Origin of the sequence: Anaerococcus vaginalis ATCC 51170 (genome assembly GCF_000163295.1) — a bacterium.
Taxonomy (GTDB): Bacteria; Bacillota; Clostridia; order Tissierellales; family Peptoniphilaceae; genus Anaerococcus; species Anaerococcus vaginalis.
Genome location: NZ_GG700527.1, coordinates 729,867 through 787,537 on the forward strand (window position 1 = coordinate 729,867; position 57,671 = coordinate 787,537).

General features: G+C 26.6%; 60 protein-coding genes, 2 other RNA genes and 1 pseudogene (1 of these 63 only partly in view). 58 read left to right on the plus strand and 5 right to left on the minus strand.

The window, feature by feature from the left end; genetic code table 11:
* Positions 1-442: 442 nt before the first annotated feature.
* Positions 443-799: a transfer-messenger RNA gene (gene ssrA / locus HMPREF0078_RS08985) on the minus strand.
* Between the two features lie 153 nt (positions 800-952).
* On the opposite strand from ssrA, the gene HMPREF0078_RS03460 reads away from it, so the two are divergent.
* Genes HMPREF0078_RS03460 through HMPREF0078_RS03485 form a run of 6 tightly spaced genes read left to right on the plus strand, consistent with a single transcriptional unit; the run spans position 953 to position 10,468 of the window.
* Positions 953-2,086: a glucose-1-phosphate adenylyltransferase gene (locus HMPREF0078_RS03460; RefSeq protein ID WP_004838725.1), complete on the plus strand. Its 1,134-nt coding sequence runs from the start codon at positions 953-955 to the stop codon at positions 2,084-2,086.
* A gap of 1 nt (position 2,087) precedes the next feature.
* Positions 2,088-3,203, plus strand: a complete 1,116-nt coding sequence (glgD, locus tag HMPREF0078_RS03465; protein ID WP_004838726.1) for a glucose-1-phosphate adenylyltransferase subunit GlgD — start codon at positions 2,088-2,090, stop codon at positions 3,201-3,203.
* Positions 3,204-3,213: 10 nt separating this feature from the next.
* Positions 3,214-4,644: a glycogen synthase GlgA gene (glgA, locus tag HMPREF0078_RS03470; protein WP_004838727.1), complete on the plus strand. Its 1,431-nt coding sequence runs from the start codon at positions 3,214-3,216 to the stop codon at positions 4,642-4,644.
* Position 4,645: 1 nt separating this feature from the next.
* Positions 4,646-6,895: a glycogen/starch/alpha-glucan phosphorylase gene (locus HMPREF0078_RS03475; protein WP_004838728.1), complete on the plus strand. Its 2,250-nt coding sequence runs from the start codon at positions 4,646-4,648 to the stop codon at positions 6,893-6,895.
* A 5-nt stretch (positions 6,896-6,900) separates the two neighbouring features.
* Positions 6,901-8,787 carry a type I pullulanase gene (pulA, locus tag HMPREF0078_RS03480; RefSeq protein WP_004838729.1) on the plus strand — a complete coding sequence of 629 codons (1,887 nt, stop codon included), beginning with the start codon at positions 6,901-6,903 and terminating at the stop codon, positions 8,785-8,787.
* Positions 8,777-10,468, plus strand: coding sequence for a phospho-sugar mutase (locus tag HMPREF0078_RS03485; RefSeq protein WP_004838730.1), 1,692 nt, complete (start codon positions 8,777-8,779; stop codon positions 10,466-10,468). Before pulA ends, HMPREF0078_RS03485 begins: the two co-directional genes overlap by 11 nt.
* Positions 10,469-10,555: 87 nt before the next feature.
* On the opposite strand, the gene HMPREF0078_RS03490 is transcribed toward HMPREF0078_RS03485, so the two are convergent.
* The gene (locus tag HMPREF0078_RS03490; RefSeq protein WP_004838731.1) at positions 10,556-11,026 is read right to left on the minus strand and encodes a hypothetical protein; all 471 of its coding nucleotides are present in this window, start codon (positions 11,024-11,026) and stop codon (positions 10,556-10,558) included.
* A 235-nt stretch (positions 11,027-11,261) separates the two neighbouring features.
* Here HMPREF0078_RS03490 and HMPREF0078_RS03495 point away from each other — a divergent pair, with 235 nt between their 5' ends.
* The 3 genes from HMPREF0078_RS03495 to HMPREF0078_RS03505 are packed head-to-tail and all read left to right on the plus strand — an operon-like array spanning position 11,262 to position 14,515.
* The gene (locus HMPREF0078_RS03495; protein WP_004838732.1) at positions 11,262-11,765 is read left to right on the plus strand and encodes an FHA domain-containing protein; all 504 of its coding nucleotides are present in this window, start codon (positions 11,262-11,264) and stop codon (positions 11,763-11,765) included.
* Positions 11,752-13,029: an FtsW/RodA/SpoVE family cell cycle protein gene (locus tag HMPREF0078_RS03500; protein ID WP_004838733.1), complete on the plus strand. Its 1,278-nt coding sequence runs from the start codon at positions 11,752-11,754 to the stop codon at positions 13,027-13,029. Before HMPREF0078_RS03495 ends, HMPREF0078_RS03500 begins: the two co-directional genes overlap by 14 nt.
* Positions 13,010-14,515, plus strand: coding sequence for a peptidoglycan D,D-transpeptidase FtsI family protein (locus tag HMPREF0078_RS03505; protein ID WP_039920479.1), 1,506 nt, complete (start codon positions 13,010-13,012; stop codon positions 14,513-14,515). Before HMPREF0078_RS03500 ends, HMPREF0078_RS03505 begins: the two co-directional genes overlap by 20 nt.
* Before the next feature lie 76 nt (positions 14,516-14,591).
* Here the strand turns inward: HMPREF0078_RS03505 and HMPREF0078_RS03510 are convergent, their stop codons facing one another.
* Complete coding sequence (locus tag HMPREF0078_RS03510) at positions 14,592-15,377, minus strand: NAD(+)/NADH kinase (RefSeq protein ID WP_004838735.1); 786 nt, start codon at positions 15,375-15,377, stop codon at positions 14,592-14,594.
* A gap of 60 nt (positions 15,378-15,437) precedes the next feature.
* Between HMPREF0078_RS03510 and HMPREF0078_RS03515 the strand changes: the two genes are divergently transcribed.
* The 35 genes and pseudogenes from HMPREF0078_RS03515 (at position 15,438) to HMPREF0078_RS03670 (ending at position 42,694) form a co-directional block, all read left to right on the plus strand.
* Positions 15,438-16,298 carry an RluA family pseudouridine synthase gene (locus tag HMPREF0078_RS03515; protein WP_004838736.1) on the plus strand — a complete coding sequence of 287 codons (861 nt, stop codon included), beginning with the start codon at positions 15,438-15,440 and terminating at the stop codon, positions 16,296-16,298.
* 33 nt (positions 16,299-16,331) lie between these two features.
* A non-coding RNA gene (ssrS, locus tag HMPREF0078_RS08990) (6S RNA) lies at positions 16,332-16,500 on the plus strand.
* Positions 16,501-16,576: 76 nt separating this feature from the next.
* Entirely contained in the window at positions 16,577-17,152 is a 576-nt protein-coding gene (locus tag HMPREF0078_RS03520; RefSeq protein ID WP_004838737.1) for a YtxH domain-containing protein, read from the plus strand.
* A gap of 10 nt (positions 17,153-17,162) precedes the next feature.
* Positions 17,163-17,606: a hypothetical protein gene (locus HMPREF0078_RS03525; protein ID WP_004838738.1), complete on the plus strand. Its 444-nt coding sequence runs from the start codon at positions 17,163-17,165 to the stop codon at positions 17,604-17,606.
* Positions 17,607-17,656: 50 nt separating this feature from the next.
* Positions 17,657-18,664, plus strand: coding sequence for a LacI family DNA-binding transcriptional regulator (locus tag HMPREF0078_RS03530; RefSeq protein WP_039920481.1), 1,008 nt, complete (start codon positions 17,657-17,659; stop codon positions 18,662-18,664).
* A 56-nt stretch (positions 18,665-18,720) separates the two neighbouring features.
* Positions 18,721-18,981, plus strand: a complete 261-nt coding sequence (locus tag HMPREF0078_RS03535; protein WP_004838740.1) for an HPr family phosphocarrier protein — start codon at positions 18,721-18,723, stop codon at positions 18,979-18,981.
* 59 nt (positions 18,982-19,040) lie between these two features.
* Entirely contained in the window at positions 19,041-20,750 is a 1,710-nt protein-coding gene (gene ptsP / locus HMPREF0078_RS03540) for a phosphoenolpyruvate--protein phosphotransferase (RefSeq protein WP_004838741.1), read from the plus strand.
* Between the two features lie 11 nt (positions 20,751-20,761).
* Positions 20,762-21,670, plus strand: a complete 909-nt coding sequence (locus tag HMPREF0078_RS03545; protein WP_229028441.1) for a kanamycin kinase — start codon at positions 20,762-20,764, stop codon at positions 21,668-21,670.
* Between the two features lie 138 nt (positions 21,671-21,808).
* Positions 21,809-22,660, plus strand: coding sequence for a YitT family protein (locus tag HMPREF0078_RS03550; RefSeq protein WP_004838743.1), 852 nt, complete (start codon positions 21,809-21,811; stop codon positions 22,658-22,660).
* A 30-nt stretch (positions 22,661-22,690) separates the two neighbouring features.
* A pseudogene (locus HMPREF0078_RS09330) lies at positions 22,691-22,828 on the plus strand (RNA-binding protein); the annotation flags it as partial.
* A gap of 111 nt (positions 22,829-22,939) precedes the next feature.
* Positions 22,940-23,482: a S1 RNA-binding domain-containing protein gene (locus tag HMPREF0078_RS03555; RefSeq protein ID WP_004838744.1), complete on the plus strand. Its 543-nt coding sequence runs from the start codon at positions 22,940-22,942 to the stop codon at positions 23,480-23,482.
* A gap of 1 nt (position 23,483) precedes the next feature.
* Positions 23,484-24,230 (plus strand): peptidylprolyl isomerase, encoded by a 747-nt coding sequence (locus tag HMPREF0078_RS03560; RefSeq protein ID WP_004838745.1) that lies wholly within the window; start codon positions 23,484-23,486, stop codon positions 24,228-24,230.
* 12 nt (positions 24,231-24,242) lie between these two features.
* Complete coding sequence (locus HMPREF0078_RS03565) at positions 24,243-25,643, plus strand: zinc-binding metallopeptidase family protein (RefSeq protein WP_004838746.1); 1,401 nt, start codon at positions 24,243-24,245, stop codon at positions 25,641-25,643.
* A gap of 2 nt (positions 25,644-25,645) precedes the next feature.
* Positions 25,646-26,002, plus strand: coding sequence for a DUF1292 domain-containing protein (locus tag HMPREF0078_RS03570; protein WP_004838747.1), 357 nt, complete (start codon positions 25,646-25,648; stop codon positions 26,000-26,002).
* Positions 25,995-26,951: a TIGR01212 family radical SAM protein gene (locus HMPREF0078_RS03575; RefSeq protein ID WP_004838748.1), complete on the plus strand. Its 957-nt coding sequence runs from the start codon at positions 25,995-25,997 to the stop codon at positions 26,949-26,951. The genes HMPREF0078_RS03570 and HMPREF0078_RS03575 overlap by 8 nt, the downstream gene beginning before the upstream one ends.
* Positions 26,948-27,376: a hypothetical protein gene (locus HMPREF0078_RS03580; RefSeq protein ID WP_004838749.1), complete on the plus strand. Its 429-nt coding sequence runs from the start codon at positions 26,948-26,950 to the stop codon at positions 27,374-27,376. The genes HMPREF0078_RS03575 and HMPREF0078_RS03580 overlap by 4 nt, the downstream gene beginning before the upstream one ends.
* A 36-nt stretch (positions 27,377-27,412) precedes the next feature.
* The gene (locus HMPREF0078_RS03585) at positions 27,413-27,952 is read left to right on the plus strand and encodes a DUF6648 family protein (RefSeq protein WP_004838750.1); all 540 of its coding nucleotides are present in this window, start codon (positions 27,413-27,415) and stop codon (positions 27,950-27,952) included.
* Between the two features lies 1 nt (position 27,953).
* Positions 27,954-28,913, plus strand: coding sequence for an RluA family pseudouridine synthase (locus HMPREF0078_RS03590; RefSeq protein ID WP_232618488.1), 960 nt, complete (start codon positions 27,954-27,956; stop codon positions 28,911-28,913).
* Positions 28,894-30,522, plus strand: a complete 1,629-nt coding sequence (locus HMPREF0078_RS03595) for a nucleoside kinase (RefSeq protein WP_004838752.1) — start codon at positions 28,894-28,896, stop codon at positions 30,520-30,522. Before HMPREF0078_RS03590 ends, HMPREF0078_RS03595 begins: the two co-directional genes overlap by 20 nt.
* Positions 30,515-31,414, plus strand: a complete 900-nt coding sequence (locus tag HMPREF0078_RS03600) for an ROK family protein (RefSeq protein WP_004838753.1) — start codon at positions 30,515-30,517, stop codon at positions 31,412-31,414. Before HMPREF0078_RS03595 ends, HMPREF0078_RS03600 begins: the two co-directional genes overlap by 8 nt.
* On the plus strand, positions 31,407-32,102 hold the full coding sequence (locus HMPREF0078_RS03605) for a response regulator (protein ID WP_004838754.1): 696 nt from the start codon (positions 31,407-31,409) through the stop codon (positions 32,100-32,102). The genes HMPREF0078_RS03600 and HMPREF0078_RS03605 overlap by 8 nt, the downstream gene beginning before the upstream one ends.
* The gene (locus HMPREF0078_RS03610) at positions 32,093-33,532 is read left to right on the plus strand and encodes a sensor histidine kinase (RefSeq protein ID WP_004838755.1); all 1,440 of its coding nucleotides are present in this window, start codon (positions 32,093-32,095) and stop codon (positions 33,530-33,532) included. The genes HMPREF0078_RS03605 and HMPREF0078_RS03610 overlap by 10 nt, the downstream gene beginning before the upstream one ends.
* Complete coding sequence (locus tag HMPREF0078_RS03615; RefSeq protein ID WP_004838756.1) at positions 33,529-35,004, plus strand: hypothetical protein; 1,476 nt, start codon at positions 33,529-33,531, stop codon at positions 35,002-35,004. The genes HMPREF0078_RS03610 and HMPREF0078_RS03615 overlap by 4 nt, the downstream gene beginning before the upstream one ends.
* A 58-nt stretch (positions 35,005-35,062) precedes the next feature.
* On the plus strand, positions 35,063-35,671 hold the full coding sequence (gene rdgB / locus HMPREF0078_RS03620; RefSeq protein ID WP_004838757.1) for an RdgB/HAM1 family non-canonical purine NTP pyrophosphatase: 609 nt from the start codon (positions 35,063-35,065) through the stop codon (positions 35,669-35,671).
* The gene (locus HMPREF0078_RS03625) at positions 35,649-36,131 is read left to right on the plus strand and encodes a metallophosphoesterase family protein (protein ID WP_004838758.1); all 483 of its coding nucleotides are present in this window, start codon (positions 35,649-35,651) and stop codon (positions 36,129-36,131) included. The genes rdgB and HMPREF0078_RS03625 overlap by 23 nt, the downstream gene beginning before the upstream one ends.
* 2 nt (positions 36,132-36,133) lie before the next feature.
* The gene (locus HMPREF0078_RS03630) at positions 36,134-36,481 is read left to right on the plus strand and encodes a hypothetical protein (RefSeq protein WP_004838759.1); all 348 of its coding nucleotides are present in this window, start codon (positions 36,134-36,136) and stop codon (positions 36,479-36,481) included.
* The gene (locus tag HMPREF0078_RS03635) at positions 36,468-37,211 is read left to right on the plus strand and encodes an HAD family hydrolase (protein WP_004838760.1); all 744 of its coding nucleotides are present in this window, start codon (positions 36,468-36,470) and stop codon (positions 37,209-37,211) included. Before HMPREF0078_RS03630 ends, HMPREF0078_RS03635 begins: the two co-directional genes overlap by 14 nt.
* A 155-nt stretch (positions 37,212-37,366) precedes the next feature.
* Positions 37,367-37,555, plus strand: coding sequence for a hypothetical protein (locus HMPREF0078_RS09280; protein ID WP_004838761.1), 189 nt, complete (start codon positions 37,367-37,369; stop codon positions 37,553-37,555).
* A 20-nt stretch (positions 37,556-37,575) separates the two neighbouring features.
* The gene (locus tag HMPREF0078_RS03640) at positions 37,576-38,115 is read left to right on the plus strand and encodes a hypothetical protein (protein ID WP_004838762.1); all 540 of its coding nucleotides are present in this window, start codon (positions 37,576-37,578) and stop codon (positions 38,113-38,115) included.
* Between the two features lie 51 nt (positions 38,116-38,166).
* Positions 38,167-38,661 carry a crossover junction endodeoxyribonuclease RuvC gene (ruvC, locus tag HMPREF0078_RS03645; RefSeq protein WP_004838763.1) on the plus strand — a complete coding sequence of 165 codons (495 nt, stop codon included), beginning with the start codon at positions 38,167-38,169 and terminating at the stop codon, positions 38,659-38,661.
* Positions 38,661-39,260, plus strand: a complete 600-nt coding sequence (ruvA, locus tag HMPREF0078_RS03650) for a Holliday junction branch migration protein RuvA (protein ID WP_004838764.1) — start codon at positions 38,661-38,663, stop codon at positions 39,258-39,260. The genes ruvC and ruvA overlap by 1 nt, the downstream gene beginning before the upstream one ends.
* Positions 39,261-39,269: 9 nt before the next feature.
* The gene (gene ruvB / locus HMPREF0078_RS03655) at positions 39,270-40,280 is read left to right on the plus strand and encodes a Holliday junction branch migration DNA helicase RuvB (protein WP_004838765.1); all 1,011 of its coding nucleotides are present in this window, start codon (positions 39,270-39,272) and stop codon (positions 40,278-40,280) included.
* Complete coding sequence (gene queA / locus HMPREF0078_RS03660) at positions 40,280-41,302, plus strand: tRNA preQ1(34) S-adenosylmethionine ribosyltransferase-isomerase QueA (RefSeq protein WP_004838766.1); 1,023 nt, start codon at positions 40,280-40,282, stop codon at positions 41,300-41,302. The genes ruvB and queA overlap by 1 nt, the downstream gene beginning before the upstream one ends.
* An 8-nt stretch (positions 41,303-41,310) precedes the next feature.
* Positions 41,311-42,435: a tRNA guanosine(34) transglycosylase Tgt gene (gene tgt / locus HMPREF0078_RS03665; protein ID WP_004838767.1), complete on the plus strand. Its 1,125-nt coding sequence runs from the start codon at positions 41,311-41,313 to the stop codon at positions 42,433-42,435.
* Positions 42,425-42,694, plus strand: coding sequence for a preprotein translocase subunit YajC (locus tag HMPREF0078_RS03670; RefSeq protein ID WP_232618461.1), 270 nt, complete (start codon positions 42,425-42,427; stop codon positions 42,692-42,694). Before tgt ends, HMPREF0078_RS03670 begins: the two co-directional genes overlap by 11 nt.
* Before the next feature lie 77 nt (positions 42,695-42,771).
* Here the strand turns inward: HMPREF0078_RS03670 and HMPREF0078_RS03675 are convergent, their stop codons facing one another.
* The gene (locus HMPREF0078_RS03675; RefSeq protein WP_081445742.1) at positions 42,772-44,154 is read right to left on the minus strand and encodes an alanine/glycine:cation symporter family protein; all 1,383 of its coding nucleotides are present in this window, start codon (positions 44,152-44,154) and stop codon (positions 42,772-42,774) included.
* A 172-nt stretch (positions 44,155-44,326) separates the two neighbouring features.
* Between HMPREF0078_RS03675 and recJ the strand changes: the two genes are divergently transcribed.
* The 14 genes from recJ to HMPREF0078_RS03745 all read left to right on the plus strand — a co-directional run bounded on the left by recJ (position 44,327) and on the right by HMPREF0078_RS03745 (position 57,603).
* Positions 44,327-46,057, plus strand: coding sequence for a single-stranded-DNA-specific exonuclease RecJ (gene recJ, locus HMPREF0078_RS03680; protein WP_039920487.1), 1,731 nt, complete (start codon positions 44,327-44,329; stop codon positions 46,055-46,057).
* An 8-nt stretch (positions 46,058-46,065) separates the two neighbouring features.
* Positions 46,066-48,243, plus strand: coding sequence for a RelA/SpoT family protein (locus tag HMPREF0078_RS03685; protein WP_004838771.1), 2,178 nt, complete (start codon positions 46,066-46,068; stop codon positions 48,241-48,243).
* A complete protein-coding gene (gene dtd / locus HMPREF0078_RS03690; protein WP_004838772.1) occupies positions 48,243-48,692 on the plus strand; it encodes a D-aminoacyl-tRNA deacylase in 450 nt (149 codons plus the stop codon). The genes HMPREF0078_RS03685 and dtd overlap by 1 nt, the downstream gene beginning before the upstream one ends.
* Positions 48,692-49,297 carry an MBL fold metallo-hydrolase gene (locus tag HMPREF0078_RS03695; RefSeq protein ID WP_004838773.1) on the plus strand — a complete coding sequence of 202 codons (606 nt, stop codon included), beginning with the start codon at positions 48,692-48,694 and terminating at the stop codon, positions 49,295-49,297. Before dtd ends, HMPREF0078_RS03695 begins: the two co-directional genes overlap by 1 nt.
* A gap of 9 nt (positions 49,298-49,306) precedes the next feature.
* The gene (gene aspS / locus HMPREF0078_RS03700) at positions 49,307-51,064 is read left to right on the plus strand and encodes an aspartate--tRNA ligase (RefSeq protein WP_004838774.1); all 1,758 of its coding nucleotides are present in this window, start codon (positions 49,307-49,309) and stop codon (positions 51,062-51,064) included.
* 12 nt (positions 51,065-51,076) lie between these two features.
* On the plus strand, positions 51,077-51,490 hold the full coding sequence (locus HMPREF0078_RS03705; RefSeq protein WP_004838775.1) for a SoxR reducing system RseC family protein: 414 nt from the start codon (positions 51,077-51,079) through the stop codon (positions 51,488-51,490).
* 64 nt (positions 51,491-51,554) lie between these two features.
* Positions 51,555-52,871, plus strand: a complete 1,317-nt coding sequence (der, locus tag HMPREF0078_RS03710; protein ID WP_039920490.1) for a ribosome biogenesis GTPase Der — start codon at positions 51,555-51,557, stop codon at positions 52,869-52,871.
* The gene (plsY, locus tag HMPREF0078_RS03715; RefSeq protein ID WP_004838777.1) at positions 52,868-53,446 is read left to right on the plus strand and encodes a glycerol-3-phosphate 1-O-acyltransferase PlsY; all 579 of its coding nucleotides are present in this window, start codon (positions 52,868-52,870) and stop codon (positions 53,444-53,446) included. The genes der and plsY overlap by 4 nt, the downstream gene beginning before the upstream one ends.
* A 9-nt stretch (positions 53,447-53,455) precedes the next feature.
* Positions 53,456-54,436: an NAD(P)H-dependent glycerol-3-phosphate dehydrogenase gene (locus tag HMPREF0078_RS03720; protein ID WP_004838778.1), complete on the plus strand. Its 981-nt coding sequence runs from the start codon at positions 53,456-53,458 to the stop codon at positions 54,434-54,436.
* A gap of 12 nt (positions 54,437-54,448) precedes the next feature.
* Positions 54,449-55,123, plus strand: a complete 675-nt coding sequence (locus HMPREF0078_RS03725; RefSeq protein WP_004838779.1) for a YggS family pyridoxal phosphate-dependent enzyme — start codon at positions 54,449-54,451, stop codon at positions 55,121-55,123.
* A complete protein-coding gene (locus tag HMPREF0078_RS03730; protein ID WP_039920492.1) occupies positions 55,113-55,688 on the plus strand; it encodes a cell division protein SepF in 576 nt (191 codons plus the stop codon). The genes HMPREF0078_RS03725 and HMPREF0078_RS03730 overlap by 11 nt, the downstream gene beginning before the upstream one ends.
* Before the next feature lie 22 nt (positions 55,689-55,710).
* Entirely contained in the window at positions 55,711-56,478 is a 768-nt protein-coding gene (locus HMPREF0078_RS03735) for a YlmH/Sll1252 family protein (RefSeq protein WP_004838781.1), read from the plus strand.
* A complete protein-coding gene (lspA, locus tag HMPREF0078_RS03740) occupies positions 56,475-56,942 on the plus strand; it encodes a signal peptidase II (protein ID WP_004838782.1) in 468 nt (155 codons plus the stop codon). Before HMPREF0078_RS03735 ends, lspA begins: the two co-directional genes overlap by 4 nt.
* Positions 56,920-57,603, plus strand: coding sequence for a uracil-DNA glycosylase (locus tag HMPREF0078_RS03745; RefSeq protein ID WP_039920495.1), 684 nt, complete (start codon positions 56,920-56,922; stop codon positions 57,601-57,603). The genes lspA and HMPREF0078_RS03745 overlap by 23 nt, the downstream gene beginning before the upstream one ends.
* On the opposite strand, the gene HMPREF0078_RS03750 is transcribed toward HMPREF0078_RS03745, so the two are convergent.
* Positions 57,598-57,671, minus strand: partial view of a ribonuclease H-like domain-containing protein gene (locus tag HMPREF0078_RS03750; protein ID WP_004838784.1) — the 3' end only. 844 nt of this gene lie beyond the right edge of the window; only the last 74 of its 918 coding nucleotides appear in the window; its start codon lies off the right edge, out of view; it ends in the stop codon at positions 57,598-57,600. The two genes, HMPREF0078_RS03745 and HMPREF0078_RS03750, sit on opposite strands and share 6 nt — an antisense overlap.

Here is a 57,671-nt window from a genome sequence, read left to right on the forward strand (position 1 = left end):
ACACATCATCTTTTTTTATTATATTTTAGTCTGTATTTATTATAGATTTGTGATTTTAAAATGTAAGATTAATTATTAATAATTTTAATTATCGTGAGTATTAAAACTTTACTCACGATTTTTAATTTGGAGATAATGACGCAAAAAAATATTAGCTTACTAAAATTAAAAAAATATTTTGATTATTTGACTTTAATAAATAATAGAGATACTAACTCACTCCCCCACAAATGTGGAAGGTGGAAAGTATCTCTAACATTAATAATATACTGTAAATATATGAAAAAATAAACAAAGCACATGGCGCAACCCAAAGAAAAAATTCTTTTAGGGGGTTACGTATGTGCTTTGTTATTGTAAATAATATAATATAAAATTCAAATTAAATCAATATTTTATTAGAAAAAAATAAAACCTTGAAAACCAAGGCTTTAAATATTTATGGTGGAGATGACGGGATTTGAACCCGTGTCCGCACGAGTCTTAATAAAAGCATCTACAAGTTTAGTAAGTATTTAATTTTCATCTAGCACTTATCTACTTACAAATAACTTACTAGACTAGCTTCATAGATACTAAATATACTCAAAGCTTTGCATATTAGTTGCCACATAAAATTATGAAACAAATAAAAACTACTGTGGCTTAATTTTTATTTGCTGCTTGCCTAAATTAGGCAGCTAATGCGAATTGTCTTTCGCTATTATTGTTTGCATTTATATTTAATTTTCAATTTTACGAATTGATAAACGACTTGCAACTTAAATCTTAACAAGCACGTCGAAACCAAAACATCCCCATATAATCAATATAAATATTATACTAAAATTTATTTTTATGTCAAAATCTTAATTTTTTATAAAATTATTTATAGTAAATTAAATTATTATTTTTTGGGTATTATTATATTAAGTCATTCATATTTTTTAATCATGAAGTAATAGGAGGATTTATGAGAAATAATAATAAAATTGCAGCTATGCTTCTTGCTGGTGGTCAAGGATCTAGATTAAAGGCTCTTACTAAAGAAATGGCAAAACCTGTAGTTCCTTTTGGTGGAAAATATAAAATTATAGATTTTGCTTTGTCAAATGCAACTAATTCAGAAATTAGAGATATTGGTGTTTTAACTCAATATAAACCACAATTATTAAATAAGCACTTGGGTATTGGTGCTGCATGGGATTATGATAGAAATTTTGGTGGTTTAAGAATTTTAACTCCTTACTACACAGAAGAAGGTGGAAGATGGTTTGAAGGTACTGCTGGAGCAATTTTTGTAAATATTAATTATCTTGATAGTATTGACCCTGAATATGTTTTGATTTTATCTGGAGATCATATTTACAAAATGGATTATACAAAACTTCTCGCTGAGCACATGCAAAAAGGTGCTGATGCGACTATTGCAGTTATGGAAGTTGATTGGGATGAGGCATCTAGATTTGGTATTATGAATACTGATGATGAGGGAAGAATTGTTGAGTTTGAAGAAAAACCTGAAAATCCTAAATCAAATCTTGCTTCAATGGGAATTTATATTTTTAATTGGAAAGTTTTAAGACAGGCTTTGATTGAAGATCATAATAATTCTGAATCTACAAATGATTTTGGTCATGATATAATTCCTTACTTATTAGATAATAATAGAGATTTGTTTGTTTATAAATTTGATGGATATTGGAAGGATGTAGGAACTGTAAAATCTTATTGGCAAGCTAATCTCGATTTAATTGACCCTGAAAACCCTCTAAATATTCAAGATGATTCTTGGAAAATATATACAACTGCATTAAATTTGCCTCCTCATAGAGTTGGTAAAAATGGCGTTTTAAATGATGCGCTAATAAATGAAGGATGTATTATAGATGGAGAGGTTAATAATTCTGTATTGTTTTCAAATGTAAAAATTGAAAAAAATGCTTGTGTAAATAATTGTGTAATATTATCAGGGGTTACTATAAAAGAAGGCGTAAAAGTATATAATTCTGTAATTACTGAAAATATGGAAATCAGTGAAAATATTGGAGATAAAAATTCTACATCAGTTTATCTTGTAAGCGAAGATGGGATAGAGGAGGAATAAGATGCAAAATATACTTGCTTTAATTTATAGTTCAGAATTTGATGAAAAAAATTATGATACACTTTGTAAATATAGACCTGATTATATGCTACCTTTTGGTTGTAGGTATAGGGTTATAGATTTTACTTTATCTAATATAACAAATCACAATATATCAAGTGTTATTTTATATGGCGGAGAACCTTTAAGATCAACTCTTGATCATGTGGGCGATGGAAGAAATTGGGAATTAAATAGAAGAAGTGGTGGTTTGATGATTAATCCGCCAGTATATTTAAGGTCAAGACTTGCTAATGAAATAGAAACTTACTACAACACGATGAAACATTTTATGAGAAATAAACGTGAATATGTTTATATAACAAATCCAATGTATATTTCTAAGGTAAATATTTCAGATGCTTATGAAAAAATGCAAGATGAAAATTTAGATGCTTTAATTTTTACTCAAAAAAAGAATGATGAGTATGGCTATTATTTGAATAGAAGAATTATTAATACTGACGAAAATGAAAATCCTGTTAGTGTTGGAATTAATCTTGGACTTGAAGAAGAAATAAATTTGTTTACAGGTTCGATATTGATTAAAAAAGATATATTCATGGATCTTCTTAGATATTCGATTGAAAAAAATAATGCTACAAATGTTCTTGATGCTTTGTTCAAATATCCAAAGAAAAAATCAATCGGTCTTTATAAATCAAAAGAGAGCTTGAGCGTTATTATGGATACCTTGACATACTTTGAAGCTAGTTTTAATTTGTTAGATAGGGACTTTTTTGATGAAATTTTCTATGAACAAGGAATGGTTTATACAAAAAGCAAAGACGAGCCTTCAACTGAATATTTAAAAGGTTCAAAAGTAAGAAATTCTTTGGTAGCAAATGGAGCTATAATTGAAGGAGAAATTGAAAATTCTATTATTTTTAGAGGGGTTACAGTTAAAAAAGGTGCAGTAATCAAAAATTCTATTATTTTCCAAAATTCCGAGATAGGCGAAGGTGCGATTTTAAATCACGTAATAACCGATAAAGACACAAAAGTTTTTGAAGATGTTAAATTATTTGGAAACAGAACCCATCCTTACTTAACAGATAAGGGAGAACACATTAACTAAGGGGTGTAAGATGAAAGTATTATTTTTAACAAGTGAAGCTGATCCTTTTATAAAAACAGGTGGTCTTGCAGATGTAGCAGGTTCTTTGCCAAAAGAACTTGCAAAAAAAGGCATCGATATAAGAGTTGTTATGCCTTTGTATTCAAGTATTGATTATGTTTATAGAAAAAAGATGAAAAAAATAAAAGATTTTTATGTAGATCTTGATTGGAAACATCAATATGCTGGAATTTTTTCTCTAAAATGGGAAGGTGTTACATTTTATTTTATAGATAATCTTGAATACTTTGACAGACCAAACGCATACGGCTATGACGATGATGCTGAAAGATTTATATTTTTCTCAAAAGCTGCTACCTTATTAGGAAAAGAAATTGATTTTAAACCTGATATAATTCATGCTAATGATTGGCACACAGCTTTGGTAAATATTTATGTAAATGATTTTAGAAAAGGCGATCACTATTTTGATGATATAAGAACTTTATTTACTATTCACAATTTAAAATACCAAGGAGTTTTTGATTCGGGGTATTTAACTTTAACAGGTCTTGATGGATATTATTTCAACGAACATGATTTAAAATATTTTGATGCCATTAATTTTATGAAAGGTGGAATTGTTCATTCAACGGCTTTTAATACTGTAAGTGAAAATTATGCACAAGAAATTAAATATCCTTTTTATGGGGAAGGTCTTGATGGAATAATTAGAGAATATCAAAACAAGCTTTCAGGAATTGTAAATGGAATAGATTATGAATTGTGGAATCCAAAAACTGATAAAAATATTTTCAAAAATTATGATGTAAAATCTTTGGAAAATAAAATAGAAAATAAGATGAAATTACAAGAAGAATATGGACTTCCAGTTAATAAGGATGTGCCAATGATTGCAATTTGTTCAAGGCTTACATCAATGAAAGGATTTGATCTTGTAAGATATATATTGGATGAATTATTACAAGAAGATATTCAATTAGTTGTCTTAGGTACTGGAGATTATACTTACGAAGAAATGTTTAAGTATTTTGAGTGGAAATATCCTGACAAGGTTGCTGCAAGAATTTATTATGATGGAAAAGAAAGCCATAAATTATATGCGGCTAGCGATTTATTTATGATGCCATCAATATCAGAGCCTTGTGGAATTAGTCAATTAATTGCTATGAGATATGGGTCTTTACCAGTTGTAAGAGAAGCTGGAGGTTTAAAAGATACAGTAAAACCTTACAATAAATATACTGGAGAAGGAAGTGGATTCTCATTTGAAAATATAAATGCTCACGAATTACTTTTTGCAAGCAAAAATGCAATTGATTTATACAAAAATAATAGAGAGGCTTTTGATAAACTTGTAGTTAATGCAATGAAAGAGAAAAATGACTGGGAAGAATCTTCTAAAAAATATATAAAATTATACGAAGATATTAAGGCTTAGAATGGAAAAAAATAATAATAATTTTATCTTAAAAAGAATACAAAATTTTTTGTATTCTTTTTATGCTAAAGAAATAGATGATGCGAGATTAAGTGAAATTTATGATGGGCTTGTAAAAGCTTTGATGCAAGATATAGGAAAAAATTGGACAAAGTCAAAAAAAATTTTTAAAAATAAAGAAGTTTACTTACTATCTTTTGAATATAATCCAGGAAAATTTATTGAAAGCGCTATTGAATCCTTAGACTATACTGATGAAGTTAATAAGTGTCTGGATAGTTTAAATATTTCTATGGAAGATTTGGTTAATTATGAAAAAGAAGCAAGTCTTGGAAATAGCGATATAGGTATTGGATCTTGGTATTTGATGAAAGAATTAAGTAAAAATAAAATAAAGTCAATGGCCTATGCTTTAAGATATGAAAGCGGAGGGATGAAACAGGAAATCAGAGAAGGAAGGCAATTTGTAAATCCTAACGAGTGGTTATATAGGGGAAATAAATGGGAACATAAAAAAGATTTCTCTTATATATTAAATATTCAAGATAAAGAAGTCAAAGCTGTTGCTTATGATATGCCGATTTTTAATAATGAAAATAATTTTGTTAATAGTTTAAGATTATGGAAATCTGAATCTATAAATAAAATAGATTACTTAAATTTAAAAAGTGGAGATTTAAAAAGTGCTTACGATGATTATATAAATAACAATTCTCTTACTCAATTTTTGTACTTAGATAATTCGACCTATGAAGGAAAAATTTTTAGGCTAAAACAAGAATATTTTTATTGTGTATCCTCTATTCAAGATATTTTTAGAAGATATTTTAAAAGGAATTTTGAAATAAAGAATATCAAAAATAAGATCAAAATTGTCCTTGCAGACATACATCCATCCTTGGCAATAGTAGAATTTATTAGAAGTTTGCACCAAGGTTATAATTTAGAAATTGGAGAATGTGTAGATATTTCTAGAAAAGTTTTTGATCATATTGGGTTTTTGGTTACTCCAGATTCTAGGGAGAGCTATGATATTTCAATGATAAAATCAATTGATGAATCTTTTTTTGATATAGTTATAAAATTAAATGACTATTCAAAAATAAATTTCAACTTACCAATAATTGAAAATAACCAATTGCAATATGATAGGTTAAATTATTTTTTTGCTGAAAAATATTTTTATTTGTCTAAAACAATTGTTGAAAACTATAAGGATAAGTCAAATAATTTTTCACATTTAAATTTTGGCATTGATAGGTATTTGTACGCAAAGTCAAACAATAAAAATTTAAAAAAGTTGCTTGAAAATTATGATATTAATATTAGCGATGAAAATAGCCTAGAAAAATTGGAAAAATTAAAAAATAATATGGATTTTTATGATGAAGTTGAAGATGTTAAATACAAAAATAAACTTCAATTAATTGATTATTTTAAAATAAATGAAACTGAGCCGATAAATCCATATTCTATATTTGATATGCAACTTACTATGTTTCATGAGGCAAAAAGACAACTTCTTAGTGCAATATGTATAGCAAGCATGTATTATAAGTTGAAAGATAATTCAAATATTTTAATTCCGCCAACAACTTATATATTTTCTGGAAAAGCCAGTGATGGATATTTTATGGCAAAAGAGATAATAAAATTTATTTTGGCATTAAAGTATATGTTGGATAAGGACAAGCTAATCAAAGAAAAATTAAAAATAATTTTTATTGAAGATTTAAATGTTGAAAAACTTAGGAAAATTTATCCTGCTTGTGATATTTACAGCAATTTAACTCTTCCTTTATACGACAATCAAAGTTTTCATATGCTAAATGCTATTTTTAATTTTTCAAATATTATTTCAGCAAAGGGTGGAATACTTACAAATATTCAAAAAGAAAATAAAATTTATACTTTTGCAGATGACTACAAAAAAATCGAAAAAATTAAAGAAGAAAATTCCTATAATGCTCGCGAATTCTATTATAAAAATGATATAATCAAAACAACGATTGATAACTTAATCAACGAAGATTATAGTAATTTGCCTTATAATTTTAAAAATATATATGATTATTTAATTTCATATAATGATTCATTTTTTATTTTCAAAGATCATGAACAATTATTAGACAAAAGACTTGAAATGGGCATGGATTACCTAGATAAGAAAAAATGGATTGTTAATGAAATTTATAATATTTTGTGGGCGAATGAATTTAATCTTGATAAAAATTTTGAAAAATTTAAATAGGAAATATGACATATAATTACGAAGAAATTAAGGATATAAAATTAGGAGCAACATATACAAAAAAATATACAGAATTTAGAGTTTTTGCTCCAAATAGAAAAAAAATAGATTTATTAATAACAGATGATTATAGAAAAATAAGAAAAGAAAAATTTTCTATGGTCAAAACAAAATTTGATATATTTTATTGTAAAATTGATAAAGATTTGGATGGATTTTTTTACTCATATTTGGTTGAAGATAAATACGAAGTAACAGATCCTTACTCAAAGGCTTCATCTATCAATAGCTTGATGTCAGCTGTAGTTGATTTTGAAAAGACAAATCCAAAAAACTTTAAAAAATTTGCTCCCAAAATTTGTGAAAATAAGGCAATAATTTATGAATTAAATGTAAAAGATTATACTGCAAATAAAAATTCAAATGTAAAATATAGGGGGAAATTTCTTGGACTTTGTGAAGAAAATACAAAATTTAAAGGCCATACAACTGGATTAAGCCATTTAAAAGAAATGAATGTGACTCACATACAACTTTTACCAGTTTATGATTTTATTTCTACATTCGAAGAAAATGAGAAATTTTTTGATGATGATAATTATAATTGGGGCTATGATCCAGAATTGTATTTTAATGTAGAAGGTTCTTATTCTACAAACCCATACAAAATAAAAAGAAGAATCTATGAATTTAAAGAAATGGTAAATAAAATTCACGAAAATGGAATGAATGTTGTAATGGATGTTGTATATAATCATACATTTAAAACCATAGATTCAAATTTGGAAGTTTTAGCACCAAATTATTATCATAGAAAAAATTATGATGGGAATTTTTCTAATGGTTCGGGAGTTGGAAATGAGCTTGCAAGTGAAAAAGCTTTTGTAAGAAAATTGATCATAGATTCCTTGAAGCATTGGGTAAATGAATATGATATTGATGGATTTAGATTTGATTTGATGGCTTTGATTGATATTGACACAATAAAAATTGCAATAAAAGAATTGAAAAAAATAAAACCCTACATAATTATCTATGGAGAGCCTTGGATGGGAGGAGAATCAGTCTTACCTATTGAAAAACAAATTCTTGTAGGAAGTCAAAAATCCAATGGTTTTGCGGTTTTTAATGATAGATTTAGAAATGCAATTAGGGGAGATAATGATGGATATTCAAAAGGGTTTATCCAAGGAAATTTTACATTAAAAAATGAAATTGAAATAGGAATTAGCGGAAGTATTAATTTTGATGAAAAAAGAATTGGATTTGCAGATGATGCAAGCGAAGTTATAAATTATTTTGCATGTCATGATAATCTAATTTATTACGATAAGTTAAAAATTTCTTTAACAAATCATGAAAATATTGATTCTATATCAAGACTAGGATTTGCAATTTTGTTTTTATCATTTGGCAAGCCTTTTATATATGAAGGAACTGAATTTAATAATTCAAAATCAAATAACAGCAATTCATATAATTCAAGCCTTGATATAAATGGAATAAATTGGCAAGATAAAATTGATAATTTGGACACTTTTACTTATGTAAAAGAGCTTATTGAATTGAGAAAAAACTTAGAAGTTTTTGACTTATATAAAAGGGAAGATATAAAAAAAGTTTTAACTTTTGTTGATGGGCTAGAAGATTTCTTGATAGCTTATAAAATAAATTTTAAAAATAAAAAAATTTATTTAGTATTTAATGCTTTAAAAAATGATTATGAACTTGACGATATAACAAGAAATAAAATATTTAATGAGCAAAGAGAACTTGTTAAAATATTTGATAAAAAGGGTAAAATTAATAAAAGATTAAATGTTTCTGATATAAAAAAAATCAGTAAATATTCTGTAAACGTATATGTAGGAGGAAAATATTATGGATTATAAAAAAGTTTATGAATCTTGGTTAAACAATGAATTTTTTGACCAAGACACAAGAGATGAATTGAAAAATATTGAAGATGATGAGAATGAAATTGAAGATAGATTCTATCAAGAATTGGCATTTGGAACTGCAGGACTAAGAGGGAAATTAGGCGCTGGAACAAATAGAATGAACCAATATACAGTTGCCAAAGCAAGCCAAGCCTTTGCTGATACAATATCAGATATGGGCGAAGATGCAAAAAAAAGAGGAGTTACAATTTGTTATGACGTTAGACACAAATCTGATGAATTTTCAAAAATAACAGCTGAAGTCTTTGCTGCAAACGGAATTAAAGTAAATATTTTCAAAGAAATTCAACCAACACCAGTTTGTTCATACGCTATAAGAAAATTAAAATCTATAGCTGGAGTAATGGTAACAGCAAGCCACAACCCAAGAGAATATAATGGATACAAGGCTTATGGCTCTGATGGAAGTCAAATTCTTGAAGATATTGCAGTACAAATTCAAAATTATATGAAAGAATATGATGATTATTCAAAAATAAAAAGAATTGATTTTGACAAGGCAATGGATGAAGGATTAATTTCATGGATAGACGATTCATTAATAGAAGATTATGTAAAAGAAGTTTTGGCTTGTACAATTAACGATGACGTAGACAAGAAAGTAAAAATTGTTTACACTCCATTAAATGGTTGTGGAAATAAATTGGTAAGAAGAATACTTAATGAAAGAGGATTTGAAAATATTTATATAGTAAAAGAACAAGAAAATCCAGATCCTGATTTTACAACAGTAGGTTATCCAAATCCAGAAGATCCAAAAGCATTTAAATTATCAGAAAAATTAGGAGAAGAAAAAGAAGCAGATTTGTTGCTTGCAACAGATCCAGACTCAGATAGATGTGCAGTTGAAGTTAAAGATGAAAAAGGAAACTATCAATTTTTAACAGGAAATCAAATTGGATCATTACTTACAAATTATATTTTGACAGCTTTAGATGAAAATAATGAATTGCCAGAAGATGGAGCAGTTGTAAAAACAATTGTATCTACAGATTTAATTAAACCAATTGCAAAAAGCTATGGAGTAGAAGTCTATGAAGTTTTGACAGGATTTAAAAATATTTATGAAGTAGCAAATGAATTTGAAAGAAAAGGCAAAGGCGAATTTATTTTTGGATTTGAAGAAAGTATAGGATATAATTACAAAACATTTGTTAGAGATAAGGATGCAGTAAATTCTGCTATGCTTATTAGCGAAATGACTGCATATTATAAAGACAAAGGCAAAACTTTATTAGACGTATTGGATGATATATATGATAAATTTGGATATTATTCAAACGAAGTTCAATCAATAGTTCTTGAAGGACTTGATGGAGCAAATAAAATTAAAAGAATAATGGAAACAATAAGAAACAATCCAATTGAAGAAGTAATAGGACTTAAAGTTAAAAACATTGTTGATTACTTAAACGATGATACAGGATTGTCAAAATCAAATGTATTAAAATATTATCTAGAAGATGATTCATGGTTTGTATTACGACCATCAGGAACAGAGCCAAAAATTAAATTATACCTAAATGTAATAGAAAAAAGTAAAAAAGAATCAGAAATTAAAAAAGATAAATTGAAAGATGAAGTAAATAAAATAATTGATAAAATTGACTAAAAATTAAGTGCCAAGAAAAACCACTTGGCACTTAATTTTTTATTTAAATTAATTGCATATATATAAATATTAATATTGAAACAGATTTTATTTATTAATATATCTGCCTATATTAGTATCATCAACTCTTTTGTCTAACATATAATCAATAGAATCATAAATTTCATGACATATATCTTCTTCCCATGTATAAAAATTTATTACAAAATAACTACCATTCTCCATTTCTAATTTTATAAAATACTTTTTAAATAAAATAAGTCTACAAAGAAAATATACGGATATAAAAAATAATATAGCATTATTGAGCTTGATAAAAGCAAAAAAGAATAGAAGTAATAATAATATATGACGTTTATTACTTTTATAATGCATAATATAGGCATCGTATATTCTATCAACTCTGATTTTTCCATAGGAATTATTATTTCCAAATAATTTAGTATCATTATAATATATTACATCTTCATATACTTGAATATGTCTTTGTGCAGAAAATGGTAATGGTAAACTTTCAAAATTAAATTCTCTTATGATATTATTATGCTCAGAACTCATTATTTTATCTCCTTATATAATTTTATTGTATTAAATTTTCATTATTTAAATATTTCAATTTTATTATTTTCATTATAATATATATATATATATATTGTCAAAAAATTATCGTGGGTTTAAACTTGATTTCAACATAAATTTATCTAAGGCTTTTATATTAGATATTTTTAATAAGGATATTTTAAAGAATTTTAAATTTCTGATAAAATAAGTAAACAGGAAGTAAGGAGGTTTTATGGATCAATTTTTTAACTTTATAGATAAAGTATTTTCTATTCAAGTTTTTGGAAATTTGACTTTATATCAATTATTATCAACAATTTTAAAATATGTATTTGTTGTTATTGTTTTGTACTTTATCTATTCAATTATTAGAATAATATATTATGATGTTAGATATGCTATTAAAAAAGAGCAAATATCTGATACATATTTACAATTCATAAATCAAAATCAAGAACACAAATTTAAAGTACAAGAATATTATTATATTGGAGACAATAATACTATTGGAAGAGATGATAAAAATACTATTTGTATAAAAGACAAATTTTTATCAAGTTTTCATGCGAGAATTATTTTAGACCAAGGTATTTATTTTTTGGAAGATATGAACTCTTCTAATGGAACTTTTTTAAATGATGAAAGAATTAATGAAGCGATAGAATTAAAAAACAAGGATATTATTAAATTTGGAGAACTTAAATTCTTATTTATAAACGGTGATGAAGATGATTAAAAATGAAAATATAAATATCACCAGGCAAAGACAATATAAAAATTCTGCTTTATTTCTTTTATTTGTATTTGAATTTTTAAGTTTAAGTTTGTCAATGATTTACAATGCTAAACATTTACAAAGCAGAGATTTCTATTCTTATTTAACAATACTAATTACAACAATACTATCTACAGTTTTGGCTAATAAATTTACAAGAAGCGATAGTATTTTATTACTTATAGTAAATATGTTGTTTTCAATTGGTGTTGCTATGATTTATAGGCTAGATCCTGCTTTAGGAAAAAAGCAATTGTTGTTTTATATAATTGGTGTGGTTGTATTTTTTATTACCTATTTTATATTGCCAAAAATAAAAAATTGGGATGATTACATTATTTTTTATTTTGTAATTTCTATAGTTTTGTTTATGGCAACTTTGGTATTTGGTTTTGCATCTGGTGGTGCAAAAAACTGGATTGTAATTGGTCCTATTACCATACAACCATCAGAATTTATTAAAATTCCTTTTATATTTTTTGTGGCAAGCTTTTATACAAATTACAATAAATATAGAAAAAAAGCATTTGGTAAGTATTATTTGAATATTGGAATTTACTTTTTTATTTTGATGTTTTTTATTCAAAAAGAATTGGGAACAGCTTTAATATTTTTTGGAACAATGATTTTGACACAATTTGTTTATGAAAGAGATAGAAAGCTTATTCTTTTGAACGTAATATTTACAATTTTGGGAGCTATACTTGCATATTTTTTATTTTCTCATATTAGAGTTAGGGTACAAACATGGCTTGATCCATGGTCTGTTATTGACGATAAGGGTTACCAAATAACTCAATCATTATTTGCTCTTGCAAGTGGTGGATTATTTGGAACAGGAATAGGCTTGGGTAGACCTGATTATATTCCAGTTGCAGAAAGTGATTTCATTTTTCCTGCAATTTGTGAAGAGTATGGGATTTTTATGGGAATTGCAGTAGTTTTATTGTTCTTGATTTTAGTTTATAGGGCAATAAAAATTGCTCTTCAACAAGAAAATAAATTCTTTTCAATACTTGCTTTTGGTATAGGAGGGCTTTTTGCGCTTCAAACCTTGATAATTTTAGGTGGAGTTTTAAAACTTATTCCATTAACAGGGGTTACTCTTCCATTTATTTCCGCAGGAGGCTCCTCAATGGTATCAGGTTTTATTTTATTAGCTTGCCTACAATATTGCGGTCAAAAAATAGAAAATGGTGATGATAATGAAAAAGAAGAAAGATAAAGAAAAGCCATTTATTCAAAAAATCTTAGATATGGAGAAAAAACAAAGATTAAAAGACGAAGATAACAAACACATATTAGAAAAATCAACAATGAATAAAAGATTAATATATGTTATGATGCTTTTTATTCTTTTGTTTTTATCTATAGTTTTATATTTAGTATATTTTCAATTATTTAAAGCACAAACTCTAGCTGATAACAGTCATAATAAAAGAAATTGGGTAAATGAAAATGTAATTAAAAGAGGAAATATCTACGATAGAAATGGAAATCTTTTAGTATATAACGAAAAAGATGATAATGGAAATAACATAAGAGTTTATAAAAATGGAAAAATAAATTCGGCTTTTACTGGATATAATTCAATTAAGTATGGGAAAAGTGGTTTAGAAAAAACTTACAATAAAGAATTATTAGATATTTCAGACCAACCAACATCAAAAATTAGAGATATGGTAGAGAAATCTGGAGTAGGAAATAATTTAAATTTAACAATTGACCAAACGATTCAAAAAATTGCTTATGAAAGCTTGGGTGATCATATTGGCTCTATTGTCGTTATGGATCCAAGAAATGGAGAAGTTTTGGCAATGGTTTCAAAACCATCTTATGATCCAAACAGTCTAGACCAAGATTGGGATATGTTAATTCAAAATACAAATGCACCTTTACTTAATAGATCCAGTCAAGGAATTTATAGACCTGGTTCTTCAATGAAGATTGTTACTGCTAATGCAATATTAGAGAGTAAATTAAATACTCATTATAACGATACAGGAAAAGTTAAAATTCAAGGCTATGATATAGAAAATTATGGTGGATATTCTTACGGGAATTTAAATTTAAGATCAGCGTTTTTAAATTCTGTTAATACTTATTTTGCATCAAAAACAGATGAATTAGGTAAAGATTTTTATAAACAAATAGCTGAAAAATATATGTTCAATAAGGATTATAAGTTCGATATAGAAAAAATAAATTCCAAAATTCCATTTGATGATTTAAATCAAGTTGATTTAGCGATGACAGGATTTGGATATGGTAAGACAAAAGTTACTCCGCTTCACATGGCAATGATTGCATCTACAATCGCTAATAATGGAAAAATGATGCAACCAAGACTTGTAAAAAATGTAGTAAATAAAGATGGAAAAATAATTAAAGAAAGTGAAAGTAAAGTTATATCAGATGTTACAAGTGTAGAAAATGCTAATTATATTAGAGATTTTATGGTGGATGTTGTAAATAGAGGAACGGGAACAAATGCATACACCAGAATTGTACAAATAGCAGGAAAAACTGGAACAGCTGATAAAAAAAATGGAGCAACAGATGCTTGGTTTGTTGGATTTGCTCCAGCTTATCAACCTAAATTAGCCTTTGCTATTGTTATTGAAGATTCTGATGATACAGCAGGAATCACAGCTGCTCCAATTGCAGGAGAGTTAATTACAAGTATTGTAAATAACGTCAATCTAAATTAGAATAATTAAAAAATGCTTTGGTATAAAAAATACATCCAAAGCATTTTTATTGTGAATATATAATTATAATAAAAAATTACAAAAGCTTATTTTTTATATTAGACCAATAATGGTTTTTATTTAAAATAAGCTTTTTTAGTTCCTTATTAGAAATTCTTGTGCTTATTTTAAAACTATTTGTCTTATATTCTTTGCCATCAAACAAAAAAACTGTGTGGTAATTATCTCTTTTGCTGACGTTAATTTCGATTTCAGCATTTTTTGGCAAAATTATTGGTGCTTTTAATGACCTATTTAAACTTGAAAAAATAGGCGCAATTGGTGTAAGTTGAAAACCCTCAAGAGATTGATGCAAAATTGCTCCGTTTGATGATAAGTTATAAGCTGTTGAACCATGAGGAGTAGATATTATTAGACCATCTCCTGAAAAATTTTCTATAAAATTTCCATCAATGAAAAGCCTAAGCCTTACAATTTGATTTCTGTTGCTTTTTACTACAACTTCATTTACAGCATTAATTTTATTATTACCAATATTTGATTCGAGAATTGCAAGTTTTTCCATATAATAATTTTTTTCAGATAATCTTCTTACAAAATCTTCAATATTATCAGGATTTACTTCTTGATAGAAACCTAAGTGTCCTGTGTTTATACCTATAAAAGGAATTTGAGAAAATTTTGAAAGCTTTACAGCGTTTAAAAATGTTCCATCTCCTCCAATAACAAGGTTTAAGCAAGCGTTTGGATCATAGTTATTAGAAATTTCATATCCAAAATCTTTTAATATTGCTCTAGTTTTATTATAAATATTTTTAGTATATCTAGATTTATTTTTGAAAATATTAATCGTTTTATTCATTGTTACTTACCTTTCTTAAGATATAATTAATTATAACATAAAAAAATTTTTGAGGAAAAAATGACATATATTGAATTTAAAGCAGATAGAAAGATTAGTTTAAAAAAATTCTTGCTAGATAGGAATATTTCAAATAGGGCTTACAAAAAAATAATAAAAAATTCTATCTTGGTTAATGACAAAAAAATAGAAAAAAATATTAAATTAAATTCAGACGATAATATTAAAATAATTATTGAAGATGAAATTCTTAATTATGAGCCGATAAATAAAGAGCTTGAAATTTTATATGAAGATCAAGATATAATTGCTATAGATAAAGACGCAAATCTTACTGTAAATTCTAAAGGTCAAGAAAGTTTGGCAAATTATATTAGCTATTATTTTTGGAAAAATAATATAAAATCGCAAGTTAGATTTATAAATAGACTTGATATGAATACATCAGGAATTATTTTGATTGCAAGAAATCCTTATGCCCAAGCATATTACCAAAAATTAATAGAAAATAATGATTTTGATAAAGAATATTTGGCACTTGTAGAAGGAAATCTAGAAATAGATAAAACAATTGTTTTGAAGATAAATTATGATGAAAATAAAAAAAAAATGAAAATAGCAGATGAAGGCTATGAAATAAAAACATATTTTAAAAATATAAAATTATACGATAAATTTTCCTTGATTTATTGCAAAATTTTTACAGGCAAAACTCATCAAATTAGAATTTCCTTATCAAATTTAAATCATCCAATAATTGGAGATAAACTTTATGGTTCAAAATACAAATTGGATAGGTTTTTATTGCATTCATACAAGGTAAGTTTTATAAGATTTAGAGATGGAGAAAAAATAACGATATTATCACGACCAAATTTTGATAATTATTTAAATTCTAGCCTTTTAAGAAGCGATAGCTAATTTGCAATTATGCTTTTCATGATATATAATAAAGGTATTCCAAGGGGCAAGGTCCAAATTTAAACCTACAACATTTATAAGGGATTGCGGAGTTTTGACTTTGATGGCAAGCCTCCTTTGAGTGGAAGTCAGATATTTCAAACAGCAAACCCACCTTCACTTACGCGAAGGTATTAAATAATAGGGCCGCCTTGGATTTTTTTTATATTTTGTTGTTTTTATCCAATAGTGGGTATAAATTTATAAGAACGAAAATTTAAAAAATAAGGAGAGTTATTATGAGTATAGCTGATTATATTGAAAGTAAAGCACAAAGAAAACAAAGAGAAATTAAATATGAAATTTGGAAAATGAAAAATCACGATAGCAGAATGAGAGCTCAAGGAGCTTTGGTTGGAGCTGTTGCAGGAGTTGCTGCTGGTTTATTACTTGCACCAAAATCTGGTAAAAATTTAAGAAAAGATATAGTTAATTCTGTTGATAACACAATTAATCAAGTTAAAGATACAACAAATGATTTTGTAGAAAGTGCTAAAGAGTCATACGTTGATTTTAAAGATAGAGCATATACAGAACTACAACCAATTGAAGAAGGCTTTGAAGAAGGAAAAAAAGTAGTTAAAGATACTTATGAGAAAACAAAAGCAAATCTAAAAGATAATGCAAAAGATGTTAAAGAAGAAGCTGAAAAATTAAAAGAAGATGCTAAAGACGTTAAAGATGCTGCAAAAGAAGGCGCAAAAGAAGCGAAAAAAGACGTCAAAGAAGGCAAAGAAGAAGTTAAAGAAGTAGCAGAAGATACTAAAAAGAAAGCTGGAGAAGTAAGAAGAGCAGAAGATAAAAAAAATAAGTAAGGAGTAGATAATGGTTACCATAAATTTAAGATTAATAGGAGATATTATCTTAGTATTAGTAGGCATAATCGCTATTGTATTTCTTGCTATGTTTTTGAAAAAAGCATCAGGTTTGGTTCAATCTATTCAAAAAATTGTTGACAAAAATGAAGATAATTTAGATAATGTAATAAATAAACTACCAAACTTGGTTGATCAAGCAAATATTTTAGTAGAAAATGTAAATGGATTAGTTTCTGATCCTAACCTAAAAATGGCTATATCCAATGCAAATCTAGCTATTTCTAATGTAAGTGATATAACTGTAGATATAAAAGATACAGTAAACTATTTTGGAGAAAGCGTAATAGATACAACTGATACATTTGGAGAAGGAATTGCTTCAATAAATGATTATGCGTCATTAATTATGGATGTGTTTGATATAGTTAGAAGCGTAATATCAGGAAGATAAGGCCATCAATTGATGGTCTTTATTATTGTTTAATAATGAAAGGAGCGTATATGGCACAACCTACAATTAAAGATGTAGCAAAACTTGCAGGTGTATCAATTTCCACTGTATCAAGAGTAATGAATGATTCAAAACCTGTTAGTCCTGAAGCAAGAAAAAAAGTACTAGATGCAATTAACAAATTGGATTTTAAACCAAACGAATTAGCAAGAAGTTTGGTTATGAAAAAATCTAATCTAATTGGTGTAATAGTTGAAGATATTGGAATTGAATATATGGCTCAACTAATTAGAGGTGTTGAAGAAATTGGTCACTTGTATAAATATGATATAATTCTTTCAAGTACTTATGGAGATGATAATTCTCTAGAAAACGCAATAGACTTTTTGTCAACAAAACAAGTTGAAGGAATTGTAGTGATAAGTGAAGATATTTCTGCAGAAATTCTAGTTAAATTGAGAGATAATAAAATACCATTTTTATTATTAGATAAATTCCATGATTTCAAAAAAATAAATACTGTAAAAATAGATTATGAAAAAGAAGAATATGAATTAACAAAATACTTATATGAACAAGGGCATGAAAATATTGCTTACGTTACTTTAAAAGAACATAATTATTTAACTGATATAAAAATCAAAGGATATGAAAAATTTGTTAATGAAAATAATTTAAAATCTATTATTATAGAAGCTGATGGAAAAAATAGTGATGATGGGTATAATATTGGGGAAGAAGTTATATCTCAAGCTAAAAGTGAAAATGTAAGTGCTATAAGCTTTTATAACGATCAAACTGCGGTTGGATTTATTTCATATTGCTATGATAATAATATAAAAATTCCAGAAGATTATTCAGTAGCAGGATTTGGAAATTTTGAAATTTCTAGAGTATATAGACCAAAATTAACTACAGTTTCTATACCAAATTATGATATAGGAGCAATAGGAATAAGAGCTTTGATTAAAAGAATAAGGGGCGAAGAAGATATACTAGAAAATGATTGGGTTTTGGATGCTCAATTAATAGAAAGAGATAGTACAAAAAAGCATTAGTTGAATGTAACTTATTTAAATGTTAAAATAATAATATAATAATTTAGGAGGCAATTATGGCAGAAAGAAAAATTGTTGTAACTAACGAAACAGGTCTTCACGCAAGACCAGCAGCATCTTTGGTTCAATTTGTAAAAAATTACCCAGGTGATGTAAAATTAGTTAAAGATGGAAAAGAAGCTAACGCAAAAAGCATTTTCAATGTTATGAGTCTTGGAATTTCAAAAGGTACAGAAATTGGTATCATAGTTGAAGGCGAAGACGAAGAAGCATTTGCAGATAAATTAACTGATTTTATAGATAACTTATCAGAATAATTAATTAAGGGGTACATCAAGTACCCCTATATTTTTATAATAGAAAGGAAATTTAAGATATGTCTAATAAACTAAAAGGTATTATAGCTTCAAATGGAGTTGCTATTGCAAAGCTTTTTCTATTTAATAAAGAAGAATTAGTTATTGATAAGTCAAATATTAGTGATCAAGATAAAGATTTACACATCAAAAAAGTAGAAGATGCTATCAGTTCCTATTTCAACGACTTAGATTACAAAGAAAAAAATGAACAAAATGAAGAAGTTTTAAATATTGTTAGAGCTCATAAGGAATTATTACAAGATCCTTATTTTGTAGATACAATCAAAGAAAAAATTCAAAATGAAAATAAAAATGCTGAGCTTGCAACAAATGAAACAGTTGAGCAAATGGTAATGGTTATGTCAGCTCTAGAAGATGAATATTTAAAAGAAAGAGCTGATGACTACAAAGATATAGGATTTCAAGTTCTTTGCAAAATTAAAAATGTTGTACCTAAAGATTTGTCAAAATTAGATGAAGAATGCATTATTATTTCTAAAGAACTTACACCTTCTGATACATCAAATATGGATAAGGAAAAAGTTTTGGGTTTTGCAACAGACCTTGGAGGAAAAACTTCTCACGTTTCAATAATTGCACAAAACTTAGATATTCCTGCACTTGTAGGTATGCAAGATGTTTCAAGTAACATTAAAGGCGAAGAGCTAGCAATAATTGATGGAAATCAAGGAATTTTAATTGTAGATCCTAGCGAAAAAGAAATAGAAGATTATAAAAATTTAATTGAAAAGGAAAAAGAAGAAAAACAAAGACTTGAAAAAGTTAAAAATCTAGAAGCTAAAACTTTGGATGGTAAAGTTTGTGAAGTTTCTGCAAATATTGGAAATATTGAAGATTTAAAAGTAGCAATTGAACATGGTTGCGATGGGGTTGGTTTATTTAGAACAGAATTTTTATATATGGAAAATGATCATTTCCCAACAGAAGAAGAACAATATGAAGTTTACAAAGAAGCTACACAAATGCTTGGAGAAAAACCTTTGGTTGTAAGAACCTTAGATATAGGTGGAGATAAGGGACTTGATTATTATGATTTCCCAAAAGAAGAAAATCCATTCTTAGGTTACAGAGCAATTAGGTTTTGCTTAGACCACCAAGATATTTTTAAAGACCAATTAAGAGCTTTACTAAGAGCATCAGCTTATGGAAATTTAAAAATAATGCTTCCTTTTGTAATTTCAACTGATGAAATAAAACAAACTAGAATAATCCTTGAAGAATTGAAAAAAGATCTAGATAAAGAGGGAATTGCTTATAATAAAGACATAGATCTTGGAATTATGGTTGAAACATCAGCTTCAATTATTATGGCAGATAAATTAATAAAATATTCTGATTTCTTTTCAATAGGAACAAATGACCTCACTCAATATACCTTAGCTTGTGACAGGGGAAATGAAAATATTTCAGATATTTATAACAATTTCAATCCAGCAGTAATTAGATCTATTAAACATGTTATTGATGAAAGTCACAAAGCTGGAAAATGGACCGGAATGTGTGGACAATTTGCCTCAGATACAAAGGCAACAAAACTATTGTTAGGACTTGGATTAGACGAATTTTCAGGCTCAGCTTCAAAACTTCCAAAAGTTAAAGATATTATTTTAAATTCTAATTTTAAAGAAGAAGAAAAATTTGCCTTAACTATTTTAGATTTAGAAGATGTTAAAGATGTTGAGGAGTCAATAGAAAAACATAATTAATGGATAAAAAAATGAATGATAAATCTCTAGATATTATTAAAAGAACCAAATTTTTTACAGATAAAATTAAAAATATATCTTCAATTGAAGATATTTCATCTAATAAAATTAGAGTGATTTCAAATGAAAAATCTTATGTTTTGGGTTTGTATTCGATGGATGATTTTGATAAATTAAAAAAAGAAGAAATTATTAATAATTATCTAAAAAGTATAGATTTATTAGATACTTTGGATTTATTTGAAATAGGAATAATGCCAGATATTAACAAATCTTACAAAATATTTGAGTACAGGGATGAAATTTCCTTGGGAGATTATTTAGATAAGCTTAAAAAAGATGAAATATATAATATTGGTATAAAATTTGGTAAAATTCTAAAAAATATTCATATCAAAAAAATTGATGAGTATGATGGATTTGATTGGTATAAAAATGTAGATACAAAAGTCAATTTCTTACTTTATAGGCATGGGTTAAATAAGATTAATGATAATAACGATTATATTTTGATTGATTATTTGACTTCAAATAAATATATATGCAAAAATACTGCCTTTAATTCTTTGTATCAAAATATAAGTGAAAAAAATATTAGGATATTTGATGATGGAGAAATTGATATTAGAGGTCTAAAAGAAATTAAAATTGGCGATGGAGTTAGTGATTTTGTAAATATAAATAAAATTGCTATAAAATATCCTGAATTTGCCAAAGGAGTTCTTGATTCTTATCATAACGATGAAGTGATTTCAAGAAAATTTTATAGGCTATTAAGTTTCTATCAAGTTTATTATATTCTAGAATCTTTGGTTGATATTAGAGATAAAAAAGAACCGTATTTAAATGAGCAAGAAATCGAAGCTATTTTAAATATGTATGATAATTTTTCAGAAATCATTCCTACATGGGCAAAATAAACTTTATAAAGAGGCTAAGAAAGTATATTTTCTTAGCCTTTTAATTTTTTTTGAAATAAAAAATGAATTTCCATTTATTGTAGAAAATTAAAAAATATGATAAAATTTATATAAATATTTACAAAAGGGAAAGATAGTATGGTAAAAAATTTCAAAAAAGTTTTTAATATTGGATTTAATTCAATATTATTAGCATTCGGCTTATATTTTTTTTTAGTTCAACATAATATTGCACCAGGTGGTGTTACTGGAATTTCTTTAATTATGGCAAAACTTTTTAATTTTTTCACGGTTGGACAATGGTATTTAATTTTAAATATAATTTTATTTATTATGGCTTTTTTACTTATGGGAAAAGATTTTGGAAAAAAGACGGTCTTGTCTGCATCAATAATTTCTTTGGCTATAATGTTTTTTGAAAGATATTTTCCACAAACAATTTTAACTGATGATTTGATAATAAACGTATTCTTTGGTGCAGGTATTGTATCTTATTCTTTAAGTTGTATTTTTTTTAATGATGCATCTTCTGGAGGAACAGATATAATTGCTGCAATCATAAATAAATATTTTAATATGACGGTAGCAAAATCTTTATTTATAATTGACTCTCTTGTAGTTTTGATGGCAGTCAAAGAATTTGGAGTAGAAACTGCTTTGTATGCGGTTTTATCTGTTATTATTCAATCATTTGGTTTTAATTATTTCATACAAGGATTAGGAAGAAAAATTGCCATTACTGTTATTAGTGATTATAGTGATGAAATTAATAAAATGATTTTGGGTAAATATAGAAGAGGAGTAAGCCTTTACAAAGCAGAAGGGGGTTTTTCTCATAAAGAAAGAAATATAATACTAACTGTAGTTCCTTTTAGAAAATACATACCTATTAGAGATGATATATTAAAAATTGACAAAAATGCATTTGTTTTTACTCATGCTATATCAGAAGTGCTAGGAGAAGGATTTACATATCAAGTTTTTGAATAATTGGGAGTGATTTAAATTAAAAATTTAAAAATAAAAAGATTTAATAAAAATAAGGCATACATACAAACAAAGTATGGCGATGCTGTAATTGATAAAAATCAAGTAAAAGAATACAAACAAGGCGATGAAATAAAGACATATATTTATTTTGACAAGAATAATACTTTAAGAGCAAGCTTAAATCTTGATATTCAAAGTGGAAAAATATATAGTCTAAAGTGTATAGATGTCAAAAAAAATGGCGCATATTTTTTATACCAAGATAAAATAAAATTATTAATGCCAGCTAGTGAGAAAACTTATAGAGTTATAAAAGATATGACTTATCCAGTTGGACTTATCATAGATGATCAAAATATGCCAATTCTTACAAGCAAAATTAGAGATATGTTATCGTTTGACCATGATTTTAAAGAAAATGATATTGTTGAAGGAAGAATTTATTCTATAAATAAAAATATAGGAGCTTTCATTGCAATTAATAATCAATTTGACTCGTTAATAAGAATTAAAGAATTAAATGGAGTTCATATTGAGGGAGAACTTTTGAAATTAAGGGTCAAAGAAGTAAGAGAAGATGGAAAAATTGAATTATCTAATAGAAAAAGGTCTTATCTTGAAATAGATGATGATTGTCAAAAAATTTTAGATTATTTAGAAGAAAATAATGGTTTCTTAAATTTGGGAGATAAGTCATCTCCTGATAAGATTTATAAAATATTTGGATTTTCAAAATCTGCCTATAAAAGAGCTATAGGTAGGCTTTATAAAGATAAATATATTAAGATTTATCCAAAAAAAATACAATTATTGGAGAGGTAAAATGACAGAAAAAAATAACGATATATTAGCAGAAGTAAATGGTAAAAAAATTAGTCAAAAAGAAGTTGTAAGCTTTATTACACAAATGCAAGGTGGACAACAATTTTTGAATCCACAAGGAATTCATCAAATTACAGACGAATTAGTTAATCAAGAATTAATGTATATAGATGCATTAGAAAATAAACTAGACGAAGATGAAGAATTTACCAAAGAGTTAGAAATAACAAAGGAAAATATGCTCAAAAATTATGCAATGCACAAATTATTTGAAAGCATAGAAGTAAGCGACGAAGAAATTAAAAATTATTATGATAACAATAAAGAAGTAGTAAAAAAACCAAAATCTTACAGAGCAAGTCATATTTTAGTAGATGATGAAGAAAGTGCCAAAAATATTTTAAATGAAATAAATGATGGTTTAAGTTTTGAAGATGCTGCTAATAAATATTCAAAAGATAATGGTTCAAAAAATGGAGATTTGGGAGAATTTCCTAAAGGAACTATGGTTAAAGAATTTGAAGAAGCCCTTGATAAACTAGGAGAGGGAGAAATTTCAAAACCAGTAAAGACACAATTTGGTTATCATATAATAAAATTAGACCATACACATGATGAGTATTTACCAGAATTTGATGAAATAAAAGATAGAATTCATGATACACTTTTGATGATAAAAAGACAAGAAAAATATTTAGAAAAAACAAGAAAAATCAAAGAGAAGGTAGAAGTTAAAAAATATTACTAAGAAGGAAATTTTATGGAAAAGTCGAATTATTCCAATAAGCTAAGGGCAATTTCAAAAGATTTAAGTGAATATATTAAAGTAATTGATGATAAAAAATCACTTATAAAATTTGTTTTGTCAAAAGCTAAGGAAAGAAAATTAGTTATACTTTTAATAAATGATTGTTATTATATAAAAAATGAAAATTCGAAAGCTGTTTTACACCTAAATATTAGTGATAAAATAAACCAATCTTCTTTTATTAAAATTAAGGAAGATGAAGATTTTTCATTTGAAACAAATTTAAATCCAACTGAAATAAGCGGGATTTTATCGATAACAATGCTACTTGAAGAAGGTATAAATAATTTTGATATTTTATTAACAAATAATTATATAAATGATTATAATAAAGATTTTTCTGTTTTAAGATCCGTTATAAGATCAAAAAATATTATTAATTTAAATTTAAATGAATCTGATTGCATAGCAGAAAGTTTCGCTTCACATACGATTAGTACAGTTGGAATTCCTATAAATAGGAAAGAAATTGACGAAGAAAGTTTCTTAGAAAATAATTTAATTTATAGAATAAGTCTTAAAAATATAGCTGGCGATAATTTTTCTAATGATTTCAATAATGTTTTCAAAAATACAATAAAAATGTTGATGACTTTTATTAGAAAAATAAAATCAAAAGTTGATTTAGATGTAATTAATATTGAAGGCGGAGGTAAGCACGACAAAACACCATCTTATTGTTTTGTAGACTTAGTTTGTAAAAATGAATTCGAAAATGATTTATTGGATGTATTTTATTTATTTGAAAGCGAATATTTAACTGCAAATTTAAAAATTGAACCAAATTTAAAATTTGAAATTAAAAAAATAGATAAATTAAAATTTTATCCAATGACTCAAGAATCATACAATCACATATCTTCTTTCGTTGAATTATCATTAAATGGAACATTTTCTGTAGATAGTAATACAAAAACTACAATCTCTTCTTCGGTATTAACAAAAGTAAGAACTTCAAGTTATAAATTAAATGCTGTTATGATTTTTAGATCCTTATCTGAAGAAAGTTTAAGCAGAATGTTAGAACAAACTAAGCTCGCTAGTGATATTAATGGAGGAGAATTTACAAATAGGTTATCAATTCCTTCATGGCAAAACAAAGAAAATGATCTGGCTCTTATATTTAAAGATACATATGATTATTTATATAAGAGCAATTTAGAGATAATAAAAACACAATATTCTTTAGACTGCAACCTGATTTTTTATAAATTTAATGTTAATATGATATCAATTGGGGTAAAATATAAACAAGTGGATATGATAAATTCTGCTTGTGATTTTAAAGATATTTTAAAAACTTTTTCTTTAATTAAGGAAGTTTTATTTAAACTAAATAAAAATTTGGAGTGAAGATGTCAAAAAAATTAGAAATTCATAATCATGAAATTGAGTTTGAAAAAAATGAAGGAAAAGCAATAATTGAATTGCAATTGGATGAGAATCCTATTCAATGTTATTTAATTGATATATTTTCTGTAGATGGCGTTGATTATATAGCCTTAGTTGATTCTGAAAATAGCGAACTTATTATTCTCTTGTATGAATTAGAGGATGAAGAAAGCGGAGAAATCAAATTAAATTCTTTAGAAGATGAAGATAAACTTGATGAAATATATCATTTATTTTCACATTATTGGGATTACGATACAATTGATGAGATTGTAAGTGAATACGAAAGTGATTTAGAAGATAGTGATTTAAATGAATAGGGATTTACCATATTTTCCTATATCAGAATATTACAAACTAGAATATGGACAAAAGGTATATAAACTACCTGTAAAATTATCTTTATCTTGTCCAAACAGAGATGGAGAAAAAAGTACAAAAGGATGTATTTTTTGCTCTGAAAGTGGGGGAAGTTTTGAAAACTTACCTTCATTTTTGACAGTCGATAGGCAATTAGAGATAAATAAAAATTATATAGGTAGTAGATATAAAGCAAAAAAGTTCATTGCTTATTTTCAAAACTTTTCAAATACTTATGTAGAGTTCGAAAAATTCAAAAATATTATTGAAGCTTGCAACAAAGAATATATTGTAGCTATATCAATATCAACTAGAAGTGATTGTATAACTTATAAAAAATTAGATTTTTTAAGTGATTTTTCAAAAAAAACAGGGATTGATATAATCATAGAATTGGGTTTACAAACTGCAAATTATAAAACTCTAAAGATTCTTAATAGATGTGAAGATTTGGCTGACTTTATAAAAGCTTGCAATATGATTAATGAATATGGATTTAGGATTTGTACTCATGTTATATTATCACTTCCTTGGGATGATGATGAAGATATAATTGAAACTGCTAGGATTATTAATGTACTTAGAGTAAAAGAGGTTAAAATTCATTCCTTGTTTGTAATAAAAAATACAAAACTTGAAATGATGTATCAAGACAATGAGTTTAAAATGCCCTCAAAAGAAGATTATCAAAAAAATGTTATTTTGTTTTTGAGATATATTAATAAGGATATAGCAATACAAAGACTTGTAGGAAGAGCACCTAAAGAAGATTCCGTTTTTTGTAATTGGAACTGTTCATGGTGGATGATTAGAGATGAAATTATAGATTATATGAACGAAAATAATATTTTTCAAGGCGATATGAGTTGCCAAAAAGAATATAAAAAATTAAAGGGAGAGATGAAATGATTTATTTAGTATTAGGACCATCAGGAAGTGGAAAAACAAAATGGTTAATAGACCAAGCTAATGATGAAAAAGGTAAAGGAAACACAAATATAGTATTTGTTGATAGTGATAATGAACAAATTTATTCACTTGACCATTCTGTAAGACTAATTGATGCTTCAAACTTTTTTATAGATTCTGTAGAATCTTTTAGAGGATTTATAGCTGGAATATTAGCAAGAGATTATGATATTGGAAAAATTTATATTGATGGTATCTACGATATAATTGATATTAATAGTGAAAATATTGAGAAACTTTCAGATGACTTAACTAAACTTTCAAATGAATGTAATGTAGATGTTTATCTTGGCCTAGATTGTAAGTCAAGTGATATACCTGAATCTCTTGATGCAGAAATTCACGAAACAAAATTATTAGATTAAATATAAGCCGTCTCTAAGAGACGGTTTTTTGATATTATGTTAGATGAAGTAAAAAAATTAGAATCTTTCAATAAATGGAGAAAGGAAAGCATTGATTTATTAACTAATCAAAAAATTGGTAAAGATGAATTTTTAGAATTAAATTATAGGTATTTGGTAAAGCTCGATTTAAAACCATTTTCAAATATTTCTTCTGTTTTAGAAGCTGTATATAATTATCAGTATTACAATATAATGGCAAAAAGATCTAATCAAGTGGCTCTTACTTTTATTTCTAAAAAAAAGAAAAAATATCAACAAGAAATAAACAATAGGGAAAATTATTATTATTTAAAAGATTTAGCAACAAAAAAATTGCTTGAATTGATAGATTATAAGGACATAGAAGCTTATTTCATAAAGTTAAAATCAAAAAGATTAACAGGTGAAATATTTGAGATATATCTAAAAGATTTTGATAAGTTGATACTGCATTCAAAAAATAAAAATCTTCTTCAAAAATTAAAAGAGAAAAAATGTTTTTTGGATGAATCCAAAATATCTATGATTGATTCCTATGTTAATAAATCATATTAATATGATAGAAGTTAAAATTAATGAAAATGATGCAAATCAAAGATTTGACAGATTTTTAAGAAAATATTTACAAAATGCTCCCTTATCACTTATTCAAAAAAATATTAGAAAGAAAAATTTTAAAATAAATGATAAAAGAGCAAAAAAAGATGATTTCGTCAAAAATGGCGATATTATTACAATGTATATTAAAGATGAAGATTATAAAAAATGGGTTAGAAAAAAAGAATTTAAAGCTAGTGATTTTGACCTTGATATAATATATGAAGATGAAAATATTATTATAATCGACAAAAAATCTGGAGTATTATCTCATGCTGCCAATAAAAATGATTATGGAAATAATATAGTAGATCAGATGACTTCGTATTTATATAAAACAAACAAGGTAAACAGTAGAGATTTAACTTTTAAACCAAGTATAGTAAATAGACTTGATAGGAATACAGCAGGGCTTATTATTGGAGCGAAAAATGCAAAAGCACTTAGAAGTCTTAACAAAGCAATTCGTCAAGGAAAAATAAATAAATATTACCTTACTATAGTTGAAGGAGAAATTCATAAAGATTTTGAAATTGATACTAGAATTTCAAAAAATGAAAATAAAAATATGGTAAAAGAAAAAGAAGATGGAAAAAGGATTATTACAAAATTTCATCCTCTAGAAACAAAAAATAATTTTACTTTACTAGAGTGTAAGCTAATAACTGGAAAAACCCATCAAATTAGATATTCATTAAACAAAAATTCTACACCAATAATTGGCGATAGAAAATATAGTAAATCAAGTATAGATTATAAAAAAATAAATCTTAATAATCAAGCTCTATTAGCCTACAAATTAGAATTTGATTTTATTGAAGATTTATCATATCTAGATAAAAAAATATTTATTTCAAGACAAGTAGGAATGATTAATGACATAAAAGAGGAAGTCTTCTATGGAAATCTTATTAAATGATAAGTTTTTAAAAACAAATAAAAAATTTTTATATGAAATTATAAAAGAAAAATACCCAAATAATTTTAAAGATTATATTTTAGCAAATGTGAATGGAAAAATTGTAGATCTTAATTATAGAATTTTTCAAGATGACAAAATAGATTTAATAAAAAAATATACTCACATAGCAAATTTATCCTATGAATCTACCATAGCTTTGATTTGTATGCTTGCAATAGAAAAAATTTATAAAAACAAAAAAGTTAATATAGAATATTCTGTTAATAATTGTTTATACTTATCAGTTGAAAATTTTAAAATCTTGCATAAAGATATAGAAAAAATAAAAAAAGAGATGAAAAATCTAATAAAAGAAGATTTTCCAATTGTTAAAAAAACTTACAAAAAAACCGAAGCTCTTAAAATCTTTAAAGAAAATGATGACTTAGATAAGTACAATTTATTAAATAGTTTGGATTTAAATGAAATAAATATATACGACGTAAAAGATAAATTTTATTTTTTTACTAATTATTTATGCCCAAAATCATCTTGGATAGAAGATTTCGATATAATTTATTACCATCCAGGAATTTTAATAAATTATAAAAAATCTGAAAATTCAAAATTATTAGATTTTAAAGAGCAAATTAATATACCAAAAATATATGAAAGATCAAAAAGATGGACAAATCTACTGGGTGTTAATTTTGCAAGCGACTTAAATGAATTAGTAATAAATGATAAAATTGAAAGCTTGGTTAATGTTAATGAAACATATTATAATAATCAGTTAAATAAATGTGCCAAAGATATTATTGCAAATAATATGAATATAGTTATGCTTGCAGGACCTTCCTCATCAGGAAAGACAACTACAGCAAAAAAATTAGCAATTCAACTTGCGGTATTGGGAAAAGATGCTTATGTAATTTCGACTGATGATTATTTTGTAGATAGGAATAAAACGCCCTTAGATGAAAATGGAAATAAGGATTTTGAAAGTATTGATGCCATAGATCTACATAGTTTAAATGAAGATTTATTAGATCTTTTAGAGGGCAAAGAAGTTATTTTACCTTCATTTAATTTTATAAAAGGAATTAGAACCTTATCAAATAAAAAAATAAAAATGAAAGATAATACGATTTTGATAATAGAAGGAATTCATGCTCTAAATCCAAAACTTACTGACTATATACCAGAAAAAAATAAATACAAAATTTACGTTTCAGTTTTAACAGGTATAAATATAGACTCAACAAATAGAATTTCATCAACTGAAACGAGACTTATAAGAAGAATAGTTAGAGACAACAAGTACAGAGGATATGATACTTTGGAAACTTTAAAATCTTGGGATAAGGTAAAATTAGGAGAGCAAAAATATATTTTCCCTTATCAAAATAGGGCAGATTTTTATGTTGATTCATCACTTATATATGAATATAATGCATTAAAAAAATACGCCATAGAATGTTTCAAACAAGTTTCAAAGAATTCTAAATATTATTATATGGTTGATAGGCTAGAAAATATTCTGTCATATTTTGTAGAAATTGAAAATACAAAAATAATTGACGATCACTCAATACTTAGAGAATTTATAGGAGAAGATAATGACTAAAACAATAGGACTTGATATAGGTGGAACAAAAATCCAAGGTGCTGTAATTGATGAGAATGGAGAAATTTTAAAAACTTATAGACTTGAAACTTGTGCTAGAGAAGGAAAAGATAAAGTTTTAGAAAATATTTCAAAAATTATAGAGTTTTTAAAAACTGATGAAATTGAAGCTATTGGTGTTGGAACACCTGGTTTTATAGATTCAGAAAATGGAATAGTTACTTTTGCAGGAAACATTGATGGTTGGACAGGTCTTAATTTAAAAAAAGAACTTGAAAACATATCAGGACTTCCTGTATTTGTAGAAAATGATGCAAATATAGCTTTGGTTTGTGAAAAATGGCTAGGGGCTGGTAAAGGTTATAATGATATAGTTATGATTACAATTGGAACAGGACTTGGCGGTGCTGTTTATAATGAAAAAATGGGATTATTATCTGGAAGTAATTTTCAAGGAGCAGAGCTTGGACATATAATTTTACATCCTGATGGAGAATATTGTACATGTGGACAAAGTGGTTGTGCAGAAAGTTATTGTTCTGGAACTGCTATTGTAAGACATTATGAAGAATTAACAAGAAATGAATTAAATGGGGAAGAAATATTTAAACTTGCTAATGATGATGAAAATGCAAAAAAAGTTATTGAAAGATTTACAAGCGATTTGGCTTGGTTTTTAACAAGTTTGAGAAATATTTTTGATCCTCAATTAATAATTGTTGGTGGTGGAGTAATAAATTCTAAAGATTTTTGGTGGAATGAAGTTTTGAAAAATTTCAAAAAATATTGCCATTTATCTGATAAAATTGAAATTAAATCAGCTAAATTTTTAAATGAAGCTGGCGTTATTGGTGCAGGAAGAATTGCAATGGAAAGGTTAAAAAATGAGTGATAAAATTTTAATTTGCGATGACGAAGAACATATCAGACAATTTATGAAAATAAATCTTGAATATGCAGGATTTAATATTATTGAGGCTGGTAGTGGAGAAGAAGCATTGAAATTAGCAGATGAAGAAGAACCTTTGGTTTGTATTTTAGATATAATGCTACCAGGAATTAGTGGCTATGAAGTTTGCGATAGCATAAGAAAAAAATATCCAAAAGTTGGGATAATTATGGTCTCTGCAAAAAGTCAAGATATTGATAAAATTTTAGGTCTTGAAAGAGGGTGTGATGATTACATTATAAAACCGTTCAATCCTCAAGAGCTAATTTTAAGAGTTAAATCTTTGATGAGAAGAGTTAAATTTATTGATGTAGAAAAAGAAGAAAAAAATGAAAATGTTCTTGAAGATGGTGTATTCAAATTAGATTTGTATTCTAGAAATTTTTATAAAAATAATATAGAAATTGATGTTACACCAACTGAGTTTACAATATTAAAAAACTTTATTTTAAATAAAGGTAAGGCAATGAGTAGAATGGAAATAATGAAAGATACTTGGGGCGATAATTATAGCACAGATACAAAAATCGTAGATGTAAATATAAGAAGAATTAGAGCAAAAATTGAAGAAAATCCAGCAAGACCCGAGTATATAGAAACAGTTTGGGGAACAGGTTATAGATGGAGATAGAAAAAAAGAAAAAATCATTATTTAAAATAAATTTTAATAGCATAATTTTTAGTATTATGAAAATAATAATGATTTTTGTAACTTTAGTTGTTGTAGGATTTGAAATTTTTTCATATAGGTCAATTACTAATTATTATGAATCTGCACTTGTTGGAGCTATGCTTAATCAAGCAAAATACAATCAGGTTTTATATTCAAATTATTTGTCAAGATATGATCTTTCGGAGATTGTAATTGGAGATAAAAATTCTTTTTATAGAAATAATGTTAGCCAAGTTCAAATCTTAGATAATTCTTCCAATGTTTTATTTGATTCACTTGGCTCTTCAAAAATTGGAACTAAAATAAAATCAACTGATGTCATCAATGCAAATAAAGGGGAATATTCTTACCAAAAAATAATAAACAAAAAAACAGGAGAAGAAGTTATAGCTCTTTCATATCCATTAAGCGATAACCAAAAACAAATTGGCATTATAAGGCTAATTTCTTCTACTGCAAAAGTAAAAGAAAATGTAAATAATCAAATGATTATATTTTTATTTTTTGGATTTACAATTTTTCTTTTTGCGCTGGTGGTTTCTTTTTATGCATCAAAAAGATGGATTGTCCCAATTAAAAATTTGACAAAGGTTGGAGAAAAATTAGCTCAGGGAGATTTTAAAGTAAAAGCCAGTGAGGATGGAAAAAATGAAATTTCCGAACTAGGGCAAACTCTTAATTATATGAGTGAAAATATAGTCAAAAGAGAAGATATGAAAAATGAATTTATATCTTCTGTTTCACATGAGCTTAGAACTCCACTTACTTCTATTAAAGGTTGGGCAATAACTTTACAAGCAAAAGAAATTCAAAAAAATGAAGATATGCTAAATCAAGGATTAACTATAATTGAAAATGAGGGAGAAAGATTATCACTTATGGTAGAAGATCTTCTTAATTTTTCAAGATTATCTTCCACATCTTTTCAATATGAAAAAGAAGATCTTAATATTGTTGAGATTGCAAAAGAAGTTTATCAACAACTTTATCCTAGAAGTTTAAACGAAAAAATAAATTTTGATTTTAAAACTGCTTACGAAGAAATTATTGTTAATTGTGATAAAAATAGAATGAAAGAAGTCTTTATAAATATCATTGACAATGCCATGAAATTTACTCCAAAAGATGGACATATTGATATTTTTATAAGCAAAGAAGACGAAAATGTAAATATTGAAGTTAAAGATGATGGAGAAGGAATAAAAGAAGATGAAATTTCTTTTGTTTCTAGTAAATTTTTCAAAGGTTCTTCATCAAAAAGCCAAACTGGATTGGGCTTATCTATTTGTGAGGAAATAGTAAAAGCTCATGATGGAAAACTTGTAATAAAAAGTAAATATACAGTTGGGACTTCTGTCATTGTAGTTTTACCGAGGGCTAAAGTATGAAAAAATTTAAAAAATTAATACTCTTAATATTTCTTTTTGTTTTAACTGCTTGTAGTTTTGGAAGACCTGAAGATGTAACAGAATTAATTGAAGCTCCAAAAGTAGAAGATCCAATTTTAAAAGGAACATGGCAAGTAAGCGAAATAAAAAAGGCACCAGGTGCAAGTGATTTATCAAATGTAAAAATAAATGACAAATTATATATTGATAAAAATTTAGTAGCTTTAAATGATGATTATGCTTATCCACCAAAATTTTCTACAAAATATGTAAATTTAAAATCCTATTTAGAAAGTAGGTCTTTAGATTTAGATTTATCATCAAAATCATACGTAAAAATCTTATCAGCAAATCAAGGACAATTGTATTCTAGAGATTTTGTTGTTTTAGACAAAGATACTATCTTTTATATTCAAGAAGATTGTGCAGTTATTTTAAAGAAAATAGATAAATCTGTAAAAAGAAATGTTATAAAAAAATATGCAAAGAGAGCGTCAAAAGAAAGAACTACTACAAAAACTGGAGAAAAAGTAGAAGAAGATACAAGTGTATTAATTGGCGTAAGGGAAAGAGTAGATAATAATACATCAAGTCCAAATTATTATTACTATACTTATTGTATAAGACTTGAGCCAAATAAAATGGCGAGAATTGAAAAAGCTGAGCATATATTTTTCCCTTTAAAAGAAGAATTTTGGCGTTTAAAATGTGAAATAAATACTAAAAATAAAAAATACGATAATATTTTAGCTTATCCAATAAAATTAGAAAACAAGATGAATGATAAAAAAAATAAGGATAAGTATAAGTTTGAAAACAGTGATATTGATTTAAAAATCAATTATGTAGATGAAGATTATATTTCTTTTGACTACAACTTAGTTTCTGATAAACTTCCAATAAATAAATACGCTATGTTAAAAACTGACCAGTTATCAAATGATTCTTTTCTTACAATTAAAGAATTTACAGGAGAAAGTAAGAGCAAGGATATATTTAAAAATGTAGTTTATGATCAAATTAGTCAAAATGTAGGCTCTCTTGATGACAATAAAATATCTTACGATTTTACAAATTTTGGTTTTATAAGAAATTTTGGTTTGTGGCAATTGGAATCTTCTTATCAAATGAAAAAGGATGAAAATTTAGAACAAAAATCATTTCCTATAGATATGGCAATAACAGAAGAGCTTTTAGAGCAAAATAAAAAGGACATAACAGTTGATATGATAAAAAATATTAACAGTCATGCAAAAGATTATTTTGAGCTTGTTAATGGACAATATGTTGCGGTACAAACTCCAGATGAAATTTTATTTTATAATGTAAGAAGTGGACTAATAGATCCAAATCCTAAATTTTCAATTCAACTATCAAATTCAACAGATATTATTATGTTTGAACAAGGTTTGGGTTCGTATGCTGAAAAATGGGAGAAATTATTCAGCGATAATAATATAATAATACATTAATAAAACAAAAAATTGACTTAACTTTAAAATATTTGATAAGATTTATTAAGAGGTGAATATGAAGATAGTATTAGCAACATCTAACAAAGATAAGGTTAGAGAAATTAAAGAAATTTTAGGGGAAAATATAAAAATATATACGACTAAAGATTATAATATAAATAATTTTGAAGTTGAGGAAGATGGAGAAACATTAAAAGAAAATGCTTATAAAAAAGCAAAAACTTTGTATGATATTTTAAAAGTACCAACACTTGCTGATGATACAGGTTTATTTGTAAAATCACTAGATTTAAGACCAGGCGTTTATTCTCATAGATATGCTGGAGATAATCCAACATATAAAGACAATAGGGATAAACTATTAGATGAATTAAAAAATTGTGAAAATAGAGATGCTTATTTTAAAACTACCGTTTGCTTTATAGATGATAAAGGAAAAGATTATTATTTTGATGGTCAAATAAATGGAGAAATAAGCAAAAAAGAATATGGCGATAAGGACTTTGGATATGATCAAATTTTTAAAGTTAAAGAATTGGATAAAACGTTTGGTCAAATGACTGATGAAGAAAAGAATTTATACAGTCATAGGTCCTTGGCTTTAGAAAAATTCAAAAAATTTTTGTTGAAAGAAGAATTTAATGAGGATATTGGTAACAAGTGATACTCATGGAGATTATCATTCTATAGTGAATTTTATTAAAAAAAATCATGTAGATTTTATGATACACGCTGGAGATTATACCAGTGATGCATATAATATTTCAAAAATTACTGGTATAAATTATATAACAGTTAAGGGAAATAATGATTATGGAGATTATAAAAATCCGTTTGAACAAATAATACCTCTAGGAGATAATAATATCTTGTTAGTTCATGGTCACAAAGAAGGAGTTTATTTTTCTAAAGAAAAACTTCTTCAAAAAGCCCTAGATTATGATTGTAATATTGTAATTTTCGGTCATACTCACACTTATTTTTTTGATTATTTAAAAGATTTTAACTTATATTTACTAAATCCAGGTTCTCCGACTCTTCCAAGAGATAATAAGGCTGGATTTGTAATTTTAGAATATGATAAAAAAATAAAATTTAATAGAATAGATTTAAAAAAGGAATAAATATGGCAGGTTTAATAACTTTAGTAGCAAATAATATATCAAAGCTTATTGTTTTGCCAATCTTAGCGTTAGTGATAATAGGGTTGACATATTTTATAAGCAAAAATAATGACGATAAAATTGTAAAATTTTACCCATCTTTTATAATAGGAATTGTTGGATTGGCTATTGGAATTATAGCTTTTGTAAATTTAACAACAGCAATAGGACTTAATTTGGCTTGGATAGGAGTGATTTTACTCTCAAATGCCTTTATAGGAATTTTTGCTGCAATTATAATCGATTTGGTTAATGGTGTAAAAGAAGATAGCAATCAGCAAAAAAAGGTGAAAAAAAATGCAAAAAAATAAAGCGGCATTTTTTGATATAGATGGAACCTTATTTAGAAATTCATTATTAATAGAACATTATTTTTTGATGACAAAAGATGGAATTTTAGATAAGGAAAATTGGGAAAAAAATGTGAAACCCTTATATCAAAAATATCAAGATAGAAAAGGTCCTTATGAAGATTACCTTGATAAAGCATCATTGCTTTATCAAAAAAATTTAAAAGGAATAGATAAAAAAACTATAAATATATATGCAAAAAAAGTTATCGAAAATAATCAAAGTAAAATTTATAGAGTGACAAAAAATGCCTTAGAATATCACAAAAAAATGGGATATAAAATATTTGTTATCTCAGGCTCTCCAGATTTTTTGGTTAGAGATTTTGCAAAAATTTATGGAGCTGACCATACTATCGCAACAAAATATATTTTTGATGATAAAGATAAATTTACAGGCAAAATATTGCCAATGTGGGATAGCAAAAATAAGAAAAAATCAATTGATTTTTTGACAGAAAAATATAATATAGACTTAGAAAATTCACATGCTTATGGAGATACTAATGGGGATTTTTCTATGTTTGAAAAAGTTGGAAATGCTCATGCTATAAATCCAAGCTATGAACTTATAGAAAGATTATATAATAATAAAAAATTAAGAGAAAAAACGAAAATTCATGTTGAAAGAAAAGATGTAAACTATACTTTTTTGTTAAGTGATTTGAATGTAGATTTTCATCAATTTTAATAAATTTTTCAATGAATAAAATTAAATTGAATTTTTTTAAATAGCTAATTTACAAATAATTTATACAATATTTAGGAAATATTGCATAAATTATTCATTTATTTTAGCTATTTTTATTTTTCGGTAAATAAATATAAATAAATTTATTTGATTTTATGTTAAAATTTATTTACAGACTAAGAAGAGGGATAAGAAATATGACATCAAGTGCGGAAAAAAAACCAATAATTGAAAAACTTGAATATGATTATTTAATTAATGAAGATATATCTTCATTAAATACATTGATGTCATTATATGATAATAAAAATTTTAGAAATTATAAAAAAATAAATTTTTCATAAAACCATACATATTAAAAAATTTGAAAAAGAATTTTTGGTATTTATCTGATATAGATCAAATCATTATTAGCTTAGATAAAACAATAGGAAATGATTTGGACAGGTTTGAATTTTTATTGACTTTAAAAAGTGAATATGAAGCTTTTAAAGATAAAAAATTAATTGATGATTTAGAGTATCTTGCTATTAATTATTATGGGGATGTTTTTTTATTTGAGGAAAATGAAATTTTTACAGAAGATAATCCTTATGTTAATCAAGAGAAAAATAATTATATAAAAAAGATTTATGACAATAAAGATTTGGTTTCAAATATAAGAAAAAGTGTAAAAATATATTCTGATACATATTTAAAGTTAAAAGTTTTAAATCTTGATGTGAACACTAATAAGCAATTAGCTTTTGATATTGATATGATTTATACCGAAGATATTACATTAAAGCAGGCTCAAGAAATTAATGATAAATTAGTAAGCCTACTTTACAATATAGCTATTGATGTCTATGCTAATTATTATTGGAAGGGACTTTGTATAGAAGTTGTTAATAGGTATCATTAAAACAAAAGGGCAATTAGCCCTTTTTTAATTGTAAGTTTAAGAAAGGTTAGTATGATTATTTTAGGGATTGATCCAGGAATTGCTATTATGGGTTATGGAGTTTTAGAAGTTAATGGAAATAGGTATAAGGTTTTGGAAAATGGTGTTGTTACAACTTCTTCAAAAACTAAAACTCCTGAAAGGCTCAAAATTTTATATGATAATTTAAATGATATAATTAAACAGTATAAGCCAGATGAATTTGCCATAGAGGAATTATTTTTTAATCAAAATGTTAAAACGGCTATTACTGTAGGACATGCAAGAGGAGTGCAAGTTTTGTGTGCTCAAGTAAATAATCTTCCGATTTATGAATACACTCCTTTACAAATAAAACAAGCTATTACTGGATTTGGTAGGGCGAATAAAAAACAAATGCAAGAAACTGTTACAACTTTACTAAATTTAAGTGAAATTCCAAAACCAGATGATGCTGCTGATGCTTTGGCAGTATCTTTAACTCACGCTTTTAGTCAAAGATTTAAAGAACAATTTAGGATGAATTAATGATTAGTTATATAATTGGAGAAATAAAATATATAGGAGAAGATAATTTTGTAATTGAAAATAACAATATAGGTTACTTTATTAATTCTTCTTTTAATACTATAAAAACTCTTGAAATAAATAATGAATTTAAAATTTTTACAAAAATGAATGTAAGAGAAGATGATATATCTTTATTTGGTTTTTCGTCAAAAGATGAATTAGAAGTTTTTGAGCTTTTGACAAGTGTATCTACAATAGGACCCAAAAACGCTATAGCAATTTTGTCAACTTTAAATGTAGATAAGATTAAACTTGCTATAGTAAATAATGATATTGATACTTTAACCAAGGCTAAGGGGATTGGTAAAAAAACTGCATCAAGAATTATTCTTGAGCTTGTTGATAAGGTTAAGAAAATGGCTATTAATGATGATATTTCAATTTCTAATCAAGATTTTGATAATATTACTTCTAATGGAGAAATTGAAGTTGCAAGAGAGGCTTTACTTAATCTTGGCTATCAAAGAAATAGCATAGATAAAGTTTTATCTAGTTTAAAAGATAGTGATCTTAGTCTTGAAGAAATTATTAAAGAGTCTTTGAAGCGAATGATTTAGGGTGATTATATGTATGACCAAAATGAAAGAATAGTTGGCTCTAATGAGCAAATAAATGATAAATATAAGGAAATGACGATAAGGCCAAAGTGGCTGAAAGATTATATAGGTCAAGATAAGGCTAAAGAAAAATTGAAAATTTTTATTGAATCATCAAAAAAAAGACAAGAAGCTCTTGACCATGTTTTATTACAAGGCCCTCCAGGACTTGGTAAGACAACTCTTTCAAATATAATTGCCAATGAATTGGGAGTAAATATTAGAATTACAAGTGGTCCTGCTATTGAAAGACCATCCGATCTTGCAAGCATTCTCACAAATCTTGACAAGGGAGATGTTTTATTTATTGATGAAATTCATAGAATAAATAGGTCTGTTGAAGAAATTTTATATCCTGCTATGGAAGATTTTGCTCTTGATATTATTGTAGGAAAAGGACCAAATGCTCAGTCTATTAGAATAGATTTGGAAAAATTTACTTTGGTTGGCGCTACAACAAGAGCTGGTATGCTTTCTGCACCATTAAGGGATAGGTTTGGAGTTTTGCTATCCTTAAATTTATATGATACAAAAGATTTAACAAAAATTGTAAAGAGGTCTGCTGATATTTTAGAAATTCCAATAGAGGATAAGGGAGCTTTTGAAATAGCTAGAAGAAGCAGAGGAACGCCAAGAATTGCAAATAGACTTTTAAGAAGAGTAAGAGATTATGCAATAGTAAAAAAAGATGAAATTATAGATTATGAAACATCTTGTGAGGGCTTAGAATTATTAGAAGTTGATCCTATGGGACTTGATAATATGGATAAAAAAATAGTTCTAACTATGTATGAAAATTTTTCAGGAGGTCCTGTTGGAATTGATACTATTGCAGCATCAACAGGAATTGAAAATATAACAATAGAAGATGTTTATGAGCCATATTTATTACAAATTGGGTTTTTAACAAGAACTCCAAGAGGAAGAATTTTGACAAGAAAAGCTTATGAACATTATGGATTAAAATATGAGGATAAATAATGAGAACAGAAGATTTTGATTACAATTTACCAGAAGAATTAATTGCTCAACATCCAGCAGATAAGAGAGATTTTTCTAGATTAATGGTTGTTGATAGAAAAACGGGTCAAAGAGAAGATAAACATTTTTATGATATTATTGATTATTTAAATGAAGGCGACCTTCTTGTAATGAATGATACAAGAGTTATCCCTGCAAGACTTTTTGGTCATAGAGAAGAAAAAGAAGAAGAAATCGAAGTATTTTTGCTTGAAAATATTGAAGATGATAAGTGGGAAGTTTTAGTTCGACCTGGAAAAAAGATGAAAATTGGAACAAAATGTATTTTTTCTGATGAATTAAGTCTTGAAGTTATTGATATTAAAGAAGATGGAAATAGGGTCATTGAATTTTTCTATGATGGAATTTTTCAAGAAATTTTAGATAGACTTGGAAATATGCCTTTGCCACCTTATATAAAAGAAAAACTAAAAGATAAAGAAAGATACCAAACAGTTTATTCCAAAAATCCTGGTTCAGTTGCTGCACCAACAGCTGGTCTTCATTTTACAAAAGAATTACTTAAAAAAATAGAAGAAAAAGGTGTTAAATTAGCATATATAACTTTAAATGTAGGGCTTGGAACATTTAGACCTGTAAAAGTTGATGATGTAAAAAATCATAAAATGCATTCTGAATTTTATCAAATAAGCAAAGAAACTGCAGATTTAATAAATGAAACAAAGAAAAATAATAAGAGAATTATTTCAACAGGAACTACAACTACAAGAACACTTGAATCAGTTTACAAAAAAAATGGACAAATAAAAGAAGATTCAGGTTGGACTGATATATTTATTTATCCTGGATTTGAATTTAATGTTATAGATTGTCAAATAACAAATTTTCATTTGCCAAAATCTACTCTAATAATGCTTGTATCAGCTTTAGCTAGCAAAGAAATAATTTTAGATGCTTATAAGGATGCTGTTGATAAAAAATATAGGTTCTTTAGCTTTGGCGATGCTATGTTTTTAAAATAGGAGAGAAAATGCCGATAAAATATGAATTAATAAAAAAAGATAAATATTCCAATGCAAGATGTGGAATAATTCACACAGACCATGGAGATATTCCAACACCGATTTTTATGCCAGTTGGAACAAAGGCAACAGTAAAAACTATGAGTGTTGAAGAATTAAAAGAAATTGATGCAAAAATAATTTTGGGAAATACCTATCATTTGTATTTAAGACCTGGCATGGATATTATGAAAAAAGCTGGTGGTCTTCATAAATTTATGAATTGGAATGGACCAATACTGACAGATAGTGGTGGATTTCAAGTTTTTTCTCTGTCAGATACAAGAGATATTTCTGAAAAAGGTGTAGTTTTTAGATCTCACATTGACGGTTCAAAACATTTATTTACACCAGAAAAGTCAATTGAAATTCAAAATGATATTCATTCAGATATAATGATGAGCTTTGATGAATGTATTCCTTATCCAGCAGATTATAAATATGTAGAAAATTCTGTTGAAAGAACAATTAGATGGGCTAAAAGAGGTCTTGATTATCACAAAAAAAATTCTCACAAAGATCAATCCTTATTTGGAATTATTCAAGGTGGAATGTTTGAAGATTTAAGAAAAAGATCTGTTGAAGAAACTTGTGCAATGGATTTTGATGGATATTCATTGGGAGGCTTGTCTGTTGGAGAGCCAAAAGAAGAAATGATAAGACTTTTAAAATATACAACTCCACTTTTACCAGAAGATAAACCAAGATATAATATGGGAGTTGGAAGTCCTGATTATTTATTTGAATCTTTTGAAGCAGGAATTGATATGGCTGATTGTGTTTTGCCTACAAGAATTGCAAGAAATGGAACAGCTATAACATCAGAGGGAAGACTTGTTGTAAGAAATGCAAAATACAAAGAAGATTTCACACCTCTAGATCATGATTGTGATTGTTATACTTGTAGAAATTATTCACGAGCTTACCTAAGACACCTTGTAAATGTAAATGAAATATTGGGAGCAAGGCTTCTAACTTATCATAATTTATATTTCTTACTTAAATTATGTGAAAATATAAGAAAAGCTATAATGGAAGATAGATTTTTGGAATTTAAAAAAGAATTTTATAAAAAGTATGGATATGAATCTTAAATTAGAATATATTATTTTAATAATTTTAGCTTTGATGTTTTATTTTTATTCTTTAAAAGACGATATAAATAGGAAGAAGAATAAAAAATTTATAAAAGAAAATCTTAAAATCGGTTCAAAAATTATAACTGAAAGTAAAATTATTGGAGAAGTAGTAGAATTTAATAAGACAGATTGCCTTATTATAAGCGGAAAAGATGACAAATTTTCATATATTTTAGTAAAGATTGAAAGTATCGAAAATATTATAGAAATTTAAAATAAAAAAAGCTTGGCTTAGACCTTAATTAATTTGGTCTAAGCTAGGCTTTTTTTATTGGGGATTATATAAATATTTTATTTTATATCTATACATGATTTATATTCTTCTGGACTTTTTCTGATTTTTTCTGGATTTTTAAAGAAATCTTTACTTAGTTTCACTACAACAGGACTAAGAGTGACAACTGCAAAAAGATTTGGCAAAGCCATAAAACCATTTAAAATATTTGCCACAATCCAAGCTACACCAAGATCAATATTTGCTCCAACAAAAACGAAAATAACATACAAAATTCTATAAGGAATTATAATTTTATCTCCAAATAAATAAGTAAGAGCTGTTTCTCCATAATATGCCCAGCCAAGGATTGTTGATAAGGCAAAAAGACTTAAACCAACACATACTATAATATTTCCAAAACTTGAGCCTGTTGCAAAAGCTCGTGCAACAAGGCTTGCTGCGTTATTTGTATCACTAACATCTACATTTGTAGAAAGAATTACTAAAGCTGTCATGGTACAGATTATAATTGTATCTACAAAAACTTCACTAATTCCCCAAAGACCTTGACGTACAGGATGGTCAGTTGTTGCACACGCATGAGCCATAGGAGATGAACCTAACCCAGCTTCGTTTGTAAAAACTCCTCTAGCAACACCAGCAGATATAACTGCTTTAATAGAAAGACCAGCAAAAGAACCGCCAAGACTTTTTGGACTAAAAGCTCCTAGAAAAATTGATTTAAAAGCTGGCAAAATATTTGCTTTGTTTAAAAATAAAATCCATAAACAACCAAGAATGTAAAGAAGGGACATTAATGGAACCAACTTTTCAGTAACTTTTGTAATTGAATTTATTCCTCCAACTATTACAATACCTGCTATAATCGATAAAATTATTCCACTAATTATTGTATTTACTCCAAAAGTATCTTTAAGAACACCTGAAATTGCATTTGATTGGGTAGAATCTCCAATTCCAAAAACGGCAATTCCTGCAAAAATTGCAAAAGTTTTTGCAAGTTTTTTATTATTTAGACCCTTTTCTATATAATACATTGGTCCGCCAACATATTTTCCATTTTTCTTTTCCCTATAAGCAACTGCTAAGGTTACTTCAGAAAATTTTGTAGCCATTCCTAATAAGGCTGCAATCCACATCCAAAATATTGCACCAGGTCCTCCCAAAATAATTGCAAGAGAAACACCAACAATATTTCCAGTTCCAACTGTAGCTGCAAGAGCCGTTGCTAAAGCACCAAAAGGACTTATATCTCCCTTGGCATGATGGCTATTTTTTTCAAAAATTTTTCCCAAAGTATTTTTTAAAGCGTATCCTAATTTTCTAAATTGAATTGCTTGAGTTTTTATGCTTATGTATATTCCTGTTCCAGCAATTGCCAAAATCAAAGGCAACCCCCATAGCAAATCATTAAAACTTTTTAATATATTTATCATATAATTCTCCATTAAATTTTATTTTATTATTTTATCATCATTTAAAATAAATGCAAAATAATTTATAATTTATCAAAATTTTTAACTTTGCATTTTATAACTAACAATGCTTTTATCCATATCTTTATATTGATTCTAAAAATGGTATAATTTATTCATGAGAGAGGAAATTATGACCAAGTGGTATATATATAATAAAAAAAATAATTATTTATCAAATTTAAAAAATAAAAATATTACCAAATTAGAAGCATTAATACTTGCAAATAGAGATATAGTTGATCCAAAAGTTGTTGATAGTTTTATTAATCCTACTTTAGCAAAACTTCACGATCCTTTTTTATTAAAAGATATGGAAAAAGCTATTGATTTAATTATTGAAACTATGGAAAACGGAGAATCTATTAGGATTTTTGGAGATTATGATCAAGATGGTATAAGCTCAACTATGACACTTTTGGATGGCTTATTATATTTTTATGATGATATAAGCTATGATATTCCGGATAGGGTTATTGATGGCTATGGAATTAGCGATAGGATGATTGATAGGGCGATTGAAGCAAATGTAAGTCTTGTGATTACTTGCGATAATGGAATTACTGCTATTGATCAGGTTAAAAAATTAAAAGAAAATGGAATTAAAGTTATAGTAACCGACCACCATCAAGTTTCAAAAAAAGAAGATGGGGAATGGGTTGAGCAAATTTTACCTCAAGCTGATTGTGTTATAAATCCAAAAAGACTTGACAATACTTATCCATTTGATGATTTGTGCGGAGCAGGAGTTGCTTTTAAATTAATACAAGCTTTGTACCAAAGACTTGATGGAGATATGGAATATTTATATGGTTTATTGGAATATGTAGCTATGGGAACGGTCTGTGATGTTGTTTCACTTACTGATGAAAATAGAATTTTTGTAAGAGAAGGTCTAAAAAGAATTAATAATACTGAAAAACTAGCTATAAAAGCCTTGGTTGAAGAAAATTCTTGGAATAGAGAAGTTAGTGCTTATACGCTAGGATTTATAATTGGACCATGTATGAATGCTACTGGCAGACTTTCTACTGCAAAACTTGCTATTGATATGCTAATGGAAGATGATATAGAAAAAATTCGAACTTATGCAAAAAAACTTGTTAGCTTAAATACTGAAAGAAAAGAATTAACCAATATAGGTCTTGAAAAAACTTTAGAAATTATAAAAGATAAAAAATATTATAATGATGATATTATTATTGTAGATGTTGAAAATATTGAAGAAAGTATTTGTGGAATTATAGCAGGAAGAATTAAAGAAAAGTTTAATAAACCTACTATAATTATGACTCAGTCAAGTCAAAATGGGATTTTAAAAGGCTCTGGAAGAAGCATAGAGGCTTATAATATTTATAAGGAAGTTTTTGAAATAAAAGACATACTTGAATCATTTGGTGGACATCCTATGGCTTGCGGACTTTCTATAAGAAGTGATAAGGTTGAGGAATTTAGGCAAAAATTAAATGATAAATCAAAATTAAAAAAAGATGATTTTGTAAATATTATAAATATTGATGCTCAAATACCTATAGACAAACTTTCACTGGAATTTGCCGAAAGTTTACAAAGACTAGAACCTTTTGGCAAAGATAACCCAAAAGCAAAATTTGCCGATAAAAATCTATTTATAAAAAATATAAATATGATTGGAAAAAACAATAATACCATGAAAATGATCTTAAATAAAAATGGTCGTGATATAGAAGCTATAAAGTTTAACGCACAAAAAGATTATAAATATTTAAGTGATAAATTTAAGGCAAATATAATAGGAAATAGAATTGATGCTGTATTTTATCCAGATATAAATGAATTTAATGGTAGAAGAAATTTACAAGTGAAATTAATAGATATAAGGTAGGTGATATTATGGCAAAAGATTTTCAAAAAGAATTTTTAAATTTCAAAAAAATTATTTTAAAAAATAATGAACATGCAGATATTAATTTAATAAAAAAGGCTTATGATTTTGCTGAATATCATCACAGAGGTCAAAAAAGAAATTCTGGAGAAGATTATTTTATTCACCCAATAGCTGTTGCAACAACTATATCTAATATGCAGTTAGATGACCAAACAATTTGTGCTGGATTGATGCATGACGTTTTGGAAGATACACCTGTAACGGAAGAACAAATGAAGGAAAATTTCGGGGAAGAAATTACTTTTTTAGTAGATGGGGTTACAAAACTTAAAAAATTAAATTACAAAACAAAAGAAGAAAAACAAGCCGAAAATATAAGAAAAATGGTTTTGGCTATGAGTAATGACATTAGGGTTATTTTGATAAAGCTTGCTGACCGTTTGCATAATATGAGAACTTTGGAATATAAGACTGAAAAAAAACAAAAGCAAACTGCAAGTGAAACTTTGGAAATTTATGTTCCCTTAGCACATAGGCTTGGAATATATACTATGAAATGGGAGCTTGAGGACTTATGTTTTAGGTATCAAAAACCTGAAGAATATTATGAGCTTGCTCAAATGGTTCACAACAAAAGAAGAGAAAGAGAAGCCTACATAAATCAAATAATTGAAACTTTGGATAAGGCTCTTTCTTCATCAAATATAAATTATGAAATTTCTGGAAGACCAAAAGGTTTATTTTCGATTTATAAAAAAATGAGTAGAAATAAAATTGAATTTAACGAAATTTATGATTTAACTGCCGTTAGGGTTTTGGTTGATACAGTTGCAGATTGCTATGAAGTTTTAGGAAAAGTTCATTCGATTTGGAGACCAATTCCAAATAGGATTAAAGATTATATTGGTCAGCCAAAACCAAATGGTTATAGGTCTTTGCATACAACAGTATTTGGAGAAGATTCTAAGCCATTTGAAGTTCAAATAAGAACAAGGCAAATGCATTATGAATGCGAATATGGAATTGCAGCTCACTGGAAATACAAAGAAAATAAAAGTAAATCAACAGAATTTGACGAAAAACTTACTTTTATTAGACAAATTATGGAATGGCAAAAAGAAGGTGGCAAGGATGTAGATAGTAAGGAATTTTTGGACACCTTAAAAGGAGATTTTTTCTCAAAAGAAATATATATTTATTCTCCAAAAGGAGAAATTTATTCTTTGCCAGTAAATTCTTGCGCAATTGATTTTGCTTATAGAGTTCACACAGAAGTTGGAAATAAATGCGTTGGAGCCAAAGTAAATGGAAAAATTGTTCCATTTTCCCACAAGCTAAATACAGGAGATGTAGTTGAAATTCTTACAAGTAAGAATTCTCAAGGCCCATCAAGAGATTGGCTAAATATGGTCCAATCAAACCAAGCCAAAAGCAAAATCAAACAATTTTTCAAAAGATATAGAAAAGAAGAAAATATTGAAATAGGAAAAGATTCCTTATACAGAGAACTAAGAAAATCAAACGAGATTTACAAAAAAGATATAAAAGATGATTGGCTAATAGAAATTGCAAACGACTTAGGTTATCCAACAAAAGATGAAATGTTTGCATCAATTGGATTTGGCAAAACAAATACAGACCAAATAATTCAAAAATTGATAAAAAAACACAAAGATGAATTGCCTAAAAAAATTGAAGATTTAGATATAAATAAGGAAAAACCAAAAAAATCTTTTTCTAATGAAGTAAGGGTAAGCGATCTTGATGACCAAGTGGATGTAAAATTTGCAAAATGTTGTAATCCAGTACCAGGAGATCAAATTGTTGGATATATTACAAAAGGAAATGGCATAAGCGTTCATGTAAGGACTTGCCCAAATATAACAAGCTTAAAATCTCCAGAAAGATTAATTGATGTATATTGGCAAAATAATTCTGATGATATGTTCCCTGTAAGAATACAAATTACAACAAAAGATAAAACTGGAATTATTTTTGAAATAACTAAATTAATTTCAACAGAAAATGTAAGCATTGAAGCGATGAATGTAAGAAGCAATGAAAATCACGAGGGAATTATTGATCTTACAGTTTCAGTTCCAAATACTGAAAAACTTAATGAATTAATTATGAAATTGAAAACAATAAAAATGATTGAAAGTATTTATAGGGTGAAAAGTTAATGAGAGCAATTGTACAAAAAGTAAAAAAAGCAAGTGTAAAAGTTTCTGATAAGTTGATTTCAGAAATAGGAGAAGGGTTATTAGTTTTTGTGGCAGTAACAGATTCTGATACAAAAAAAGATATTGATTATATAAAAAAGAAAATTGAAAAATTAAGAATTTTTGAAGATGATCAAGGTAAAATGAATTTGTCTGTAGAAGATGAGGGGGGCGAATTATTAATTGTAAGCCAATTTACCTTATATGGCGATGCAAGAAAAGGAAATAGACCTTCATTTATTAATTCATCAAGTGCAGATAAGGCAGAAGAATATTATGAAATATTGATTAATGAGTTAAAAGATGATGGATTTAGTGTAAAAAGTGGAAAATTTCAAACACATATGGAAGTTTCATTAATAAATGATGGACCTGTTACTATACAGCTTGATAGTGAAAGGTTGTATTAATGAATATTAAAAAAATCACAGAAGGGCCAATGATGGCTAATTGTTATGTAGTTTATGACGAAAATAAAAATGGATTTTTGATTGACCCAGTTTATCCAGGTGGAAAAATTGAAAATTATATAGATAAGAATAAAATTAATATAGAGTTTATTTTATTAACTCATACACATTTTGATCATGTGTTGGGACTTGAATATTTTAAAAACAAATTGAATGTAGATGTTTACGCTAGTGATGATAGTAAAAATATTGCAAATGATCCAGACTATAATTTATCTAGAGGATATTGCAATATAAATGTAGAAATTGATTCATATTTAAAAGATGGAGAAGTTTTTTCTCCATTCAAAATAAAAGCTATCAAAACTTCTGGTCATAGTTTAGATTCAATGTCATATAAAATTGAAGATGATATTTTTTCTGGAGATACTTTATTTAATTTATCAATTGGAAGAAGTGATTTTCCAGGAGGAAATTTTAACACTTTGATTAATTCTATAAAAAATAAAATATTTATATATGATGAAAAAACAAGGATCCATCCAGGACATGGAGAATCAAGTAATATTGGTTTTGAAAAAGAAAATAATCCATTTTTAAATTAGGAGGTTAGTATGGAATTTAAAAGAAGTCACATGTGTGGCGAACTTAGAGAAGAAAATATTGGAGATGAAGTTGTACTTATGGGCTGGGTTGCCAAAAAAAGAAATCTAGGCTCATTGGTGTTTATAGACCTTAGAGATAAAACCGGCATAACACAAATTGTAACACGTGAAGATGATAATGAAAATTATAAAATAGCAAAAGATGTAGCTGGAGAATATGTTTTGGAAGTTAAGGGAGAAGTAAGAGAAAGAGAATCTAAAAATCCTGAAATTCCAACAGGAAACATAGAAATAATAGCTAGTAAAATCAATATTTTAGATAAGGCAAAAACACCTCCTATTTATATTAAAGAAGATGATGATGTAAGTGAAAATTTAAAATTAAAATACAGATACCTTGATATGAGAAAACAATCAGTTCAAAAAAATCTAAAATTAAGATCTGATATTGTTAGGTGTATGAGAGAGTATATGTATGATAATGGATTTACAGAAGTTGAAACACCATTTCTTACAAAACCAACTCCAGAAGGAGCTAGAGATTATTTAGTTCCATCAAGAGTTAATCAAGGAAAATTTTATGCATTGCCACAATCTCCACAATTAATGAAGCAATTGTTGATGATTGGTTCATTGGATAGGTATTTTCAAATAGTAAAATGTTTTAGAGATGAAGATTTAAGAGCAAATAGACAACCAGAATTTACACAACTAGATCTTGAATTAAGTTTTGCTGATCAAGATGATGTTATTAAAGTGAATGAGGGATTATTAAAAACACTTTTTGATAATTTTACTGACTATGATTTAAAACTTCCAATCCAAAGAATGGATTATTCAGAAGCTATGAATTCATACGGATCTGATAAACCAGATTTAAGATATGGATATAAGATAAATGATATTTCAGAAATATTTAAAGATTGTGATTTTAAAGTTTTCACAGATAATATCAAAGAAGGTCATTCAGTAAGAGCAATTAATTTTAAAGGACAAGCAGGAAATTATTCAAGAAAGCAATTAGATAAACTAACAGATTTTGTAAAAGATTATGGCTTAAAAGGATTGAGTTTTATTAAATTTAATTCAAAAGATGACATAAATTCTTCTATTAAAAAATTCTTAACTGACGAAATTGTTAAAAATTTAATTGAAAAATTAGATATTTCTGATAATGATTTGATTTTAATTGGAGCTGATAAAAATAAAACAGTTCTTGAAGGACTTGGAGCTTTAAGAAGAAAAGTTGCAAAAGATCAAAATCTTTATGAAAAAGAATATGCTTTTTGTTGGGTTGTAAACTTCCCTATGTTTGAATATAGCGAAGAAGAAGACAGATACGTTTCACAACACCATCCATTTACAATGCCAAACGAAGAAGACATTGATTTATTACTTACAGAACCTGAGAAGGTAAGAACTCAAGCTTATGATATTGTAATAAATGGAGATGAGATGGGTGGAGGTTCAGTAAGAATAAACAATCAAGAACTTCAAGAAAAAGTATTTAAGGCTTTGAAATTATCTGATGATGACATAGAACAAAAATTTGGTTTCTTTATAGAAGCTTTACAATATGGAACACCTCCTCATGCAGGACTTGCTTATGGACTTGATAGGTTGGTAATGTTATTTGCGAAAACTGAAAATATTAAAGATATTATTGCATTTCCAAAAACTCAATCAGCAACTTGCCCATTAACTCAAGCTCCAAGTATAGTTGATGAAAAAAGTTTAAATGAATTAAGCATTGAGGTAAAAGAATAAGAGGAGCATCGGATGCAAACTATTAGTAAAAAAGGAATAGTCGTAGAAAACTTAAATGGCAATGTAAAAGTAATGATTCAAAAGGAATCAGGATGTGGATCTTGCTCTTCATGTGGTGGTTGTGAAATAAAACCATCTTACTACACTACATTTACTAATGAAAATCTAAATCCTGGAGACTTTGTTTATCTAGATTCAGATGTAAAAACTGTAAATAGACTTTCTTATTTCACTTATTTATTTCCAGTTTTTATGATGATATTTGGAGCTGTTTTAGCTAATACAATATTTAAAGATAAGTTTCTAGATAATAATTTACTTACTGTTTTGTTTATATTTTTATTTTTAGCAATATCTATTTTTATTTTAAGAATGATGGATAAGAGATATGAAAATAAGGATATAATTACAATAAGAAAAGCCTAATATAGATAAGGTTAGCTTTGCTAACTTTATCTATTTATTTATCTTAAAATTAATGGAGAATATAATGAACGCACCAATAGTTACACTGGTAGGAAGAACTAATGTTGGGAAATCGACATTATTTAATAAATTAGTTGGAAAAAGAAAAGCTATTACAGAAGATGTGAATGGAGTCACTAGAGATAGGGTTTATGACAAAGTTGAATGGATAGGTCATGAATTTATACTAGCAGATACAGGTGGACTTGACATTTCAAATAAAGAACTTATGAATCAAGAAATAAAGTCTCAAGTTGAAAAAGCCTTATTAGAAAGTGATTTAATTCTTTTTGTTGTAGATGGAAGAGAAGGAATAAATCCACACGATTATGAAATAGCTGATGAAATTAGAAAATATAATAAAAAAGTTATAGTTGTAGCAAACAAAATTGATGGAGCAAATATACCAGATCATATTTATGATTTTTATCAATTTGGTTTTGATGATTTGATTAGTACATCTGCAGAAGGTTCAAAAAATCTTGGAGATTTGTTAGATAAAATTGTTAGTTTTATAGATTTTTCTAAATTCGATACGGATTTAGATGCTACAAGAATTGCAATAATTGGAAAACCTAATGCTGGTAAATCATCTCTTGTAAATCATCTTTTGAATGAAGAAAGAATGATTGTTACCGATATTGCGGGAACTACAAGAGATGCCATAGATACTTATTGGCAATATAAAGATAATAACTATGTTTTGATTGACACAGCAGGACTTAGGAGAAAAAATAAAGTAAGCGATAATATAGAATATTATGCTAATCAAAGAACTTTTGATGCTGTTGATAGCTCAGAAATTTGTTTGTTTTTAATAGATGCAACAGTTGGAGTAACTGAGCAAGATACAAAAATTGCAGGATATGCTCACAATCAAAAAAAAGCAATTATAATTGCTGTTAATAAATGGGACAAAGTAGAAAAAGAAACAAATACAATGAAAAATATGGAAAAAGAAATTAGAAATAAACTTTCTTTTGCTTTATATGCCCCAATTATCTTTATTTCAGTTCTAAAAGGACAAAGAATTACAGACCTTTTGAATTTAATTGAAATTGTAAATAGCAATTATCACACAAGAATAAAAACTGGAGTATTAAATACTATCTTGCAAGATGCAATAATGATGACGGCACCTCCTCAAGATAAGGGAAAAAGATTGAAAATATTTTATATCTCACAAGTTCAAACAGCTCCACCAAAGTTTTTATTGCATGTAAACGACAAAGAGTTGATGCATTTTTCATATCAAAGATATTTGGAAAATCAAATTAGACAAAATTATAGTCTTCAAGGAGTACCTTTTACTTTTGAAATTAGAGAAAGGAAAGAAAAATGAAATTTGTTTTAGTTGCACTTTTTTCATATTTAATTGGTTCTATCCCTTTTTCTTATATAATAGCTAAAGTTTTTTTCAAAAAAGATATAAGAAGTATGGGAAGTGGAAATCCTGGAACTACAAATGTATTTAGAAATTTTGGAGCTCTTGCAGGTTGCTTTTGCTTGTTTTTAGATATGGCTAAGGGATTAGTAGCAGTTTATTTTTCCATGTTTTTCCTTGGTGAAAAATACGCATTAACTGCTCTTATTTTTGTGGTTTTAGGTCATATATTTTCAATTTTTTTAAAATTTAAGGGTGGAAAAGGAGTAGCAACATCTGCTGGAGCATTGTTTGCTTATGATTTGAGAGTATTCTTGTGTCTATTAATTTTATTTTTAATAGTTTTCTTACTTACAAGAACAGTTTCAAAAGCATCATTAAGTGCAAGTTTACTTGCTCCATTTATTTCTTATTATTTTCAAGGTCTAAGTGCCTTTACACTAATTATATTATTTGTTGCAATTACTATTATAATTGAACATAGGTCAAATATAATTAGAATTAAAAATCACGAAGAAAAGAAAATGTTTTAAAGGAGTATTATGAAAATTTCAATTATTGGTGCAGGAAGTTGGGCAAGTGCTATTGCTGATTTCCTTTCAAAAGACAATGAAGTTTTAATGTATGCTAGAAATATTGAAGATGTAGATAATATAAATAATTTTCATATCAATAAAAAATATTTTGCTGATATAAAATTAAGTGAAAATATAAAGGCTACTAATAAAATAGAAGACTTATTAGAAAATAAAATTATAATAAATGCTATACCAAGTCAAAAGACAAGAGAAGTATTAAGCAATATAAAAGATGGCCTTGATGGAAAAATTTTGATTAATTTATCCAAAGGAATAGAAATTAAAACATTAAAAAGAATATCACAAGTAATTTACGAATTAAATCCAAATTGCACTTATGCAGTTTTGTCAGGGCCAAGTCATGCTGAAGAAGTGATTAGAAAAATGCCTACAGCTTTGGTTTGTGCTTGTGAAGATGAAAAAATCGCAAAAGAAATACAAGATATATTTTCAAAATATTATCTAAGAGTATATACTTCAACTGATGTAATAGGATGTGAAATTGGTGGAGCTATAAAAAATGTACTAGCTTTTGGTATAGGAATGGTTACAGGTTTAGGATTTGGAGATAATACCAAGGCTGCGATTATGACTAGAGGAATCTATGAAATGAATAAATTTGCCATAAGCCAAGGAGCAGATAGAAAAACAATAAATGGACTTTGTGGAATAGGAGATTTGATTGTTACTGCTACAAGTATGCATTCAAGAAATAATAGGTGTGGAATATTATTTGGAAAAGGCTATTCATTAGATGATGCTTGTAAGGAAGTTAAAACAGTTGTTGAGGGAATACCAACTACAAAGGCTCTTTATAATCTATCTAAAAAAGAAAATATAGAGCTACCTATTACAAACGAAATTTATAAGGTGATTTTTGAAAATAAAAATCCAAAAGATTCTGTAGAAGTTTTGATGAATAGAGATAAGAAAAGTGAATATTAGATTGGATGTGTTATGAGTATAAAAGATAATATTGATGATTTAAAAAAAGACTTAGAAAATTATGATGCTAATCTTTTGGCTGTAACAAAAACTCATGGAATAGATAAAATTATGGAAGTTTACAATTACGGTTTAAGGGATTTTGGAGAAAATAAAGTTCAAGAATTAATAGAAAAAAAAGAAAAAATGCCAGAAGATATTAATTGGCATTTGATAGGTCATTTACAAACTAATAAGGTTAATAAAATTGTAGGAGAGGTTTCTTTAATTCATTCTGTTGATTCTTTAAAAATTTTAAAAAAGATTAATAGCCGTGCAAAATCTTTATCAATTGTTCAAGATTGTTTGATACAAGTAAATATATCAAAAGAAGAAACAAAGTCAGGTTTTTTTGTTGATGAGATTGATAAAGTGATTGAAGAGGCTTCAAAATTAGATAATATTAACATAAAAGGTTTAATGACTATGGCTCCTAATACAGAAGATGAAAATCTTATTAGAAATTGCTTTAGGGAACTTAAAAAAATATTCGAAAAATTATCCAATTTAAGTTATAATAATATTGAAATGAAATATCTTTCTATGGGAATGACTCATGATTATAAAATAGCTCTTGAAGAAGGGGCTAATATAATTAGAGTTGGATCAAAAATATTTGGTAAAAGGATGTATAAAAATGTTAGATAAATTTAAAGAATTTATAGGAATTGACGATGATTACGATGAATATGATGAGGAAGTTGATGAAGAGGAAGAAGTAGAAAAAACTAGCGAAAAAACTGAAAAAACTTATAGCCCTAGCTCAACTTATGATTTTAGTAGTACAATGAGCTCAGATAACGCTAAGACAAGCTCCTATTCATCATTTTCAAATGATTATTCTTCTAATAACAAAGCTAGAAAAATTAGAGGAGGAGACAATATAGTTAGTATGAATAGTAATAATAGAAGCTTCGGAAAAAGCACATCAAATTCTTTTAGAATTTCTATTCAGGAACCATTAAGCTACGATGAAGATGGTCCAAAAATTGTTGATGATATTTTAGATAAAAAAGTTGTAGTATTAAATCTTGAAATGCTAGAAGTTGACAAGAAAAGACAAATTTTAGATTTTGTATCTGGTGCTGTTTATGCTCTTGAAGGAACAGTAGAAAAAGTTTCTAAAGGAATTTTTGTAATTTGTCCAAAGGGCGTAGATATTGATAATTATGTAGAAGATCAAATTTCTAGCGGAAATTACAATCAATTATAATTTGTAATTTAATAAATCTTTTATGAAATTAGAATATAATATTGATTTTGTTGAAGATAAATCTGTCAAAGCAAATATAAAAAAAGCTATCTCTTTATTAGAAAAATCATTTTATACTAGAAAGGAAGTTTCAAGTTTTTTCTTAAATCCATTTGAGATTTCTGTATTAAATGATATAGCAAAAATTAATAATATAGAGATAGTTTTTTTGTCATGCAATGAATCTAGCGAAAGACAAATATTTGTTGCAAATCCTTATTCAAATGAAATTAATACTAGAGACTACATAAGTGTATTAAAATTTAAAAAAAATAATATAAAACATCCAGATGTCCTTGGAGCTCTTTTAAATTTAGGTCTTGAAAGAAATGATATTGGGGATATTTATGTTGGAGATGATATTTGCGAATTTGTGGTTTTAAATAAGGATAAGGATTTTGTTAAATTTAACCTAAGTAAAATAAAAAATGAAAGAGTAAATATTGATTTTAAAAAAGATAATATTTTAAATTTGCCAAAAATTGATTATATAGAAAATAGAGGATTTGTTTCTTCGCTTAGACTTGATAATATTGTTAGTGAATTTATAAATCTTTCAAGGTCAAAGGCAAAAATTTTAATTCAAAGAAGGTTAGTGAAGGTTAATTATCAAATTATTGATAATCCTTCAAAAATTATTGATGAGAATTCTTTAATATCGATTAGAAAAGAAGGCAGATTTATTTTTGATAAGGTAATAGGAAAGAGTAAAAAAGATAATTATCACATAAAATATAGGAAGTACAAATGATTTACACAATTTTAATAATTATTGGAATAATACTAGATAGGTTTACAAAAGCTTATGCAATATCACATTTTATTGAAAATCCAGTTTTTACAAATTTTATTAATTTTCTTTATGTAGAAAACAGGGGGGCGGCTTTTGGAATATTGCAAAATAAGAGAATATTTTTTCTTATATTGACTTTAGTTGTTGTTATTTATTTATTGTATTATTTCATTAGAAACATAAAAAGCAATCCAAAATTATTAAACATTTCATTATCATTAATTGTTTCTGGAGCTTTAGGTAATTTTTATGACAGATTATTTCATGGATTTGTTGTAGATTTTATAGAATTTTCTTTTTTTGATTTTCCAGTTTTTAATGTAGCAGATATTTTAGTTACAACTGGATCGGTTTTGTTGATTATTTTTATAATTTTCGGAAAAATGGATGGAGAAGAAAATGTCAGTTCAAATAGGAAATGATTGGGATGAGATTTTAAAAGATGAATGGAAAAAAGATTATTATATTAGATTAAGAAAAAATCTTATTAATGAATATAAAAATTATACAATTTATCCAAATATGTATGATATTTTTAATGCACTAAAAAAAGTTTCTTATGAAGATACAAAAGTTGTAATATTAGGGCAAGATCCTTACCATGGTGTGGGGCAAGCCCACGGCTTTTCTTTTTCTGTTCAAAAAGGTATAAAAACACCTCCATCATTGTTGAATATTTACAAAGAATTACAAGATGATTTAGGCTTATATATACCTGATAATGGAAATTTAATTAAATGGGCTAATCAAGGAGTTTTGTTATTAAATTCTACATTAACAGTTAGAGCTCATCAAGCAAATTCTCACAAGGACATAGGGTGGACAATTTTAACTGATAATATAATAAAATTATTAAATGAAAGAGAAACACCTCTTGTATTTATTCTTTGGGGAAAGTTTGCTCAATCTAAAGAAGAGCTAATAACAAATAATAGGCATTTAATTTTAAAAAGTGCTCACCCATCTCCTTTTGCAGCTCATAGAGGATTTTTTGGTTCAAAACCATTTTCAAAAACTAATAAATTTTTAATAAAAAATAATATGAGTCCAATTGATTGGCAAATAGAAAACCTAGACTTATAAATCTAGGTTTTTTTCAATTAAAAATTTCATAATATTTAAGATGTTTTCACAAGAAAAAATCTTATCTT

Excerpts from the sequence above, each read along its gene's own strand:
- HMPREF0078_RS03495 (WP_004838732.1), top strand. The coding sequence starts at position 11,262 with ATGGATCAATTTTTTAACTTTATAGATAAAGTATTTTCTATTCAAGTT.
- HMPREF0078_RS03625 (WP_004838758.1), top strand. The coding sequence starts at position 35,649 with ATGAGGATATTGGTAACAAGTGATACTCATGGAGATTATCATTCTATA.
- HMPREF0078_RS03485 (WP_004838730.1), top strand. The coding sequence starts at position 8,777 with ATGGATTATAAAAAAGTTTATGAATCTTGGTTAAACAATGAATTTTTT.
- HMPREF0078_RS03505 (WP_039920479.1), top strand. The coding sequence starts at position 13,010 with ATGAAAAAGAAGAAAGATAAAGAAAAGCCATTTATTCAAAAAATCTTA.
- HMPREF0078_RS03610 (WP_004838755.1), top strand. The coding sequence starts at position 32,093 with ATGGAGATAGAAAAAAAGAAAAAATCATTATTTAAAATAAATTTTAAT.
- rdgB (WP_004838757.1), top strand. The coding sequence starts at position 35,063 with ATGAAGATAGTATTAGCAACATCTAACAAAGATAAGGTTAGAGAAATT.
- HMPREF0078_RS03735 (WP_004838781.1), top strand. The coding sequence starts at position 55,711 with ATGAAATTAGAATATAATATTGATTTTGTTGAAGATAAATCTGTCAAA.
- HMPREF0078_RS03575 (WP_004838748.1), top strand. The coding sequence starts at position 25,995 with ATGAATAGGGATTTACCATATTTTCCTATATCAGAATATTACAAACTA.
- HMPREF0078_RS03745 (WP_039920495.1), top strand. The coding sequence starts at position 56,920 with ATGTCAGTTCAAATAGGAAATGATTGGGATGAGATTTTAAAAGATGAA.
- HMPREF0078_RS03510 (WP_004838735.1), bottom strand. The coding sequence starts at position 15,377 with ATGAATAAAACGATTAATATTTTCAAAAATAAATCTAGATATACTAAA.
- HMPREF0078_RS03460 (WP_004838725.1), top strand. The coding sequence starts at position 953 with ATGAGAAATAATAATAAAATTGCAGCTATGCTTCTTGCTGGTGGTCAA.
- HMPREF0078_RS03560 (WP_004838745.1), top strand. The coding sequence starts at position 23,484 with ATGACAGAAAAAAATAACGATATATTAGCAGAAGTAAATGGTAAAAAA.
- queA (WP_004838766.1), top strand. The coding sequence starts at position 40,280 with ATGAGAACAGAAGATTTTGATTACAATTTACCAGAAGAATTAATTGCT.
- HMPREF0078_RS03500 (WP_004838733.1), top strand. The coding sequence starts at position 11,752 with ATGAAGATGATTAAAAATGAAAATATAAATATCACCAGGCAAAGACAA.
- dtd (WP_004838772.1), top strand. The coding sequence starts at position 48,243 with ATGAGAGCAATTGTACAAAAAGTAAAAAAAGCAAGTGTAAAAGTTTCT.
- tgt (WP_004838767.1), top strand. The coding sequence starts at position 41,311 with ATGCCGATAAAATATGAATTAATAAAAAAAGATAAATATTCCAATGCA.
- HMPREF0078_RS03615 (WP_004838756.1), top strand. The coding sequence starts at position 33,529 with ATGAAAAAATTTAAAAAATTAATACTCTTAATATTTCTTTTTGTTTTA.
- HMPREF0078_RS03635 (WP_004838760.1), top strand. The coding sequence starts at position 36,468 with ATGCAAAAAAATAAAGCGGCATTTTTTGATATAGATGGAACCTTATTT.
- HMPREF0078_RS03585 (WP_004838750.1), top strand. The coding sequence starts at position 27,413 with ATGTTAGATGAAGTAAAAAAATTAGAATCTTTCAATAAATGGAGAAAG.
- HMPREF0078_RS03545 (WP_229028441.1), top strand. The coding sequence starts at position 20,762 with ATGAATGATAAATCTCTAGATATTATTAAAAGAACCAAATTTTTTACA.
- HMPREF0078_RS03515 (WP_004838736.1), top strand. The coding sequence starts at position 15,438 with ATGACATATATTGAATTTAAAGCAGATAGAAAGATTAGTTTAAAAAAA.
- HMPREF0078_RS03520 (WP_004838737.1), top strand. The coding sequence starts at position 16,577 with ATGAGTATAGCTGATTATATTGAAAGTAAAGCACAAAGAAAACAAAGA.
- HMPREF0078_RS03730 (WP_039920492.1), top strand. The coding sequence starts at position 55,113 with ATGTTAGATAAATTTAAAGAATTTATAGGAATTGACGATGATTACGAT.
- HMPREF0078_RS03550 (WP_004838743.1), top strand. The coding sequence starts at position 21,809 with ATGGTAAAAAATTTCAAAAAAGTTTTTAATATTGGATTTAATTCAATA.
- recJ (WP_039920487.1), top strand. The coding sequence starts at position 44,327 with ATGACCAAGTGGTATATATATAATAAAAAAAATAATTATTTATCAAAT.
- plsY (WP_004838777.1), top strand. The coding sequence starts at position 52,868 with ATGAAATTTGTTTTAGTTGCACTTTTTTCATATTTAATTGGTTCTATC.
- glgA (WP_004838727.1), top strand. The coding sequence starts at position 3,214 with ATGAAAGTATTATTTTTAACAAGTGAAGCTGATCCTTTTATAAAAACA.
- glgD (WP_004838726.1), top strand. The coding sequence starts at position 2,088 with ATGCAAAATATACTTGCTTTAATTTATAGTTCAGAATTTGATGAAAAA.
- HMPREF0078_RS03535 (WP_004838740.1), top strand. The coding sequence starts at position 18,721 with ATGGCAGAAAGAAAAATTGTTGTAACTAACGAAACAGGTCTTCACGCA.
- HMPREF0078_RS03705 (WP_004838775.1), top strand. The coding sequence starts at position 51,077 with ATGCAAACTATTAGTAAAAAAGGAATAGTCGTAGAAAACTTAAATGGC.
- HMPREF0078_RS03720 (WP_004838778.1), top strand. The coding sequence starts at position 53,456 with ATGAAAATTTCAATTATTGGTGCAGGAAGTTGGGCAAGTGCTATTGCT.
- ruvB (WP_004838765.1), top strand. The coding sequence starts at position 39,270 with ATGTATGACCAAAATGAAAGAATAGTTGGCTCTAATGAGCAAATAAAT.
- HMPREF0078_RS03580 (WP_004838749.1), top strand. The coding sequence starts at position 26,948 with ATGATTTATTTAGTATTAGGACCATCAGGAAGTGGAAAAACAAAATGG.
- HMPREF0078_RS03600 (WP_004838753.1), top strand. The coding sequence starts at position 30,515 with ATGACTAAAACAATAGGACTTGATATAGGTGGAACAAAAATCCAAGGT.
- HMPREF0078_RS03565 (WP_004838746.1), top strand. The coding sequence starts at position 24,243 with ATGGAAAAGTCGAATTATTCCAATAAGCTAAGGGCAATTTCAAAAGAT.
- aspS (WP_004838774.1), top strand. The coding sequence starts at position 49,307 with ATGGAATTTAAAAGAAGTCACATGTGTGGCGAACTTAGAGAAGAAAAT.
- HMPREF0078_RS09280 (WP_004838761.1), top strand. The coding sequence starts at position 37,367 with ATGTTAAAATTTATTTACAGACTAAGAAGAGGGATAAGAAATATGACA.
- HMPREF0078_RS03490 (WP_004838731.1), bottom strand. The coding sequence starts at position 11,026 with ATGAGTTCTGAGCATAATAATATCATAAGAGAATTTAATTTTGAAAGT.
- HMPREF0078_RS03570 (WP_004838747.1), top strand. The coding sequence starts at position 25,646 with ATGTCAAAAAAATTAGAAATTCATAATCATGAAATTGAGTTTGAAAAA.
- lspA (WP_004838782.1), top strand. The coding sequence starts at position 56,475 with ATGATTTACACAATTTTAATAATTATTGGAATAATACTAGATAGGTTT.
- HMPREF0078_RS03525 (WP_004838738.1), top strand. The coding sequence starts at position 17,163 with ATGGTTACCATAAATTTAAGATTAATAGGAGATATTATCTTAGTATTA.
- ruvA (WP_004838764.1), top strand. The coding sequence starts at position 38,661 with ATGATTAGTTATATAATTGGAGAAATAAAATATATAGGAGAAGATAAT.
- der (WP_039920490.1), top strand. The coding sequence starts at position 51,555 with ATGAACGCACCAATAGTTACACTGGTAGGAAGAACTAATGTTGGGAAA.
- HMPREF0078_RS03685 (WP_004838771.1), top strand. The coding sequence starts at position 46,066 with ATGGCAAAAGATTTTCAAAAAGAATTTTTAAATTTCAAAAAAATTATT.
- ptsP (WP_004838741.1), top strand. The coding sequence starts at position 19,041 with ATGTCTAATAAACTAAAAGGTATTATAGCTTCAAATGGAGTTGCTATT.
- pulA (WP_004838729.1), top strand. The coding sequence starts at position 6,901 with ATGACATATAATTACGAAGAAATTAAGGATATAAAATTAGGAGCAACA.
- ruvC (WP_004838763.1), top strand. The coding sequence starts at position 38,167 with ATGATTATTTTAGGGATTGATCCAGGAATTGCTATTATGGGTTATGGA.
- HMPREF0078_RS03595 (WP_004838752.1), top strand. The coding sequence starts at position 28,894 with ATGGAAATCTTATTAAATGATAAGTTTTTAAAAACAAATAAAAAATTT.
- HMPREF0078_RS03630 (WP_004838759.1), top strand. The coding sequence starts at position 36,134 with ATGGCAGGTTTAATAACTTTAGTAGCAAATAATATATCAAAGCTTATT.
- HMPREF0078_RS03475 (WP_004838728.1), top strand. The coding sequence starts at position 4,646 with ATGGAAAAAAATAATAATAATTTTATCTTAAAAAGAATACAAAATTTT.
- HMPREF0078_RS03530 (WP_039920481.1), top strand. The coding sequence starts at position 17,657 with ATGGCACAACCTACAATTAAAGATGTAGCAAAACTTGCAGGTGTATCA.
- HMPREF0078_RS03555 (WP_004838744.1), top strand. The coding sequence starts at position 22,940 with ATGCCAGCTAGTGAGAAAACTTATAGAGTTATAAAAGATATGACTTAT.
- HMPREF0078_RS03695 (WP_004838773.1), top strand. The coding sequence starts at position 48,692 with ATGAATATTAAAAAAATCACAGAAGGGCCAATGATGGCTAATTGTTAT.
- HMPREF0078_RS03725 (WP_004838779.1), top strand. The coding sequence starts at position 54,449 with ATGAGTATAAAAGATAATATTGATGATTTAAAAAAAGACTTAGAAAAT.
- HMPREF0078_RS03605 (WP_004838754.1), top strand. The coding sequence starts at position 31,407 with ATGAGTGATAAAATTTTAATTTGCGATGACGAAGAACATATCAGACAA.
- HMPREF0078_RS03670 (WP_232618461.1), top strand. The coding sequence starts at position 42,425 with ATGAATCTTAAATTAGAATATATTATTTTAATAATTTTAGCTTTGATG.
- HMPREF0078_RS03590 (WP_232618488.1), top strand. The coding sequence starts at position 27,954 with ATGATAGAAGTTAAAATTAATGAAAATGATGCAAATCAAAGATTTGAC.
- HMPREF0078_RS03675 (WP_081445742.1), bottom strand. The coding sequence starts at position 44,154 with ATGATAAATATATTAAAAAGTTTTAATGATTTGCTATGGGGGTTGCCT.